The sequence below is a fragment of the Streptomyces sp. NPDC001410 genome, assembly GCF_042895235.1.
Taxonomy (GTDB): Bacteria; Actinomycetota; Actinomycetes; order Streptomycetales; family Streptomycetaceae; genus Streptomyces.
In genome coordinates this window covers 56,262-110,320 of record NZ_JBIAWE010000026.1, presented here as the reverse complement: position 1 = coordinate 110,320, position 54,059 = coordinate 56,262, and the positions used below count along the sequence as shown (strand labels likewise).

Annotated in this window: 55 protein-coding genes and 6 pseudogenes (2 of these 61 cut by a window edge); 32 read left to right on the top strand and 29 right to left on the bottom strand. The window is 70.7% G+C overall.

The genetic code is table 11. The features are described from left to right. A protein-coding gene (locus ACFY3C_RS41320) for a purine-cytosine permease family protein (protein WP_390774518.1) crosses the window boundary here: on the top strand, positions 1-417 show its final stretch. The gene continues 1,035 nt to the left of window position 1, outside the view; only the last 417 of its 1,452 coding nucleotides appear in the window; its start codon lies beyond the left edge, outside the window; the stop codon is at positions 415-417. 32 nt (positions 418-449) lie between these two features. Here the strand turns inward: ACFY3C_RS41320 and ACFY3C_RS41315 are convergent, their stop codons facing one another. Continuing rightward, on the bottom strand, positions 450-1,337 hold the full coding sequence (locus tag ACFY3C_RS41315; RefSeq protein WP_390774517.1) for an SDR family NAD(P)-dependent oxidoreductase: 888 nt from the start codon (positions 1,335-1,337) through the stop codon (positions 450-452). A 71-nt stretch (positions 1,338-1,408) separates the two neighbouring features. Here ACFY3C_RS41315 and ACFY3C_RS41310 point away from each other — a divergent pair, with 71 nt between their 5' ends. Beyond that, positions 1,409-2,350 (top strand): LysR family transcriptional regulator, encoded by a 942-nt coding sequence (locus ACFY3C_RS41310; protein ID WP_390774516.1) that lies wholly within the window; start codon positions 1,409-1,411, stop codon positions 2,348-2,350. Between the two features lie 17 nt (positions 2,351-2,367). On the opposite strand, the gene ACFY3C_RS41305 is transcribed toward ACFY3C_RS41310, so the two are convergent. Next, entirely contained in the window at positions 2,368-3,672 is a 1,305-nt protein-coding gene (locus tag ACFY3C_RS41305; protein WP_390774515.1) for an MFS transporter, read from the bottom strand. 56 nt (positions 3,673-3,728) lie between these two features. On the opposite strand from ACFY3C_RS41305, the gene ACFY3C_RS41300 reads away from it, so the two are divergent. After that, positions 3,729-4,712 (top strand): helix-turn-helix domain-containing protein, encoded by a 984-nt coding sequence (locus ACFY3C_RS41300; RefSeq protein ID WP_390774514.1) that lies wholly within the window; start codon positions 3,729-3,731, stop codon positions 4,710-4,712. Positions 4,713-4,830: 118 nt separating this feature from the next. Beyond that, positions 4,831-5,217 (top strand): annotated as a pseudogene (locus ACFY3C_RS41295) (DUF5959 family protein); the annotation flags it as partial. A gap of 48 nt (positions 5,218-5,265) precedes the next feature. Here the strand turns inward: ACFY3C_RS41295 and ACFY3C_RS41290 are convergent. The 4 genes and pseudogenes from ACFY3C_RS41290 to ACFY3C_RS41275 form a co-directional block, all read right to left on the bottom strand. Further along, on the bottom strand, positions 5,266-5,763 hold the full coding sequence (locus ACFY3C_RS41290) for an enoyl-CoA hydratase/isomerase family protein (RefSeq protein WP_390774513.1): 498 nt from the start codon (positions 5,761-5,763) through the stop codon (positions 5,266-5,268). 280 nt (positions 5,764-6,043) lie between these two features. Then, positions 6,044-6,490, bottom strand: a complete 447-nt coding sequence (locus ACFY3C_RS41285; RefSeq protein ID WP_390774512.1) for a MarR family transcriptional regulator — start codon at positions 6,488-6,490, stop codon at positions 6,044-6,046. Between the two features lie 153 nt (positions 6,491-6,643). Further along, on the bottom strand, positions 6,644-7,192 hold the full coding sequence (locus ACFY3C_RS41280) for a GNAT family N-acetyltransferase (protein ID WP_386579894.1): 549 nt from the start codon (positions 7,190-7,192) through the stop codon (positions 6,644-6,646). A gap of 168 nt (positions 7,193-7,360) precedes the next feature. Further along, positions 7,361-8,209 (bottom strand): annotated as a pseudogene (locus tag ACFY3C_RS41275) (helix-turn-helix transcriptional regulator). Positions 8,210-8,297: 88 nt separating this feature from the next. On the opposite strand from ACFY3C_RS41275, the gene ACFY3C_RS41270 reads away from it, so the two are divergent. The 3 genes from ACFY3C_RS41270 to ACFY3C_RS41260 all read left to right on the top strand — a co-directional run bounded on the left by ACFY3C_RS41270 (position 8,298) and on the right by ACFY3C_RS41260 (position 11,408). Next, positions 8,298-9,083: an SDR family NAD(P)-dependent oxidoreductase gene (locus tag ACFY3C_RS41270; protein WP_390774511.1), complete on the top strand. Its 786-nt coding sequence runs from the start codon at positions 8,298-8,300 to the stop codon at positions 9,081-9,083. Positions 9,084-9,254: 171 nt separating this feature from the next. Further along, on the top strand, positions 9,255-10,958 hold the full coding sequence (locus tag ACFY3C_RS41265) for a sigma-70 family RNA polymerase sigma factor (RefSeq protein WP_390774510.1): 1,704 nt from the start codon (positions 9,255-9,257) through the stop codon (positions 10,956-10,958). Positions 10,959-11,120: 162 nt separating this feature from the next. Continuing rightward, positions 11,121-11,408 (top strand): DUF1905 domain-containing protein, encoded by a 288-nt coding sequence (locus ACFY3C_RS41260; protein ID WP_386579901.1) that lies wholly within the window; start codon positions 11,121-11,123, stop codon positions 11,406-11,408. 54 nt (positions 11,409-11,462) lie between these two features. Here the strand turns inward: ACFY3C_RS41260 and ACFY3C_RS41255 are convergent, their stop codons facing one another. Further along, positions 11,463-11,618, bottom strand: a complete 156-nt coding sequence (locus ACFY3C_RS41255; protein ID WP_386579902.1) for a DUF6131 family protein — start codon at positions 11,616-11,618, stop codon at positions 11,463-11,465. Positions 11,619-11,761: 143 nt separating this feature from the next. Further along, positions 11,762-12,946 carry a PucR family transcriptional regulator gene (locus ACFY3C_RS41250; protein ID WP_386579904.1) on the bottom strand — a complete coding sequence of 395 codons (1,185 nt, stop codon included), beginning with the start codon at positions 12,944-12,946 and terminating at the stop codon, positions 11,762-11,764. 148 nt (positions 12,947-13,094) lie between these two features. On the opposite strand from ACFY3C_RS41250, the gene ACFY3C_RS41245 reads away from it, so the two are divergent. Further along, complete coding sequence (locus tag ACFY3C_RS41245; RefSeq protein ID WP_390774509.1) at positions 13,095-14,588, top strand: long-chain fatty acid--CoA ligase; 1,494 nt, start codon at positions 13,095-13,097, stop codon at positions 14,586-14,588. A gap of 62 nt (positions 14,589-14,650) precedes the next feature. Here the strand turns inward: ACFY3C_RS41245 and ACFY3C_RS41240 are convergent, their stop codons facing one another. The 3 genes and pseudogenes from ACFY3C_RS41240 to ACFY3C_RS41230 all read right to left on the bottom strand — a co-directional run bounded on the left by ACFY3C_RS41240 (position 14,651) and on the right by ACFY3C_RS41230 (position 17,462). Further along, positions 14,651-15,598: a RimK family alpha-L-glutamate ligase gene (locus ACFY3C_RS41240; protein WP_390774508.1), complete on the bottom strand. Its 948-nt coding sequence runs from the start codon at positions 15,596-15,598 to the stop codon at positions 14,651-14,653. Positions 15,599-15,756: 158 nt separating this feature from the next. Next, positions 15,757-16,491: pseudogene (locus ACFY3C_RS41235) on the bottom strand (aquaporin). A gap of 578 nt (positions 16,492-17,069) precedes the next feature. Beyond that, on the bottom strand, positions 17,070-17,462 hold the full coding sequence (locus tag ACFY3C_RS41230; protein WP_390774507.1) for a hypothetical protein: 393 nt from the start codon (positions 17,460-17,462) through the stop codon (positions 17,070-17,072). 150 nt (positions 17,463-17,612) lie between these two features. Between ACFY3C_RS41230 and ACFY3C_RS41225 the strand changes: the two genes are divergently transcribed. Further along, positions 17,613-18,245 carry a DUF1345 domain-containing protein gene (locus ACFY3C_RS41225; RefSeq protein WP_390774506.1) on the top strand — a complete coding sequence of 211 codons (633 nt, stop codon included), beginning with the start codon at positions 17,613-17,615 and terminating at the stop codon, positions 18,243-18,245. A gap of 34 nt (positions 18,246-18,279) precedes the next feature. Further along, positions 18,280-19,248: a Dyp-type peroxidase gene (locus ACFY3C_RS41220; protein WP_386579914.1), complete on the top strand. Its 969-nt coding sequence runs from the start codon at positions 18,280-18,282 to the stop codon at positions 19,246-19,248. A gap of 19 nt (positions 19,249-19,267) precedes the next feature. Here ACFY3C_RS41220 and ACFY3C_RS41215 read toward each other — a convergent pair whose 3' ends face one another. Beyond that, positions 19,268-19,747: a GreA/GreB family elongation factor gene (locus ACFY3C_RS41215; protein WP_390774505.1), complete on the bottom strand. Its 480-nt coding sequence runs from the start codon at positions 19,745-19,747 to the stop codon at positions 19,268-19,270. A 133-nt stretch (positions 19,748-19,880) separates the two neighbouring features. Here ACFY3C_RS41215 and ACFY3C_RS41210 point away from each other — a divergent pair. Beyond that, positions 19,881-20,159: pseudogene (locus ACFY3C_RS41210) on the top strand (formate dehydrogenase); the annotation flags it as partial. Here ACFY3C_RS41210 and ACFY3C_RS41205 read toward each other — a convergent pair. Then, positions 20,088-20,522: pseudogene (locus ACFY3C_RS41205) on the bottom strand (alpha/beta fold hydrolase); the annotation flags it as partial. The pseudogenes ACFY3C_RS41210 and ACFY3C_RS41205 overlap by 72 nt on opposite strands. Here ACFY3C_RS41205 and ACFY3C_RS41200 point away from each other — a divergent pair. Both ACFY3C_RS41200 and ACFY3C_RS41195 read left to right on the top strand, forming a co-directional pair. Further along, the gene (locus ACFY3C_RS41200) at positions 20,467-20,952 is read left to right on the top strand and encodes a DUF998 domain-containing protein (RefSeq protein ID WP_390774504.1); all 486 of its coding nucleotides are present in this window, start codon (positions 20,467-20,469) and stop codon (positions 20,950-20,952) included. The pseudogene ACFY3C_RS41205 and the gene ACFY3C_RS41200 overlap by 56 nt on opposite strands. A 65-nt stretch (positions 20,953-21,017) precedes the next feature. Beyond that, positions 21,018-21,227 (top strand): DUF4287 domain-containing protein, encoded by a 210-nt coding sequence (locus ACFY3C_RS41195; protein WP_390774531.1) that lies wholly within the window; start codon positions 21,018-21,020, stop codon positions 21,225-21,227. A gap of 150 nt (positions 21,228-21,377) precedes the next feature. On the opposite strand, the gene ACFY3C_RS41190 is transcribed toward ACFY3C_RS41195, so the two are convergent. Further along, positions 21,378-22,169, bottom strand: a complete 792-nt coding sequence (locus ACFY3C_RS41190; protein ID WP_390774503.1) for an SDR family NAD(P)-dependent oxidoreductase — start codon at positions 22,167-22,169, stop codon at positions 21,378-21,380. Positions 22,170-22,257: 88 nt separating this feature from the next. Here ACFY3C_RS41190 and ACFY3C_RS41185 point away from each other — a divergent pair, with 88 nt between their 5' ends. Further along, positions 22,258-22,836 (top strand): TetR/AcrR family transcriptional regulator, encoded by a 579-nt coding sequence (locus tag ACFY3C_RS41185; protein WP_386579920.1) that lies wholly within the window; start codon positions 22,258-22,260, stop codon positions 22,834-22,836. Here the strand turns inward: ACFY3C_RS41185 and ACFY3C_RS41180 are convergent. Further along, a complete protein-coding gene (locus ACFY3C_RS41180; RefSeq protein ID WP_390774502.1) occupies positions 22,830-23,552 on the bottom strand; it encodes an FAD binding domain-containing protein in 723 nt (240 codons plus the stop codon). The two genes, ACFY3C_RS41185 and ACFY3C_RS41180, sit on opposite strands and share 7 nt — an antisense overlap. Positions 23,553-23,763: 211 nt before the next feature. Here ACFY3C_RS41180 and ACFY3C_RS41175 point away from each other — a divergent pair, with 211 nt between their 5' ends. From ACFY3C_RS41175 to ACFY3C_RS41155, 5 genes are all read left to right on the top strand, one after another. Further along, positions 23,764-25,479, top strand: coding sequence for a protein kinase (locus tag ACFY3C_RS41175; RefSeq protein ID WP_390774501.1), 1,716 nt, complete (start codon positions 23,764-23,766; stop codon positions 25,477-25,479). Positions 25,480-25,595: 116 nt separating this feature from the next. Beyond that, a complete protein-coding gene (locus ACFY3C_RS41170) occupies positions 25,596-26,243 on the top strand; it encodes an RNA polymerase sigma factor (RefSeq protein WP_390774500.1) in 648 nt (215 codons plus the stop codon). Then, a complete protein-coding gene (locus ACFY3C_RS41165; protein WP_390774499.1) occupies positions 26,236-27,180 on the top strand; it encodes a CU044_5270 family protein in 945 nt (314 codons plus the stop codon). The genes ACFY3C_RS41170 and ACFY3C_RS41165 overlap by 8 nt, the downstream gene beginning before the upstream one ends. A 34-nt stretch (positions 27,181-27,214) precedes the next feature. Then, entirely contained in the window at positions 27,215-27,337 is a 123-nt protein-coding gene (locus ACFY3C_RS41160) for a hypothetical protein (RefSeq protein WP_390774498.1), read from the top strand. Positions 27,338-27,437: 100 nt separating this feature from the next. Then, positions 27,438-28,415, top strand: coding sequence for an L-threonylcarbamoyladenylate synthase (locus ACFY3C_RS41155; protein WP_390774497.1), 978 nt, complete (start codon positions 27,438-27,440; stop codon positions 28,413-28,415). Positions 28,416-28,750: 335 nt separating this feature from the next. Here the strand turns inward: ACFY3C_RS41155 and ACFY3C_RS41150 are convergent, their stop codons facing one another. The 7 genes from ACFY3C_RS41150 to ACFY3C_RS41120 all read right to left on the bottom strand — a co-directional run bounded on the left by ACFY3C_RS41150 (position 28,751) and on the right by ACFY3C_RS41120 (position 33,607). Then, positions 28,751-29,392 (bottom strand): carbonic anhydrase, encoded by a 642-nt coding sequence (locus ACFY3C_RS41150; RefSeq protein WP_390774496.1) that lies wholly within the window; start codon positions 29,390-29,392, stop codon positions 28,751-28,753. Between the two features lie 349 nt (positions 29,393-29,741). Next, positions 29,742-30,164, bottom strand: coding sequence for a hypothetical protein (locus ACFY3C_RS41145; RefSeq protein ID WP_390774495.1), 423 nt, complete (start codon positions 30,162-30,164; stop codon positions 29,742-29,744). Next, entirely contained in the window at positions 30,164-30,457 is a 294-nt protein-coding gene (locus ACFY3C_RS41140) for a hypothetical protein (protein WP_390774494.1), read from the bottom strand. The genes ACFY3C_RS41145 and ACFY3C_RS41140 overlap by 1 nt, the downstream gene beginning before the upstream one ends. A 31-nt stretch (positions 30,458-30,488) precedes the next feature. Further along, positions 30,489-30,824: a hypothetical protein gene (locus tag ACFY3C_RS41135; protein ID WP_390774493.1), complete on the bottom strand. Its 336-nt coding sequence runs from the start codon at positions 30,822-30,824 to the stop codon at positions 30,489-30,491. Between the two features lie 260 nt (positions 30,825-31,084). Then, a complete protein-coding gene (locus tag ACFY3C_RS41130; protein WP_390774492.1) occupies positions 31,085-31,387 on the bottom strand; it encodes a MarR family transcriptional regulator in 303 nt (100 codons plus the stop codon). Positions 31,388-31,496: 109 nt separating this feature from the next. Next, on the bottom strand, positions 31,497-31,841 hold the full coding sequence (locus tag ACFY3C_RS41125; RefSeq protein ID WP_386579934.1) for a MerR family transcriptional regulator: 345 nt from the start codon (positions 31,839-31,841) through the stop codon (positions 31,497-31,499). Between the two features lie 1,106 nt (positions 31,842-32,947). Beyond that, positions 32,948-33,607: a type III effector protein gene (locus ACFY3C_RS41120; RefSeq protein WP_386579936.1), complete on the bottom strand. Its 660-nt coding sequence runs from the start codon at positions 33,605-33,607 to the stop codon at positions 32,948-32,950. A 127-nt stretch (positions 33,608-33,734) separates the two neighbouring features. Here ACFY3C_RS41120 and ACFY3C_RS41115 point away from each other — a divergent pair, with 127 nt between their 5' ends. The 3 genes from ACFY3C_RS41115 (at position 33,735) to ACFY3C_RS41105 (ending at position 35,173) form a co-directional block, all read left to right on the top strand. Continuing rightward, positions 33,735-34,166 (top strand): Hsp20/alpha crystallin family protein, encoded by a 432-nt coding sequence (locus tag ACFY3C_RS41115; RefSeq protein WP_390774491.1) that lies wholly within the window; start codon positions 33,735-33,737, stop codon positions 34,164-34,166. A gap of 106 nt (positions 34,167-34,272) precedes the next feature. After that, a complete protein-coding gene (locus ACFY3C_RS41110) occupies positions 34,273-34,668 on the top strand; it encodes a DUF2267 domain-containing protein (RefSeq protein WP_390774530.1) in 396 nt (131 codons plus the stop codon). A gap of 67 nt (positions 34,669-34,735) precedes the next feature. Further along, positions 34,736-35,173: a DUF2267 domain-containing protein gene (locus ACFY3C_RS41105; RefSeq protein WP_390774490.1), complete on the top strand. Its 438-nt coding sequence runs from the start codon at positions 34,736-34,738 to the stop codon at positions 35,171-35,173. 779 nt (positions 35,174-35,952) lie between these two features. On the opposite strand, the pseudogene ACFY3C_RS41100 reads toward ACFY3C_RS41105, so the two are convergent. Next, a pseudogene (locus ACFY3C_RS41100) lies at positions 35,953-37,533 on the bottom strand (DUF4158 domain-containing protein); the annotation flags it as partial. A gap of 102 nt (positions 37,534-37,635) precedes the next feature. After that, positions 37,636-37,830 (bottom strand): hypothetical protein, encoded by a 195-nt coding sequence (locus ACFY3C_RS41095; protein ID WP_390774532.1) that lies wholly within the window; start codon positions 37,828-37,830, stop codon positions 37,636-37,638. Between ACFY3C_RS41095 and ACFY3C_RS41090 the strand changes: the two genes are divergently transcribed. Further along, entirely contained in the window at positions 37,742-38,257 is a 516-nt protein-coding gene (locus ACFY3C_RS41090; protein ID WP_390774489.1) for a DUF6434 domain-containing protein, read from the top strand. The genes ACFY3C_RS41095 and ACFY3C_RS41090 overlap by 89 nt on opposite strands. Here the strand turns inward: ACFY3C_RS41090 and ACFY3C_RS41085 are convergent. After that, a complete protein-coding gene (locus ACFY3C_RS41085) occupies positions 38,179-39,120 on the bottom strand; it encodes an Ig-like domain-containing protein (RefSeq protein ID WP_386579947.1) in 942 nt (313 codons plus the stop codon). The genes ACFY3C_RS41090 and ACFY3C_RS41085 overlap by 79 nt on opposite strands. Positions 39,121-39,412: 292 nt before the next feature. Here ACFY3C_RS41085 and ACFY3C_RS41080 point away from each other — a divergent pair, with 292 nt between their 5' ends. The 6 genes from ACFY3C_RS41080 (at position 39,413) to ACFY3C_RS41055 (ending at position 45,452) form a co-directional block, all read left to right on the top strand. After that, complete coding sequence (locus ACFY3C_RS41080; RefSeq protein WP_390774529.1) at positions 39,413-40,387, top strand: phosphotransferase family protein; 975 nt, start codon at positions 39,413-39,415, stop codon at positions 40,385-40,387. Between the two features lie 726 nt (positions 40,388-41,113). Further along, positions 41,114-41,344: a hypothetical protein gene (locus ACFY3C_RS41075; RefSeq protein WP_386579949.1), complete on the top strand. Its 231-nt coding sequence runs from the start codon at positions 41,114-41,116 to the stop codon at positions 41,342-41,344. Further along, positions 41,341-41,676 (top strand): hypothetical protein, encoded by a 336-nt coding sequence (locus ACFY3C_RS41070; protein WP_390774488.1) that lies wholly within the window; start codon positions 41,341-41,343, stop codon positions 41,674-41,676. The genes ACFY3C_RS41075 and ACFY3C_RS41070 overlap by 4 nt, the downstream gene beginning before the upstream one ends. Positions 41,677-41,889: 213 nt before the next feature. After that, a complete protein-coding gene (locus ACFY3C_RS41065) occupies positions 41,890-42,648 on the top strand; it encodes a PIG-L family deacetylase (protein ID WP_390774487.1) in 759 nt (252 codons plus the stop codon). 92 nt (positions 42,649-42,740) lie between these two features. After that, positions 42,741-43,697: a hypothetical protein gene (locus ACFY3C_RS41060; RefSeq protein ID WP_386579955.1), complete on the top strand. Its 957-nt coding sequence runs from the start codon at positions 42,741-42,743 to the stop codon at positions 43,695-43,697. A 108-nt stretch (positions 43,698-43,805) separates the two neighbouring features. Then, the gene (locus ACFY3C_RS41055; RefSeq protein ID WP_390774486.1) at positions 43,806-45,452 is read left to right on the top strand and encodes an APC family permease; all 1,647 of its coding nucleotides are present in this window, start codon (positions 43,806-43,808) and stop codon (positions 45,450-45,452) included. Positions 45,453-45,494: 42 nt separating this feature from the next. Here the strand turns inward: ACFY3C_RS41055 and ACFY3C_RS41050 are convergent, their stop codons facing one another. The 3 genes from ACFY3C_RS41050 to ACFY3C_RS41040 are packed head-to-tail and all read right to left on the bottom strand — an operon-like array spanning position 45,495 to position 48,683. Further along, on the bottom strand, positions 45,495-46,766 hold the full coding sequence (locus tag ACFY3C_RS41050; RefSeq protein WP_390774485.1) for a sugar ABC transporter permease: 1,272 nt from the start codon (positions 46,764-46,766) through the stop codon (positions 45,495-45,497). 5 nt (positions 46,767-46,771) lie between these two features. Next, positions 46,772-47,554 (bottom strand): ATP-binding cassette domain-containing protein, encoded by a 783-nt coding sequence (locus tag ACFY3C_RS41045; protein ID WP_386579961.1) that lies wholly within the window; start codon positions 47,552-47,554, stop codon positions 46,772-46,774. A 40-nt stretch (positions 47,555-47,594) separates the two neighbouring features. Further along, positions 47,595-48,683 carry a sugar ABC transporter substrate-binding protein gene (locus tag ACFY3C_RS41040; RefSeq protein ID WP_390774484.1) on the bottom strand — a complete coding sequence of 363 codons (1,089 nt, stop codon included), beginning with the start codon at positions 48,681-48,683 and terminating at the stop codon, positions 47,595-47,597. A 189-nt stretch (positions 48,684-48,872) separates the two neighbouring features. On the opposite strand from ACFY3C_RS41040, the gene ACFY3C_RS41035 reads away from it, so the two are divergent. The 3 genes from ACFY3C_RS41035 (at position 48,873) to ACFY3C_RS41025 (ending at position 53,813) form a co-directional block, all read left to right on the top strand. After that, entirely contained in the window at positions 48,873-51,404 is a 2,532-nt protein-coding gene (locus ACFY3C_RS41035) for a SpoIIE family protein phosphatase (RefSeq protein ID WP_390774483.1), read from the top strand. Further along, positions 51,401-52,489 carry a sugar ABC transporter substrate-binding protein gene (locus ACFY3C_RS41030; protein WP_390774482.1) on the top strand — a complete coding sequence of 363 codons (1,089 nt, stop codon included), beginning with the start codon at positions 51,401-51,403 and terminating at the stop codon, positions 52,487-52,489. The genes ACFY3C_RS41035 and ACFY3C_RS41030 overlap by 4 nt, the downstream gene beginning before the upstream one ends. A gap of 271 nt (positions 52,490-52,760) precedes the next feature. After that, the gene (locus ACFY3C_RS41025; RefSeq protein WP_390774481.1) at positions 52,761-53,813 is read left to right on the top strand and encodes a chitinase; all 1,053 of its coding nucleotides are present in this window, start codon (positions 52,761-52,763) and stop codon (positions 53,811-53,813) included. Positions 53,814-53,891: 78 nt separating this feature from the next. Here ACFY3C_RS41025 and ACFY3C_RS41020 read toward each other — a convergent pair whose 3' ends face one another. Beyond that, a protein-coding gene (locus tag ACFY3C_RS41020; protein WP_390774480.1) for a fatty acid desaturase family protein crosses the window boundary here: on the bottom strand, positions 53,892-54,059 show its final stretch. The gene runs 906 nt beyond the window's last position; 168 of the gene's 1,074 nt are visible here — the last part of the coding sequence; the start codon falls outside the window, past its right edge; the stop codon is at positions 53,892-53,894.

The window sequence follows — 54,059 nt, the reverse complement described above, 5'->3', positions numbered from 1 at the left end:
GCGACCTCCAACTTCCTCGCGAACTTCAACAACTTCCTGCTGCTGGTGCTCTACCTGTTCATCCCGTGGACCGCGGTGAACCTCATGGACTACTACGTCGTACGCCGCGGGCACTACGCCATCGCCGAGATCTTCAACCCGAACGGCATCTACGGGCGCTGGGGCTGGCACGGCATCATCGCGTACCTGGTCGGCTTCGCCGTCATGATCCCGTTCTTCTCCGTCGGCACCCTGTACGTCGGCCCCGCCGCCGACGCGCTCGGCGGAGCGGACATCTCCCTGTTCATCGGCCTGCCGGTCTCCGCACTGCTGTACTGGTGGCTGACCCGCTCGATCGACGTGGAGGCCGAGACACGCGTGGCGGAGGCGGAGGCCGCGGCACTGGAACGCGCGGCACACGAGCACCGCGAACCGTGACGCAAGGGACCCGGTCACTGCCCCTGGCCAGGTCACGGCCTGAGCATCCGGTCCTGCTCCACCAGGGGCGCGCCGTCGTGCCAGGGCAAGGGCTTGCCGAAGCGGACCAGCTCGCCGTAGAGCACCGGATCGACGCCCTCGGTGAACACCAGGTCGAGCACGGGCCGGGCGGCGTCGGCGGGGGACCGGGCCTGGCTGTAGTCGCTGAACCACGGGCGGGAGGTGGCCGTGTCGACCATGCCGGGGCAGACGGAGGCGATCAGGGTGCCGGCGGCGAGGTCGTGTGCGCGGCGCTCGGCCGCGACCGCCCGGACGGCGGCGACCTGCGCCACCTTGGAGGGCACGTTGAGCCAGCGCGGCCAGCCCGCCTCCTCCGCGGTCCTGCTGTGGACCGCGCTGCGCCAGGACTCGACGGCGTACTCGACCTGGTCGAGGCTCGCACCGTCGAAGAGGGGGTGCAGCCGCGGATCGAGGTGGCCGAGGGTGCCCAGGCTGCTGGCCACGACGAGCAGCCGCCCGCCCGGGCGCAGAACGGGCCCGAAGGAACGCAGGATCGCGTGTGTGGCGGTGTTGGAGACGTCGATGAACTCGTCGGCGCGCTCGGACTGCGACTCGTCGGGCAGTACCCGGGCGACCGCGTTGGAGATCACCACGTCGACGCCGCCGTACTGCCGGTGGAGTTCACCGGCCAGCCGGTCGATGGCGTCGGTGTCGGTGACGTCCAGGACCCGGCCCTGGACCTGACTGCGGGTGGTGGGCAGTCGGGCCACCTCGGCGGCGGCCTCGGCGACGCGCCGCGGGTTGCGGCCGGTGAGCAGGACCAGGTCGTCGGGGCTCATACGAGCCGCCAGCCCCTCGACGAGAGCGCGGCCGAGACCCTGGTTGGCGCCCGTGACGAGGGCGATTCGCGAAGCGTTCATGCATGCCACGCTAGAAACGCATGGTCCATGAGTCCAACGAAAGTTCCGCACGGCTGGTATGCGTAAACGTCATGGACTTCACCGATGTGTCGCTCACGGCACTGCGCGTCTTTCGCGCGGTGGCCGAGCAGGGAACCTTAACCGCGGCCGCCGCGTCGCTGGGCTACACCCAGTCGGGGGTGTCCCGGCAGATCGCCGCGATCGAACGCGCGGCGGGCACCGAACTGCTGGAACGCAGGCGCGACGGCGTACGGCTGACCGCGGCGGGCCGGGTCGTCATGCGCCGGGCGACGGTCGTGCTCGACGAGATCGACGCGGCCGCGCGCGAACTGTCCGGCCTTCCCGGGCAGGCCGGTACGGTCCGGCTCGGCTGGTTCCCCAGCGCCGGAGCGGTGCTGGTGCCCAGGGCCCTGACCGCGCTGCGCCGCACGGACCCCGGCCTGAACGTGGTCGGCCGGGAGGGCGGCACGCCGGCCCTGGTCCGCGCCCTGCGCGCCGGCAGCCTGGACCTGGCGCTGCTGGCGTCGGCGCCGCCGTTCCGGCCGCCGGACGCCGAGTCACCCCCGCTGGTGCTGCGGACGCTCACCGAGCGCGCCCTGCGCCTCGCGGTGCCGGCCACCCACCCGCTCGCCCGCGGCGACTTCGTCGACGTGGCCGACCTGCGCGGTCAGCGCTGGATCGCCGGGTCCTCCTCCGGAGAGGACGGGCTGATGGGGGTGTGGCCGGGCCTGGACGAGCGGCCCGACATCGCCCACACCGCCCGCGACTGGCTGGCCAAGCTCCACCTGGTCGCCGCCGGCTGCGGACTGACCACCGTGCCGGCCTCACTAACCCCCGCCGCGCCGCCCGGTGTACGCATCCTGCCGGTCCGCGGCGGCCCCCAGGAGCAGCGCCGCCTGCTCCTGGCCCGCCTGCCGCACCCGCCGGCCGAAGCGGTCACCCGCGTGGCAACAGCCCTCCGCGGTGCGGCCCTTGACCTCGACACACCGGAGCGGACACAGCCGTCCCCCTGACCGACGGAGGTGCGGCGTCAGGCCGGTTCGCCCCGCCAGGCGCCGTCCCGCTGGGCCCAGCGTACGGCGGGGGCCACCGCGAGCCCGGCCACGGCGAACACCACGCCGAGCACCGCCCAGCCGAGCGTGCCGTGGGCGATCGCTGTGACCGTGACCAGGGCCGGTCCCGCCATCATCCCCGCCGACATCCCGGAGCCGAACACACCCTGGTACACGCCGTGCGCCCGGGCGTCGGCGAGTGCGTACCCGAGGGTCCAGCCACCGGCCGCCGACAGCACCTCCGCGAAGACCTGGACCACCGCACCGGCGGTCAGCGACAGCACGGCCCACACGGGGGAGAGGCCCGCGGACAGGGCGTACACCGCGCAGGACACCGCGAGCAGCAGTCCCGCCCAGCCCATCGCCCGTACTGCGCTGGGCACTTGGGAGGCGCGGCGGGCGGCCCGCACCTGTAGGAGCGCCACCAGCACACAGTTGACGATCATCAGCAGGGCCGCCGTCCAGCGCGGCGCCTCGGTCCGTTCCACGACCCACAGCGGCAACCCGACCTCGGACAGCGTGTACTGCACGACCAGCACCGCGTTGAGCACGGTCACCGCCAGGAACGGCACGTCACGCACCGCCCGCCAGCGGTCCACGGCCGGGGCGTCGTCGTCCAGCGCCGCCCGCTCGCGCACGTGCGACGCCAGCGGCATCCGCGGCACCAGCAGCGCGGGGCCCGCGAAGGTCAGCGCGTTCACCAGGATCACCGTCAGATACGCGCCCCGGGTGTCCAGTTGGAGGGCGACCGCGCCGAGCGCGCCGCCCAGGCCCATCGCGACGTTGGTCACCATCCGCAGATACGCCCGTGCCTCCACCCGCGTGGCCGCAGGCAGCACGTCGGCGTAGAGCGCGCCCTGCACCCCGCGGCTCGCCATCTGCAACGCCGTCGCACAGATCACCGTCACGAGGAACCCGGCGTAGGAGTGGACCAGCGTGTACGCGGCCGTGGCGATGCCGGTGCCACCCCACAGCAGGGCCCCCATCCGCCGGGCGCCCCACCGGTCCGCGGCCCGCCCGGCAGGCACCCCGGCGGCGACACCCACCAGACCCGCGACCGTCATCCCGACACCGACCGCCGTCGCGTCCAGGCCGACGATGCGCGTGAAGTAGAGGATGCCGAGCGGGAAGTAGAGCCCGTTGCCCAGGGAGTTGACGGCAGTGAGCACGGTGGCGAGGCGCAGGACCGGGTCGGCCGGGAGCAGCCCGCCCGCACGGGTCGCGCGACTCTCCTCGGGACTGTCGTGCTGGTCAGGGGCGGGTGAGACAGGTGTCGTGGTCATGTCGACAGCCAACCCCGTCTTCACCGGCGTCCGACAATGATTTAGCGTGGCACTCAATGATCGAGTTCCGCTTCGCCGTCGGCGACCTCGCCACCACCTCCTTCGCCTACTCCCCGCTGCAGGAGGCGGTGTTCTCGCTGCGCTGCCTGCACGACCCGGCCCGCTACCCGCACCACCGGCCGTGGCTGCGCCGCATCCGCCCGCGCCTGGAGACCCTCGACCGCGAAGTGCTCACCGCTCTGATAGCCCCCTGGCTGTGGGTGCCCGACTTCCTCACCCCACGCCCGGCCCGCGCCCGCCCCACGTTCTCCGAGGAACTCGACGAGGTCCGCCGCACCCCGCCGGACGTCGTCACCGCCGACTTCCACGCCACCTACCGCACCGACGACGCCCTCCCACCGGTCGTCGCACGGGGCCTGGCCGACCCCGCGGCCTTCCTCGCCCGGCTCACCGACGCCGTCGACGCCTACTGGCACACCTGCCTCCACGACAGCTGGTGGCCGCGCGTGCAGAGCATCCTGGAGGCCGATCTCGCCCATCAGGCAAGGGTGCTGGCGGAGCAAGGAGCAGCGGCACTCTTCGTCGGACTCGACTCGCGGCTCGTGTGGACCGGCGACCAGCTGCGGCTGACCCGCACGCGCGACACGGCCCCCTGGCCCCCGGCCGACATCCGCATCGCCGGGCGCGGCCTGGTGCTGATGCCGACGGTCTTCGCCCGGGGAGCCCAGACGGTGATCGACCCCTCGCGCCCGCCGGTGCTCATCTATCCGGCCCGCGGCCGCGCCACCCTCTCCGAGGCACCGCCACCGGTCACCGACCGCGCCCTGATACGACTCCTCGGCCGCCCGCGCGCCCGCCTGCTGAGCCTCCTCGCCGAACCCGCCTCCACGACCGAACTCGCCCACCGCCTGAACGTCACCCCCGGCGCGGTCAGCCAGCACCTGGCCGTCCTCTACGACGCGGGGCTGCTCAGCCGGACCCGCAGCGGCCGTACGGTGCGGTACGCGCGCACGGCCTTGGGCGACGAGCTGTGCCGTTAGAACTCCCAACAAAATGGATGGCGGATGCACCCCTGACGGGACGAGGATCCTGCGGTACTCGCCGATGAAGGGGTAGCTATGGGCGACATCGCTCCGAGGGAGCTACTCCCTTGCCGATGACGAGGGAAACAGCGTCACCGTCAACGTTCTGGGGCAGAACCCCAGGTGGGCAGCCGGGCTCGATGCCGAGATCGTGGTCAGGACGCCCTTCGTATCCGGTCGCTGCTACCTGGCGTTGTACGTTTCCAAGTTGGAAAGCTGGTCCGATGCGCTGAACAGGCTTGACGCCGGTGAGGACGTCGCCTGGATGGGGATGAGCAGGGGGGCATCCATTTTCATCCAACTGAGCGGCGAGCGTGACTGCCCGGAGGTGGTCGTAGAGGACGTGTCGGGATCCATGGTCACCGTGCGCGTGCCGATCGCCTTGCCGGACGACTGGATTGCCGACCACCGGCAGCGTCTGCACCAGGTGATGAATCACTGGGTTCCGATGCTGTCAGCGTAGGGAGACAAGCTGTTCTCAGAGAGCATCACCGCATGGGCGCCGGTCGCATCAGGACACCTCGTCGTGCGACCGGTCAGGGGAAAGGGCCGCCAGCGCCTCGCCGAGATCGAGCTCCGTCCTGCCGCGCGTTTGGAGGCCGCGCTCCATCAGCAGAGCTGTGCGCCGGCCCACGGCGCCCTCGCGCACGAAGTGCTGAAAGACGACCGCGGCGGCGCGGAGCTCGTCGTCCGAGGGCGCGGTCGCGTGCGCGACGGAGGCCTTGGTCGCGACGACGGCGTCGGCCGGGAAGCGTGCGACGCGGTGGCCGAACCGGTCCACTACGGCATCGAGTTCGTCGTCGGGAACGGCACGGTTGATCCAGCCGTACCGCTCGGCCGGCTCCGCGTCGTAGTCATCGGCGCTGAGGAGTACCTCGAGCGCGCGACCGGCACCCATGGGCCGGGCCAGCCGCTGGACACCCCCGGCGCCGGGCGGCGCCCCGAAACCCACCTCGGGCTGGCCCAGCACGGCGTGCTCGCGCGAGGCGAAGCGTACGTCGATCCACATGGGGAATGAAGAAATCCGGATCGGCGCTGTCGAACACGACTGCCCGAAACCCGGACACCGCCGTCAGCGCGCGTGCGGATGGTATCCAACCCCTTGGGGGCCTCTCCAGACATTCCACTCTGGTCGACAGTCATGGTGTGAGGCTAGAACCGGTGGAGTGGTTCCTCGTGGAACTGCAGGCACGGCGCCTGTTTCGCGCGAGAAGTCTCCGACGAGCTGGCCGGTGGCGACGCTGGTCGCCAAGTTCGTTCGAGGGCTGCCCGACTGAGGAATCCTCGCCTCAGGCGCCGGCCAACTCGGCGTTCGCCCGCTCCGTGATCAGGTTCAACACGCGGCCCGCGATCGCCAGGTCCTCGTCCGGAATGCCGGCGTACAGCCGGGCGGAGATCTCGGCGGTCTCGGCGGTGGTGCTCTCGTACAGGTCCCGTCCGCTGTCCGTGAGCCGCATCCGGGAGGTCTCCGCCGGATCCGCTTCCAGCAGCTTCGCGGCCGTCATCTCCTCGATCACGCCGCGCACGACCGACTCGCCGGTCTTCAGCGAGCCGGTGACGTCGGCGACGAGCTCGTCGCGGCCGACGGACTCGCCCGCGACCACGACGGCCCGGAGCGTCACACTCTGGTGGAATGTGGCGCCGTGGCTGACCAGCACGCCCTCCAGGAGGGCACGCGCGGCATAGTGCGCCAGGGCTATGACCCGGCCGTTGACGGTGGGGGCGGTGGTGGCCATGACTGCTCCTTCTCGTCCTTCTCGGTGAAGTGCCGTACTGCTGAACTCACGCAGAAATACTGTACATGACTACTATGTACATGGCTACTATTTCCTTGTGGGCACCCACAACCGAAGCGGGGTGGGCGGTGGTTCCGAAAGAAGCGGCCTGGCTCAACCTGACGGCGTGACCGACGACCACACGCCGAACCACTGCTCGGCGCCGTACTCCTCGAACCGCTCCACCTCGGTGAACCCCAGCTTCGCCGCGAGGCGCATCGCGCGGTCGTTGGCGTTCTGGGTGCAGAGCACCACCGGCTCGCCGGGACGCGCGTCGGCGAACCAGGCGAGTGCCGCCGCGCACGCCTCGGCGGCGTACCCGCGTCCCCACGCCTCCGGCAGGAACATGTAACCCAGTTCGGCCTCCCCGCCATCCGGACGGACGTGACCCGGACGTTCTGCCTCGCGCCGATCGAGCGTGATCATGCCGATCATCGCTCCGTCGAGATCGATCACGAAAAGGCCAGGGCGCCGTCCGGGCACCTCAGGCACCGCGCGTTCGAGCTCATCACGCGGTTGAGGGCCACCGATGTAGGTGCCCACCTCAGGCGAGGCGAACAGCTCGATGAACGCCGCACGGTCTCGGGCCTCGGACTCCCGGAGTACGAGGCGTTCCGTCCGTATCGGGGTAGGTGGCCAGGCGACGGGTCCGAGTCCAGTCATGGCGGGCAACCTATCGCACGCCCGTGGGAGTGATCCGAAAGACGGCCACATGCAGGTCGTGCACGCTGGTGGCAGCGAAGGTGCCGTGTACCGCCCGCACGGCACGACCGGCTGCTGAGGGCTCTGCCGGACCGTGCCGAAGCCTCTGACGCCACGGCCTGACGCCGTTCAGTGGAAGGCGTCCATGCGCTGGGTGCCGATGACCGACAGCAGCCGCAGCGCCTCCTCGGACGGGGAGCCGGGGCGGCGGTGTAGATGACGACCTGCTGGTCCCGGTCGGTGATGTGGAGGACGTCGCAGTTGACGGTCACCGGGCCGACCACCGGGTGCTGGAACGTCTTGCACAGCGTGGGCTCGGCGGACACGTCATGGGAGGCCCACAGCCGGGCGAACTCCTCGCTGCCGGCAAGCAGTTCTTCGATCAGGCCGGTCAGCTCGGGGTCGTCGGGATAGCGGGCGGCGGCTGCGCGCAGGCGCTGCGCCGAGGCGCGGGCGAACGCGTCCGCGTCGGACACCCCGTACAACCGCCGCCCGTGGGGGCTCGGTCCGAGGAAGGCCCGGCGGACGAGGTTGCGCTCGCGCCGCGGCAGGGCGGAGAAGTCCTCCATGAGGGCGGCCGCCAGATCGTTCCAGGCGAGCACCTCGAAGGTCGCGGACGTCACGATCGCGGCGGCCTGCGGCAGCCGGTGCAGCAGGTCGAGGATGCTCTGGCGCACCTCGCGCGGGGGCCCGGGCGGCGGGCCCGGAGGGGCGCCGGCGAGGTGGTGGAGGTGGACGCGTTCCGGGTCCGACAGACGCAGTGCCCGGGCCAGCCCGGCCAGCACCTCGCGCGAGGTGCTGGCCGCGCGCCTGCTCCAGCCGTGTGTAGTACTCGGTCGAGATGAACGCCAGTTGCGCCACCTCCTCGCGGCGCAGCCCCGGGGTGCGGCGGCGCGGCCCGGTGGGCAGCCCCACCTCGGCAGGGGTGATCCGCTCGCGCCTGCTGCGCAGGAATGCCGCCAGTTCTCGTCTGTCCACGTCCTCAGTGTGCGCGGGGGTCCGGGGAGCCGATCCAGGTACAGCCGGTGCCTGGATCGGCTTCCGGGACCGATGCAGGCTCGCTGCCATGAACAACACATCCACCACCACTCCCATGGGTCTGCTGGCCGGCAAGGTCGCCTTCATCACCGGTGCCGGGCGCGGCATCGGCGCCGCCGCGGCCCGCCTGTTCGCCCGGGAGGGCGCCGAGGTGATGCTCGCGGCCCGGACGGAGGCACAGCTCAAGGCGGTGACCGAGGAGATCCGGGCGGCGGGCGGCAGCGCGGACTACGTGCTCTGCGATCTGGCCGAGGCGGCCGGTGTGCGCGCGGCCGTGGACCGCGTCGTGGACCGGTACGGCCGCCTCGACATCGCCTTCAACAACGGCGCGACCATCCAGTGGCCCGGCCCCATGGACCAGCTCCCGGAGGCCGACTTCGACCACGTCTGCACCGTGAACCTCAAAAGTGTCTGGGTGGCCATGGTCGCGGAGATCGCCGCCATCCGGGCCACCGCAGGAACAGGGGCCATCGTCAACAACTCGTCCATCGGCAGCCTGCGCGGCAACCCCGAACTGCCCGTCTACGGCGCGATGAAGCGGGCCGTCAACAGCCTCACCGAGTCGGCCGCCGTCACGTACGGCCCGGAGGGCATCCGAGTCAACGCGATCGCCCCGGGCGGCACGCTGACCGAGATGATCCGCTCCTGGGAGGCCGAATCGCCCGGAGTCCTCGACCGGATCAGGGCACAGACCCCGCTGCGCCGCGCCGCCGACCCCGACGAGATCGCCCAGGCCGCCGCCTGGCTCCTCAGCGACCGCTCCTCCTTCGTGACCGGTACGGTCCTCCGCGTCGACGGCGGGGCGCGGGCCTGAGCGGAACCGCCGGGTCCGCGCCGGGTGTGATCTCCCCCATTGCGGCCGACGGGCCGATGCGGCCAACCTCTCGTCGAACGAATCTCCGAAGAACTGTTATCGGGGGCTCGCCGGGCGGTCTCCCAGGTATCGGACAGCACCGTTCGGCATTCGAGGACAGGGAAGCGATTGATGAGTACAGAGCACGCGGTGGCGTCGGCGGCACTGGTGACCGCTGCCCGGGCGGGTGACGCGGCGGCCCAGGACGCCCTGGTCAGCACCTACCTCCCGTTGGTCTACAACATCGTGGGGCGTGCTTTGAACGGGTCGGTCGACGTCGACGACGTGGTGCAGGAGACCATGCTCCGCGCCCTCGACTCGCTGGGTGGTCTGCGTACTCCCGAGAGCTTCCGCTCCTGGCTCGTGGCCATCGCGATGAACCAGGTCCGGGCGCACTGGCAGGACCGGCAGTTCGCTTCGGGAGCCGTCGAGGAGGCCGAGAAACTCGCGGATCCGGGCGCGGACTTCGTGGATCTGACGATGGTTCAGCTGCAGCTGTCCGGCCAGCGCCTGGAGACCGCGCGCGCCACCCGCTGGCTGGAGCCGGACGACCGGGGACTGTTGTCGCTGTGGTGGCTGGAGTGCGCCGGTGAGCTGACCCGCGGCGAGGTCGCGGCGGCCCTGGAGCTGTCGCCCCAGCACACCGCGGTCCGCGTACAGCGGATGAAGGCGCAGCTGGAGGCGGCCCGCGTGGTGGTCCGGGCGCTGGACGCGCAACCACCGTGCGCGGAGCTGCAGGGCGTGCTGGCCTCCTGGGACGGCCGGCCCTCCGCACTGTGGCGCAAGCGAATAGCCCGGCACGCCCGCGGCTGCGTGCACTGCTCCGGTCTGTGGAGCGGGTTGATGCCCGCCGAGGGGCTGCTGGCCGGCCTGGGGCTGGTCTCGGTGTCGACCGCGCTGCTGGCGAAGATGGGCCCCGCCGCGGGCGAGATGGGACTGGCCGGCTCGGCGTCCCGGCTGGACGCGTCCACGGACCACGCGTCCACGGACCACGCGGCAGCGGGCCCGGCGGACGGTCGCGGCTCGACGTCCCGGCCGGACGCGTCCACGGACCACGCGGCAGCGGGCCCGGCGGGCGGTCGCCGCGCTGCACGCGGCCGGTCGGCTTCCCGGGGCGAGGTCCGGCGGCGTCGGCGTATCCGGCGCCGGGCCGTCGGCGGCGCCGTCGTGGCGGCCTGCGTCGCGGGTGGCGGCCTCTGGTACTTCGGGACGGACTCCGGGTCGGGGAACGAAGGGGCGACCGCCGCGCGCGCCGCCGGCGATCCCGTGGTGGACCTCTCCGCACCCCGCGTCGTCGAGACCTCGGCCTCGGCCTCCCCGTCGCCGTCCCCGTCGACCTCGAAGAAGGCGTCCAAGAAGCCCCACCCGGCGAAGAAGCCCACGCCGACTCCCCGGCAGTCCACCCGACCCCCGCAGAGCACGCCCAGCACCCCGCAGGCGCAGCCCGCCCCCACGGGCGATGTGGCGCAGGTGGTCGCGCTGGTGAACAAGGAGCGCGCGGCCGCCGGCTGCGGACCGCTCACCGAGAACGCGCAACTGGAGAAGGCCGCGCAGGCCCACTCCGACGACATGGCCGCCCGCAACTTCTTCGACCACACCAACCCGGACGGCGCCGACCCCGGTCAGCGCATCACCGCCGCGGGCTACCGCTGGTCCACGTACGGGGAGAACATCGCGAAGGGCCAGCAGACCCCGCAGTCCGTGATGGACTCCTGGATGAACAGCCCCGGCCACCGTGCCAACATCCTCAACTGCTCGTTCAAGGAGATCGGCGTGGGCGTCCACAAGGGTTCCGGTGGCCCTTGGTGGACACAGGACTTCGGTGCCAAGCTCTGACACCGGGCGAAGGGGGAGGGTCGTCCGAGCGGAGTACCGCTGCCGCACCGGCACGTGCCCCTCCCCACGGTCCAACTGAGGCGAATCCAAGCAACCTTGAGGCCAGGGAGGCGCAGGTACGCTGAGCGCGACCTGCCCACTCCTAGCAACGGGACCGATCTGATGGACCTCACCTTCGCCGGGCGCGTGATCGAATGGCGTGGGCCGTCGCCCTACTACTTCGTCGCCGTGCCGGACGAGGAGTCCGCCGACATCCGCGAGGTGGCCGCGATGGCCACCTACGGCTGGGGCGTGATTCCGGTCGAGGCCCGCATCGGCGAGGTCACCTTCACGACGTCGCTCTTCCCGAAGGACGGCTCCTACCTGCTTCCGCTCAAGAACGCCGTGCGCAAGCCACAGGGGCTTACCGAGGGTGACGACGTGACGGTGGAGATGTCGGTGCGCCTCTAGCGCCCGATGCCGCCTTTCGGACGCCGGAGACCGCCTTCCCGGCAGTGTCGGCGTTCACCAATAATGTCGTCGGCCCGCGACTGCATGGCCCATCGAGCCCATGATCCACAGAACCGCGCCGACCACCACGAGAATGATGCCGATGGTCCACAGGATCGAGATGCCGGTGAAGAAGCCGACGATGAGCAGGATGATTCCGAGGACAAGCATGATGCGCCTCCTGCCGGTATCGGAAGGTTTTCCACCTCTGCGAGTGCCCCGAAATTCCGGATAAACCCATGTGTGGCCCAGGAATCTTCGAGCTGCTGAATTGCTGAATTGGCGCCGTAACCGAACGCGCTGACCCGGCACTTTCAGTGGCGGCTGCTGTCCGACCGCGGAACGAGTCGCAGCGCGTGCAGGGCGGTGCCGAGGTCGACGAGGGCGGCGGGGTCGGAGAGCGAACGGCCCGTCAGTTTCTCTATCCGCCGGAGTCGATAGCGCACCGTGTTCGGGTGGATGAAGAGCCGGTTCGCCGTCTCTGCGGCGACGCCTCCCGCCGTGAACCAGTGCCCGAGCGTCTCCAGGAGCCGTGTCCGCTCGGGCGCGGGCAGTTCCAGGACCGGACCCAGGACGACCTCGACCAGGCGCGCCGCCTCGGCAGGCGCGGCGGCGACCAGCATGGCGAGCGGACTGTCGTCGAAGCGGGCCACGCCCGGCCCGTCGCCCGGCAGCCCGGCCAGCGCCAGCCGGGCGAAGCGCAGCGCCTGCGGTGTGTCGCGCAGCGAGTCGAACCGGGGGCTGACCCCCACCCGTGCCGGACGGTGCCGCAGCGCCCTACGGCTCACCGTCTCGGCGTCGGGATGAGCCAACGAGAGCAGCCCGATCTGCTCGCCCGGCAGCAGCCGCCACGCCGACTGCACACCGGTCTGGCGCAGGGCCGCCTCGATACCGGGCAGGGGCTCCCCGCCCGGATCCGGCACGGAGGCGGCCACGACCGCGTAGGGCCCCCGCTCGGGCAGACCGAGTTGCCGTGCCGTCTCCCACAGGGTCGTCCGGTCCGCGAGCGCGCCCGTGAACAGCGCCTCGACCAGCGCCGATCGGCGCGCCTCGCGCTGGAGCGCCAACTCGGCACTGGCCTCCCGGTAGGCCGCCGCGACAGCCTCCGCATAACGGCCGAACTGCGCCCAGATCTCCGACGAACCCGCCACCAGCTGGGCGTCCGTGACATCCGGATGCCGCTGCGCCTCGTCGACCATCTGCGACCAGAGAAACTCGAACCCGATCCGATAGGCGTGCAGCGTGTCCGCGAGCGGCACTCCCTGCTCGGCGCGGAGCCGACCGGTCTGCTCCGCGGGCCGCGCATCGGGTTCCGCTGCGAGCGCGAAACGCCCCAGCAACTGGTCGGCGTTGGCCGTGCAGGACTCCCGCAGCGACGCGAAGGGGATCAGCGACTCGTCGGCGTAGGACTCCACCTCGGCGCAGATGCGCCGCGCCATCCGCTCACCCAGTTCCGGCAGCCGTCCCAGTAGGGCGGCACTCACGTCCGAGAGACTCATTCCTGCAGCGTACGGCCTGGTCTTTGTTCCCCGGAACAATCCCAGGCCGCGTGAGCTGTCCGTCTGGCCATGGACGCTTCCGGACACGGACGCCACGATGCCGTGAGCGCCGGCGGGGACCCGGCGAGCATGCGTGCGAGGAGGCATCATGGCCAATCTGGCGGAATTCCTGGCGGAGACGGCGGGCCGGCATCCCGAGAGCGCCGCCCTGCGGCTGGGGACGGCGACCACCACCTACGCCGAGCTGGACAGGCTGAGCGCCCAGGCCGCCGCCCTGCTGCGCACCGAGGGACTGCGCCCCGGCGACCGGGTCGCGCTGATGCTGCCGAACGTGCCCGAGTTCGTCGCCCTGTACTACGGCATCCTGCGCGCCGGCGGCATCGTCGTACCGATGAACCCGCTGCTCAAGGCCCGGGAGACCGAGTACCACCTGCGCGACTCCGGCGCCGTGCTGCTCTTCGAGTGGCACCGGGCACCCGGTGAGGGCGCCCAGGGCGCGGCCGCGGCCTCCGTGCGCCACATGTCGGTCGAACCCGCCGCCTTCGCCGCCGAGCTGGCACGGCTGGAGCCGCAGTACGAGATCGCCACCGTCGCCGGCGACGACATCGCCGTGCTGCTCTACACCTCCGGCACCACGGGGCGTCCCAAGGGCGCGGCACTCACCCATGCGGGTCTTCGCCACAACACCGAGGTCAACGTCGTCAACGTGCAGCAGATGACCCCCGACGACGTCATCGTGGGCTGTCTGCCGCTGTTCCACATCTTCGGGCAGACCTGCACGATGAACGTCGCCGTGCACAGTGGCGCCGCGCTCATCCTCGTTCCCCGGTTCGATCCGCAGACCGTGCTCGACGCCGTCGCCCGTCACCGCGCGACCGTCTTCGAGGGTGTGCCCACCATGTACGCGGCGCTGCTCCAGCACCCGGGCGCCGACGAGGCCGACGTGTCCACCCTGCGCCTGTGCATCTCGGGCGGCGCATCCCTGCCGGTGGAGATCCTGCACGGCTTCGAGCGGCGCTTCGGCTGCATGGTGCTGGAAGGCTTCGGCATGTCCGAGACCAGCCCCGTCGTCTCCTTCAACCACCCCGACCGCCCGCGCAAGGCCGGATCCATCGGGACCCCCATCCAGGACGTCGAGGTGCGGCTGGTGGACGACGACGGCCGGGACGTGAACCCGGGCGAGGTCGGCGAACTCGCGGTGCGCGGACCGAACCTGATGAAGGGCTACTGGAACCGCCCCGAGGAGACCGCCGCCGCCATCCCCGACGGCTGGCTGCGCACCGGCGACCTGGCCCGACAGGACGAGGACGGCTACCTGTACATCGTCGACCGCAAGAAGGACCTCATCATCCGCGGCGGCTACAACGTCTACCCGCGCGAGATCGAGGAGGTCCTGCACGAGCACCCCGCCGTCGCCCTCGCCGCCGTCCTCGGCGTGCCCGACGAACGGCTCGGCGAGGAGATAGCGGCAGCGGTCGTCCTGCGCCCGGGAGCCGAGGCGAGCCCCGGGGAACTCCAGGAGTACGTGCGGGATCGGGTGGCGGCCTACAAGTATCCCCGCCAGGTGTGGCTGGTGGACGCACTGCCCATGGGCCCGAGCGGCAAGATCCTGAAGCGGGAGATCTCGGCTCCGGTGCACTGAGCGCGCCGTGTGAGCCGACCGGTTCAGGGGCTGATTCCCAAGCTGGGCACCCAGCTTGGGAATCAGCCTGCGCAGCCGCGCGTGGACAGGCGATCGGCGATGCAGGCCGCGATGGCGGGGGTGATCGCGGTCATCTCCGGGCGCCAGCCCGGTACGGCGTTCACCTCGCAGATGGTGTAGGCGTCCTCGGTGGTGAACAGCAGATCCACCCCGGCGATGTCCAGGCCCAGGGCGCGGACCGCGCGCACCGCCAGCTTTTCCGCCTGCGGATAGCGGCCGGCGCACAGCGTGGCGGAGCCGCCCTTGGCCATGTTGGAGGCGAGGGTGCCGTTGCGGGAGGTGTGCAGGACGGCGCCCACCGGTTCGCCGTCGACCACGACCACGCGCAGGGAACGGCCGTGCGAGTGGGCCACATGCTCCTGGAAGAGAAACGGCGCCTCCTGGGTGAGACTGCCGGCCACCTCGCGAAGCAGGTGCGGGTCGGGGGCGAGGAAGACCTGCCCGCCCTTGGCGCCGTTGACGGACTTCACCACGCACGGCGTCCTCAGCCGGGGACTGCGCACGACGCCTTCGAGCGGAGCGGTGGCGTAGGAGACGGTGTCGGGCACCGGCAGCCCGGCCAGGGCCAGCTCCTGCAACTGCCACACTTTGTTACGGCACTTGAGCTGGGCGGCGACCGTGTTGACGAGGGTGCTGCCCATGCGCTCCAGGTGCCGTAGCAAGGTCACCTCGCGGTCGCTGTGCATGGGGCCGGCGACCTGGCGTACGCACACCACCTCAGGAGCGGGCAGGTCCGCGCCGCCCAGGGTACGCAGCACCAACCGCCCGCCCTGGACGCCGAAGAGCAGCTCGTCGGTGTGCCAGACCGCGAAGCGAGGGCCGTGGGCATCGGCCAGCGCTGCCGCCAGTTCGCGAGTGGACCGGCGCAGCACAGCCGGTCGCTGCCGCACCAGCAACCACACATCGGCGGGTGCCGGAACCGCCGGCAGAGCACGGTGCTGTACGACCACTCCGACTCCTCACCTTCGCCACCCGCGCCCGCGGGCCGTCGACGTGGCCAGTCTCGCAGTTGCGTGATCGTGGTGTCACGGACCGTGGAACGCGGCAGGCGGAGCGCATCTCTGACGCCATGTCAGGCGCCCTGCTCCTCGTCGGCCGAGCAGGCGCATCACAGCGAGGCGGGCTCTGTCCGTCCGGCCGGGGCGACGGCGCCGTCTCCCGCGCCCCTGGACTGGCCGAACAGCGCCGTCGCGGTGCCCATACCGAGCCGGCCCCGAGCAGTTGGGCCGCGACGACCGGGACCACGGAGGCGAGGGCGATCCCGGCGGCCGTGTCGGTGACGACACGGCCGAGATGGTCAGTGCCGGGTTGGCAAAGGCGGTCGAGGAGGTGAACCAGTACGCGGACCCGATGTAGGCGGCCACCGCGGCCGGTACCAGCCGGGCACGGCCGCTGCGTTGCAGGCCGAGGACGAGCAGGATCAGCCCGGCGGTGGCGACGACTTCGCCCAACCACAGGTGTCCGGCGGACCGCTCGTGGGTCGAGAGCCTCACCAGTGGCTTCGCGAACAGGCGTCGGCCAGGATCGCGCCGCCGATCGCCCCGGCCACCTGTGCCGGTATGTACGCGGCGACCTCCCGCAGGGTCGGTCCGGTGCTACGGCGGCGGCCGGCGTATCAGGCGGACAGCGTGACAGCGGGGTTGAGATGCCCGCCGGACACCGGCCCCAGCAGCGTGATGAGCACGCCCAGCCCGAAGACGGCGGCCAGCGAACAGGCCGGCAACCGCACACCGGCGTCCTGCGACAGCCGGGTGGCCTGGATCCCGGAACCGACGGCCACGACCACGAGCAGCCCGGTCCCGACGGCCTCGGCGGCGACGCGGCGGACGAGGGAACGGGTCATGCGGTGCACGGCGCTTGATGGGTCATGGGAGGCAGTCTGAGCGTGCACCCGAGCCCGCGGACAGTGGAGGAAAATCCCATCTTGCCCGGCATTTCTCGTCGGTTGCACGGTGCTCGACGACACGGCCGGCGCAGCGCCCTGGCGGTGGTGGCGCAGCCGGTCGAGCAGAACGTAGGCGCGCTTCTCCGTGGCCGCGAGTTCGGCGGCGCCGGTCGGTGAGGAGGGTGGCCTGCCGGCGCAGGTGCGCGGCCGTCGTGGCGCGGGGGCGCCGGGCGCACACCGGGCGGAGCCGATCAGCGGGGTCCAGGACAGGTCGGTCAGGCGCAGGGACACCTCGTCGGGGTCGGACCCGGCGCTCCGAGTTCGGGCCGGCGGCGGAGGGTCGAGGGACTGGTACGCGTGCAGGACGGCAACGGTGGCTCCGTGCCGGGTCTGCCGCTGAACGTCCCCCGACGCGAACGCCTCCAGCGCCTCGGCGAGTCGGCGCAGGGCCATGGCCACGGCCAGGCGCTGCGGTCGCTCGGGATGGACGAAACGGCTGGCGACCGCCAACAGCCACGCGAGCGCGGCTCCGGCCGTCATCGCGAACGAGAACAGGAGCAGCACCGTGCCGAGCACGCCGAGCCGGGTGGCTTCGCAGACGTAAGGGCCGTCGCGACCGCCACCGCCACCACGGCGGCACCGGTCGCCGACGCCCCGGGGTGGGCCCACACCGCGAGCGCCGACCCACAGCCCACGCACGCCGTCACGGCCACGGCCACCACCGCGAGGACCCGGGCGCGCCGGGCGTAGGGCAGATTGCGGCCGAACGTGGTGGTGCAGGACCCCCGCATGGCGTAGACCGCGAGATCGGGCCGACCCGCCGCCACGATCGGCACTGCGACCAGGCCCATGGCCAGGGCGGCTCGCCCGGCGAACGGGAGCGCTCCGTCTACCTCGTGCAGGGTCTGCGCGCCGCGTGGGGGGCGCACGCCCCGCGTCGGCGACCGAGCTCCGCCGGCCGTGCCCGCGCACGGGAAGGGAGAGTCGGCGCAAACCATGCGGCCCGGACCGCTCGCGCCTGCTCGAGGCGGCGCGCTCCGGCGGGCCGGCCGACGGGGACGGAACTACCCTGGTGGCGCATGAGCAGCTGGTTGCCGCTGGACGCCGTGCCCCGGCTGGCCGGTTCGGTGGCGCTCGGAGCCGTGGCCGGCGCGGTCGTCGGGCTGTCGGCCAGGGCGCTGCTGGGTGCGCTGGCCGCGATCGCCGCGACGGAGCTGGCCTTCGTGGTGGCGGGCTGGGCGGTGCTGTGGCCCATGGATGCCGCCGCCACCCACCGCAACGCCCGACGTGAGGACATCCGGCCCCTCGGCGAGGAACTCGCGGTCGTGGCGGTCGCTTCGTGCGGACTGGTCGCGATCCTGCTGCTGCTCCTGCTCGGCTCCTCCGACACCGGCCATGTCGGCGCCGCGCTCGCGCTGTTCGGGGTGTTCATGGCCTGGGCCGCACTGCACCTGATGTACGCCACCCGCTACGCCTACGTCTACTACACCGCCGAGGGCGGGATCGACTTCAACTCCGACCAGCGGCCCGCGTACCGCGACTTCTTCTACTTCAGCTACAACCTCGGCATGACCTACCAGGTGTCCGACACCTCCGTCTCGAGTGCGGCCATCCGTGTGATCGTGCTGCGGCACACGCTCCTGTCGTACGTCTTCGGCACCAGCATTCTCGCCACCGCCATCAACCTCGTCGCGGGACTCGTCACCGGCTGACGTCCTCGCGCGGTTTCGCGCCGAACGCAGCAGGATGGGACGAGGGACCATCTCAGGAGGAGGCCGGTTCGTGCCCGAGTCGCAGGCAGTGATCGTCGAACCGGCCAGAGCCACCGTCTTCCTCGTGGTAACGATCGTGCCGGGCCGCGAGGAGGCGGTCCGCGACCTGCTGCAGGACGTCTCGGGCCTGCGCCGCTCGGTCGCCTTCCGCGCACCCGACGACCGGCTCACCTGTGTCGTCGGCATCGGATCGGAGGCCTGGGACCGGCTCTTCACCGGACCGCGCCCACGGGAACTGCACCCGTTCGTGGAACTGCGCGGCGTCCGCCACCGCGCCCCGGCCACCCCGGGGGACCTCCTCTTCCATGTGCGAGCTCGCCGCATGGACCTGTGTTTCGAACTGGGCCGGCTGATCCTGGAGCGGCTGAGCGGCGCGGTCACGGTGGTGGACGAGGTCCAGGCCTTCAAGTACTTCGACGAGCGCGACCTGCTCGGGTTCGTTGACGGAAGCGAGAACGCCGAAGGGCACGTCGCGGCCGACGAGGTGTTCGTCGGCGACGAGGACCCCGACTTCACCGGGGGCAGCTATGTGATCGTGCAGAAGTACCTGCACGACATGACGGCGTGGAACGCCCTGTCCTCGGACGATCAGGAGAAGGCCATCGGGCGGACGAAGCTCGCCAACGTCGAACTTCCCGACGACATCAAGCCCGCCGACTCCCACGTGGCGCTCAACACCATCACCGACGAGCACGGCGACGAGCGCAAGATCGTGCGCGAGAACATGCCGTTCGGCAACCTCGCCGAGGGCGAGTTCGGCACGTACTTCATCGGGTACGCCCGTACGCCGGACGTCACCGAACAGATGCTGAGGCACATGTTCCTCGGCGACGGCCGAGCCGCGCACGACCGCATCCTCGACTACTCGACCGCGATGACCGGGTGCCTGTTCCACGTACCGACCGTCACGTTCCTCGACGACCCGCCCGCCGCACCCGGCTGAGCCCGAATCCGACTCCGGATCAGCCCTGTCCGTCGGGTGCCCCGCCGAGGGACACCACCACCGCGGTCAGCTGGCCCTCCGGCGCGCGGTAGCTCACCGAGTCTCCGGCCCGGCGGCCGAGGAGCGCCTGCCCCAGGGGACTGTCGGCCGTGATCAGCGTGGGGTCCACCACGTCCGCCAGCGCGCCGATCTGGAACGTGTCCTCGGTGCCGTCCTCGAATCGCACGGTGACCGTGCTGCCGACCCCGACCACATCGGTGGAGGGCCGGCCCGCGTCGGCTGCCTGCCGCAGCCGCGTGGTGATCTCGGAGATGCGGGCGTCCAGGCGATCCAGTTCATCGGCGCGCCGCAACTGGTCGGCCTCGTCGGCGCGGTCGCCGGTCGTGTCACCGTCGCGCAGAGTCGCCGCGACCGATGAGCGTTCCGCGCGGACTTCGGCGAGTTCCTTTTCGAGCGCCTGACGGGCGGCCTCACTGATCGGCTCGGGTTCGCTGGTCATGCGTGCTCCTGGGGCGTGGGGGAGAGGGATAAAGTGGCCTCAAATGTGATGTTTCGGTCATGCTAGTCGAGGTGCTGCGGATGATCCCCCGGCATGGCCCGAGGAGAGCGATGACCGTCGGCCTCCTGTGCGGATGAACCACGAGGGAGACGGGTTCGACTGCCCGGGGTGCGCGTGGCCCGACGACACGAAAGGGCTCCACCCGGACATCTGCGAGAACGGCATCAAACACGCCACCCGGTAGATGACCGGCAAGCGGGTCGACCGCGACTTCTTCGCCGCGCACTCGGTCACGGAGCTGTCCGGCTGGAGCGACTTCGACCTGGAGGACCAGGGACGGCTGACCGAGCGGATGGTCTACGACCCCGAGTCGGACCACTACGTCCCGATCCGCCGGCCCGACGCCTTCGATCGGCCACGCGTCGAGCCACCCGCCCATCGCAGCCTGCACATTCGGGTTGGGGCCGCCGGGGCCGGCTTCGATCAGGACGAGTGCGCGTACGAGGTGGGGGTGTGCTGCGGCGGTGAGCATGGCGGTGTGACCACCCAGGGACTGCCCCGCCAGGACGGGCCGGTGCAGGTCGAGCTGTTCGAGGACGGCGACGACGTCGGCGGCGTACGCGGCACGGCTCACCTCGTGCGGACGGCGCTCGCCGGCGCCGTGACCGCGCTGGTGGACGGTGACAAGCCGGTAGCCCGGGCTCAGGGCCCGAGCGAGGGTGTCCCATTCGCCGGCGTGTCCGGCGACCTTTCTCCTCACCGGCCTGCTGGTCATCGGCGGCGCGATCGCGATACGCCAAGCGCTGCGCGATGTACCCGGCGGCACCTGGGCACCCCGGCTGCTCGGCACGTTCGGTGCCTCGTTCCTGCTCGCCGGGGTCTTCCCCGCGGACCCGGGGGCCGGGTTCCCCGCCGGCGCCCCCGAGGACCGGGTCACCTCACTGAGCGCACACGGTACCGTCCGCATGCTCAGCGGCACGGTCGACTACCTCGCGCTGTGCGCCGCGTTCTTCGTACTCGCCCGGCACTTCGCCACCCGCCGGCAGCGCGGATGGGCACCCTTCGCCCGCCTCATTCCGGTGGGAGTCCTCGCCGGATCCACCGCCTCCGCCACCACAGTGGCAGCCTTCACCACCGGGGCAGGACTCGGCCTGCTCGGGCTCAGCGCCGTCACCGCCCGCCTGACCTCCCCCGCGCGGCAGTAGCAGCCCTGCTCCGCCGCTCGCAGAAGCTCACCAGCACCCATCACCGACCGACAGGAGACTGCGGCATGACCGCACCGGTAAAGGGCCCCGCCAGTTACTTCCCCGCGATCGAGAAGAAGTATGGCCGCCCCGTAGAGGAGTGGCGGAACCTCATCCGCACCGCACCGCTGACCAAGCACATGGAACTCGTCGCCTGGCTCAAGGCCGAGCACGGCCTGGGCCACGGTCACGCCAACGCACTGGTCGCGCACGCGCTGGCCGACAACGGCAGGTGAGCCGCGACCCGACGCACGCCGTCAACGCCCAAGACGGCGACCACCCAGCTCCCGGCCCTCAATCCAGAGGGCCGGATGCCGAGTTCGTGGGTGGAGTACTCGCCGAAGTGGCGGATGTGCTCGACTTGAGCGGGCGGCACCCTCAAAGGCTCAGCGGCTCGACTTCTGGGACGCCACGATCGTGTCGACGGTCTGCTCGGCCCCGGCCAGCCGCTGCACGCGCTCCGCGAAGCCCGGGAACTGCGAGGCGATCTTGGTGAGGAACTTCAACTCGAGCGGCGCCACGTTGACTTCGGCGACATCGCGCTCGATCGCCCGCGTCACGCCCTTGACGACCTGCTCCGGCGCGACGGTCCGCACCCCGCCGGGCGTCGGCGAGCCCGTGTTCGCGAACATCCCCAGCTCGCGTACGAAGCCCGGCTGGACGATCGAGACACCGACGCCCGTGCCGTGCAGATCCTGGCGGAAGGCCAGCGAGAAGCCGCGGAGCCCGAACTTCGTCGCGGTGTACATGGACGACGACTTGGTGGCAGCCATCCCCGACAGCGACCCGACGAAGCAGATGTGCCCGCGTCCGGCGGTCGCCATGGCGGGAGCCAGCAACCGCGCGAGCATCGCGGGCGCGCGCAGGTTCACCGCGAGCGCCCGGTCGATCTGCTCCGGCGTGTAGTCGAGCACGTCACCGCTGGAGGGCAGGGCGGCGTTGGCGATGAGGATGTCGGTCCCGGCGGCTTCCTCGGCGAGGCGCACCACATCGTCGGCGTCACCGAGATCGGCCAGGATCGTGCGCGCGCCGTAGCGTTCGGCGAGGGGCTCAAGCGCCTCGCGCCGTCGGCCGGTGAGTATGAGGTCCGCGCCACGAGCGGCCATCTCGGCGGCGATCGCGCCGCCGATGCCGCCCGTGACCCCGGTCAGCAGAACAGTTGTCCCAGCAATGTGCACGACTACCCTCCCGTACTGTTCGTTCGAACGAACAATAGAGAGGGCGTGAGGGACTGTCCACCCGAACGCGGATGGAAGAATGCAGGGCATGCCGAACGACGCTCCCGCCGCCACGACGCGCCAGCGCATCATCACAGCCGTCCTGCAGATCATCGGCGAGGGCGGGGTCGCGGCGGTCACCAACCGGCGGATCGCCAAGGAAGCCGGAGTGTCACTCGGCTCGGTCACCTACCACTTCGAAACCCAGCACGATCTGCTGCGGGAGAGCCTGCTGCACTTCGTACGCGAGGAGGCCCGGTACTTCACCGAGCTGGCCGACCAGTGCCAGACCGAGGGCATCGACATCGAGGATGCGGCATCCCTGGCCGGGCAGGTCGCGTGCGGCACGGCACTGGACAGCGCCCATCTCGCGCCGTTCGAGCTGTACATCCAGGCCGGGCGCGACGAGCGGCTGCGTGAGGCGGCGGCTGAGGCGTTCCGCGCGTACGACCGGCTCGCCACCCAGATCCTCACCGCTCTGGGTGTGCCGGACGCGGAACGCCTGGCGGCCACCACGGTCGCGGTGGTGATGGGGCTGCAACTGCGGCGTCTGGCCACCGGCAGCCCCGCCGAGGACCTGGTCGACGCCCTCCTGCTGCTCGCCCGAGGCTGTCCGCCCGCTCAGTGACCGGCGGCAGGCCGCAGCAGTTGCGTGGCCTGCTCGCCGATGATGTCCCATGCGGCGGACGGGAGATCACCCAGCGCTGTCCGGCGCAGCGCGCCTATCGCGTCCTCGCTGCCGGTGTCGCCCGTGGCGCTGCCGCTGACCACGTCGTAGCCGTCGCGCACGGCGACACGGAGGAGCTTTCGCCCGCCGGCGTCGGCGTGCAGTGCCGTGGCGACGACGAGCGGCGGCGCTCCGCCCGCTTCGGCCGGCAGTTTGCGGTAGGCGGTGGCGACGGGCTCACGCCAGTGGATGCTCAGCAGCAGCGGACGCTTGGCCGTCGCCTCGGCCAGGTCGATCTCCTGCACACCCTCGGGTCCCAGCACCGAGGCCCGTGCGTCCAGGACGAGGGCCGCCGGCAGCAGGCAACGCAGCGTGCTGCCCACGAGGTTGCCGCCGACCGTCGCCGTCCGGCGTACGGCGCCGGTCCCCACCGAGGCGGCGGCCAGGCGTATGACGTCCGGGACCCGGTCGTCGATCCGGTTCAGCACCACGGCGGCGCCCAGCGCCTCGCGCCCGATGACGTTGGCCTCCGGGAGGCTGCGCAGCGACATGGCCAGTTCGGGGAACCCGTCCCGCTGCCAGTCGGCCCACAGCAGCGTCGCCCCGCCGATCGGCACGGCCCCCTCGGCCAGACACTCCCGCGCCTCGGAGACGGAGCTGGGCAGTCGCAACAGCATCGCAGCCGACCTGCCTTTCTGGGTAGTTGAGCAGCGGGGCCGTGAACCGGTCACCCGCCCACAGGCATGGCGCATTCTCGTCGCACGAAGTGGGGCGCACACAGGGCTCACACGAGCATGCCGGGCGTCGTCGAATCCCCCACTGCACGGGCATCGGGGACCGGAGCCCTGCGGCGCAGACGGCATCCAAGCTCCCGCTAAGCTCGCGCGCATGAACGGTGAGGGCAGCGACAACAGCGGTAGACGGGTTGTCGACGGGCGGTTCGAGCTGGAAGCACGGCTCGGCGGTGGCGGTATGGGCATGGTCTGGCGCGCGACGGACCTGGTGCTGCATCGGAGCGTGGCCGTCAAGGAGGTCCGGCCGCCCGATCCCGACCTCGCCGAGTACGACCCGGAAGCCGCCGGGATGCTGCGCGAGCGGGTCCTGCGGGAAGCACGCGCGCTGGCGCGTATCGATCACCCCAATGTGGTGACCATCCATCATGTGGTCGACGGAGGTCCGGGTACCTACCCCTGGATCGTCATGGAACTCGTCACCGGCGGCTCCCTGGCCGACCGCCTGGCCCGCGGACCGATGTCCCCCCAGGAAGCGGCACGGATCGGACGTGAGGTGCTGGCCGCGCTGCGCGCCGCACACCAGGCGGGCATCCAGCACCGCGACGTGAAACCGGCCAACGTCCTGCTGCGTCCCGACGGGCGTCCGGTGCTGACGGACTTCGGCATCGCGGCGATCCGCGAGGCGACCTCCCTCACGGCCACCGGGTCGGTCATCGGCACCCCCGACTACATGGCGCCCGAACGCGTCTCCGGCAAGGACGGCGGTCCCGCCTCGGACCTGTGGTCGCTGGCGATGATGCTCTACACGGCCGTGGAGGGCCACCACCCGCTGCGCCGCGGCACGACACTCGCCACCCTGGCAGCCGTCCTCAGCGAGGAGATCCCGCCGCCGGTCAACGCCGGTCCGCTGCAGGACGCCCTGACGCGGGTCCTCGTGCGGGACCCCGCGGCGAGGCCCGATGCCGAGCAACTCGACCGGATGCTGGCCGACGTCGCCCGCGAGCCCGAGTCGCCCACCTCCTACCAACTGCATCCCCCGTCGGCACCGTACGTTCCCGGACCGGCCACGGCACCCACGGGCTTCGGCCCCGCGCCCGCGACGTCCGGGGGGCCGTACGCCGCTCCTGCGGCCCCGACGACGTTCCAGGGCCCGCAGGACGCGCGTCCGGCGTCTCCCACCGTCCCGGTACGGCCGAACCGTGGCAGGCGCTGGAAGGTAGTGGGCCTGCCGGTCGCCGGGGTGGCGCTCGCAGGGGTTCTCGTCTGGGCGGGGCTTCCCGACGGAGACTCGAAGGCATCCGGTTCCTCCGCGTCCGGCAACTCCACCAGCAAGTCGCCGTCGGGCGGCGGCTCGACCGCCACGGACGTCACGCCGTCGGCGAAGGAGTCGACCGGCGCGACGGCGAGCGCGAAGGAGAACATGCTGACTCCGGCCGGCATCCGCACCGCCATCAGCGCGTTCAAGCAGCAGACCGGACGGACCCGGTTCGGGTCCTTCGTCGTGTATCCGGAATACGTCTCCGCCGACCTGATGGTGAAGGGCAGCGACACCAAGAAGGACTCTTACACCTATCGCCCCGGCCAGGGCGTCCAGAAGGGCATCATCAGCGACACGCTCAGCGGCGAGGAGAAGCCCGTCAGCCTGGACGACTTCGACTGGGACAAGGTCCCTGCCCTGCTGGCCGAAGCCGAGCGGAAACTGAAGGTCGATCACGTCACGACCCGCTACCTGACGGTGATTCTTCCGGGCAACGCCTTCGGCGACCCTGCCGGAATGTCCGTCTACCTCACCAACGCCTATGGCCAGACCGGTTACCTCCAGGCGAACACCCAGGGCAAGGTCACCAGCGTCATGCCCAACCAGGACTGACGCGGTATGTGAGGCAGGTCACTTGGCAGGGTGGAACTCGAGAGACGGCATCGGCGAACAGGAGGTGACGACGACACGGCTTTCGAGGGATACGACATGAACCACAGAGGTGAGGCGTGACGCTCCTGCCGGGCACCGCTGCCGCACTCGCCACGGCAACGGACGGGGTCGGTGACTCCGACGGCTCGGTGATCGAACGGTCCTGGCGGACGCCCGACGCGTTCGCCCTGATCTTCGACCGCTACGCCGACGACATCCACCGCTACATCGCACGACGTCTGGGCTCCGACACCGCCGACGACCTGATGGCGGAGACGTTCGTGATCGCGTTCCAGCGTCGTCGGCGCTACGACCTGTCGCAGGCGCACGCTCGGCCCTGGTTGTACGGGATAGCGACCAACCTGATCGGGCGTCACCGCAGGGACGAGGCACGCCGACTGCGGGCACTGTCGCGCATGGCGTCACTGTCCGCGGACCGGGAGCACGAAGGCCCCGAGGACGGGATCACCGAGAAGCTCAGCACCGGCGGGACGCACGGCACCCTGGCCGGCGCTCTCGCCGCACTGCCCGCCCGGTACCGGGACGTGCTGCTGGTGATCGCCTGGGGAGAACTCGACTACACGGAGGCCGCGCAGGCCCTGGGCGTGCCCGTCGGCACCGTGCGCTCCCGCCTGCACAGGGCCCGCACCAAGCTGCGTCGGGCACTGGGCGCACCGGATCTCACCACCTCGACCGCGCCTCAGAAGGAGACGGATCATGGATGAACTGACGATGGTGCGCGGATGGGAAGCCGACCGGCACGCCCTGTCCGACGACGCCCGCGTCGCCGCCCGGGCCCGCCTCGGAGCCGCGATGGTCGAGGAGTCCCGCAGCGGCGCATCCCGTGGACATGCACTGAGCCGACGACTCGTCTTCCGTACCGCGCTCGTCGGCGTGACCGCGGCGGCGGTGGGCGTCACGGTCGTGGTGGCCGACGACGCCAAGGACGACGACAAGCCCCGTCTGGGTGCGATCAGCGCAACCGAGGTGCTGCAGAAGGCCGCTGACAGGTCACGTGCCGCGGGCAACGACCTGCCGGTGCCGCGCAACGACCAGTACTTCTACACCAGGACCTACATCACGCGGACGCCGGTCAAGGGCGGCAGGACCAGGACGTGGACCGACGAGAGCTGGATGTCGGTGGACGGTTCCAAGCCGTCCCTGCGCCAGGAGCACGGGAAGATCCACCACGATCCGCCGCTCGGCAAGCACGAGGTGCGCTGGCCTCCCACCGTCTACTCCAAGCTGGAGACCATGCCGACGGACCCCGACAAACTCCTCGCCCAGTTCAGGGGGAGCCAACCGAGCACACCCCACAACGACATGTACGCGTTCTTCAACGGATGCATGCTGCTCATGGGACCGCGTGTGATGCCCCCGGGCTTGCAGGCCGCCGCCTTCGAAGCGCTGGCGAAGCTTCCCCGGATCCGCCTGGACTACGACGAGGTGGACGTGGCGGGCCGGACCGCCGTCGGAGTCTCGTACCCCAAGACGGCGTGGACCTTCCTCTTCGATCGTAAAACCTACGACTATTTGGGCCTGCGGACCAAGGGGAGCAGCCCGAAGAAGGTGCACGGCGAGTGGAAGCAGGCCAACTGGTACTACGAGACCAGGATTCTGCAGGACATTCAGGTGGTCGACCGCATCGGACAGCACGGCTGAGCATCCGTAGGAGCAGTCCGGCAGAGTGACGGCCATGAACGAGAAGACCAGTGCGACAGCCGCCGAGCCCAGGCCGCCGCTGACGGCCGACCTCACCGGTGCGGAGCTGCTGCGCTGGTACGGCCTCGGGGAACAGCGGAACAGCCATCAGCGCTAAGCAGTTGATCTTGAACGGCCCCGGGGATCAATGGACCCGTGGTTGGTGCTGAGATTGATCAAGACCGTCGCCGGGCCTTGACGCACCTAGGATTGCGAGGGTGACGGCAAGAACGAGTGACATCGAGAAGGCGGCCGGAGTGCTGCGCGCCGGGGGCCTGGTGGCTCTCCCGACCGAGACCGTCTACGGTCTGGGCGCCAACGCGGAGGACCCCGCCGCCGTCTCGCGCATCTTCCAGGTCAAGGGACGCCCGTCCTCGCACCCGCTGATCGTCCACATCGGCGGCGCGGAGCAGCTGGACGACTGGGTTCAGGAGGTACCCGCGACGGCCCGCCTGCTGGCCGAACGCTTCTGGCCGGGGCCACTCACGCTGGTCCTGCGGCGTGGTCGCCGGGTGCCCCTGGAAGCGACCGGTGGCTTGGAGACGGTGGCCGTGCGCGTGCCCGACCACCCCGTGGCACTCGCGCTGCTGTCGGCCTTCGGTGGTGGTGTCACGGCCCCGTCCGCCAACCGCTTCGGCTCGGTGAGCCCCACGACCGCGGACGACGTCCGTGCCGAGCTCGGCGACGCCGTCGACTTCGTGCTGGACGGTGGCCCCTGCGAGGTCGGTGTCGAGTCGACCATCGTCGACGCCACCGGCGAGATCCCGACCATCCTGCGGCCCGGCGGGGTGACGCGCGAGGACCTCGAAGCGGTGCTGGGGTGCCTGCTCGCGGTCCCTGCGACCAGCCGGGTCCGGGTGCCGGGCCAGCATCCGTCGCACTACGCGCCGCGGGCGCGGGTCGTCCTGGTCGAGCCGGAGAAGGTCGTCGCCGAGGCGGAGCTGGCGCAGGAGCTGGGGCACCGGGTGGGCGTCTTTCTTCCTGCGTCCTTCGCCGACGCTGAGGTGAAGGCGCACGCGGTGGTGCAGGTCCCCGGTTCGATGGCCGCCTACGCGCGCGGGCTGTACGGGTTCCTGCGCGAGCTCGACCAGCAAGGGTGCGACCTCATCGTCGCGTCACTACCGGCGGAGGAGGGGCTGGGACTGGCGATCGCCAACCGGCTCCGCCGCGCCGCGGGGCCCCGGACCACCGTGTGACCAGCGCCGACGCCCTGCCCTTACTGCTCCCGGGTGCGGGGACCTGGCGGATTCGTGGCGGATTCGGCTGAGCTTCCGCCGGTCTGGCAGGCCGGGCACAGCTCGTGCCGCCCGTCGTCGGTGACGACCGTTCCCCATCCCCGGCACACCTCGCAGTCCGCGGCCCGCGCCAGGTCGGCGCGGGGGGCGGTGCTGGGCGCGTGGTCGGCTCCGTGAGCCATCGGGTGGTGCCCTTCGGGGGTGATCGAGCGGTGAACCCGGTGGGTTCCGCATCCACGTATACGGGTCTCCTCCGACCGGGGCAAATCACGTAGGGGCAGCCACGGCCGGGATGGTCAGGACGCGGCAGGGACCGCCGCATCAAGGCCGCGAGAGGCGACGAGCCGTGCACTGCCGTCGGCCAGCCGGTAGGACAGCCCCACCACACCGAGGCGGCCGGCGGCCACCCGCTCGGCCAGGGCGCGGGAGCGTTCGAGCAGCAGGTCCACGGTGTGCTCGATGTGCTCGGCCAGGATCTCTTCGGCCTGGTCGCGTCCGGCGGCGCGGGCTGCCAGCACGCTCGGGGTCACCCGTTCGACAACGTCACGGACGAAGCCGCCGGGCACCCTGCCACCGTCGGCTGCGGCCCGGGCGGCTGCGATGGCCCCGCACGAGTCGTGGCCGAGTACGACGACGAGCGGGGCGTCGAGCACGCTCACGCCGTACTCGATGGAACCGAGGACTTCTGCACCGGCGACATGCCCCGCGGTGCGCACCACGAACAGGTCGCCCAGGCCGCGGTCGAAGATGATCTCGGCGGCCAGCCGGGAGTCGGAGCACCCGAACAGCACGGCGAAGGGTTGCTGGGACGGTGCGATCTCGGTGCGGCGTATGGCGTCCTGGTTTGGGTGCTCGGGGGTGCCTGAGACGAAGCGCTGGTTACCGGCCATGAGCAGCTCGAAGGCGTCGCGGGGCGTCGGGTTCTGGATCTCGGTCATGGCGGCAGCCTACGAGCGGGCACGAGCCTTCGCACCGCCTGGTCCCGCCGGAACTCGCAGGATCGGGGCACGCTGACGGCCTTGTCGTCACCCCCAGGCGCCGGGCGAGGGCGGTCTCGGTGCGGGACCTCAGCGTGCGACGGTGCTGCCCCGCCCCGTACGGCGACCGGTCCAGGCCCCCCGTTCGTCGTCCACATCCGCACAGCCAACCAGGCGTTGCCCGCGGTGTCGGCCGAACGAGGGCGGACCGCCCGGGATCACTCGCCGTTCCCTCCGTTGCGGGCCTGCGCCAGCAGCTGGGCCACGACGTCCTTCGCTCCGTCCTCGGTCTGCTCAGCGAGCGCGTCGGTCACCTCGTCGCTCGTGCCGTCGAGAACCTGCTGGGTGAGGCGTTCCACCAGCTCGGGGTCGGTGCCGCTGCCGGGCCCGGTGAGGTCCACCCGGGTCGGCCGGCGCGAGGCGACGATCTCTGGCCTGCCGGTGCCTCGGTCGCCTCCGCTTCGGCGAGCGCGCGGTAGACGGAGGCGACCGAGGGGTGCTGTCCGGCGTTCTTGCCAGTCTTGATGGTCAGCTTCTTCGCGATCTCCGGGACAGGGACGCCCTTGTCCTTCAGCGCGCGGGCGAAGGTGAGCATGTCGTCGTCGATGACCTTCGGCCGTCCGCCGTGGTTGCCCTTGGCCGCGGCGGTCACCTGCCCCTCCAGGGTCTTCTCCCGGATGCAGTTCCGTTCGAGCTGGACGCCGGCGGCCTGGAGCTGCCCGGATAGCGTCATCAGCTCGGCGGCGTTGCGGCGAGGCGCTTGAGTTCGTGGACGGTGAGGATGACCTCCTGGTCGGGGGCGGCCTCCTTGCTGTCGTACGCCAGCTTCAGCGACTCTTCCAACTTCGGCCGGGTCTTGACGCGCGTACTGGTCTTTTCGGAGAAGATCCGCTTGCAGACTGGCCGGAGCGCGTCGAGCTGGCTCTGCAACTCCGGGTGTGAGTAGTTGAGGTACAGGAAATCCCGGTGAGATTGATCTTGCTGGGGTTCTCCTACCGCGGACAAGGTGAGCCCAAAAGCCGCCACGAGATGATCTTGGAGTCCTGAAGGCGGCTGGTCAGGATGCGGTAGGCATCGCGAGGGCGAGCGACGCCAGGTTTCCGTACAGGGCGGCGTGCAGGGCGGCTGCGAGTTCGCGGGCCCGGCCCTCCTCTGCCACGTCGTGCAGTACGAAGTAGACCGGCCCCGCGGAGGAGTTCGAGCGGATCTCGCCGGCGCGGATCAGCTGGATGACCGCGGCCCGGACGGCGTCGTACACCGAGTCGGCGACGGCGTGCTGCGGGGCGGTGATCATGTCGGCCTTCACCGTCCAGTGCTCGCCCAGAGACTCGATGGCGACGAAGACGGCGTCCTGCTCCTTGGCCTGCCGGTACGCCGCTTTGAAGGCCGCCATGCCCATCGCGTCGGGAATGAGGTCGGGCGGGGCAGGGAGCCGGCAGCGGCTGCATGAGAACCATCGTTCCAGGCGCGTGGGACGGCGCGGACGTCGACACGGCAGGCGTGTGCCTCACTGGGCCTGGTCATGCCGCCGATGGGCAACCGGCGCGCCGGCAGGGCTCCGGCCCGAGACTGGTGGAACCGTCTTGGACAGAGAAGGACCCCAGCGTGGTGATCGCCGGGGTCCTTGCCCTGTGGGAGTCAGGGGCGCTCGTTTCAGGGGCCGATGGTGGGGTCCAGTCGGTGGCGGGGCGGCCCGGGGGCGTCGTCCGTGTCTTCGTGCTTTAGGCCGGTGGTGAGGTCTAGGAGGGCGCGGATGGACAGTTCGGCCTCCGCTGGATGCCGGAACGGCCCATCGTGGTTGACGGTGTACTGGTTGCGTCGGCCGACCCGGTCCTTTTGCAGATGGCCGGCCTCTGCGAGATCTGCCACGATGCGCTGGGCCGTGCGCTGGGTGAGCTGACAGGTGGCAGCGAGCTCGTGCAACCGGGCAGTGGGATTCCGGGCGATCACCAGCACCCACGCGTGGTTGGTCAGAAAGGTCCACCGCCGGCTCTGGTGGTCAATGATGATCGAAGCCCTTCCCTCCTCAGTGCCTGTCAGTGTCCAGCTCGGGCCCGGCGTCCGGTCAGGCTGAGGTCTTCGACTGCGGCTCGGGGCCTTGTGTGCGCATTTGCTCGTTGATGCGCTGCGCTTCTTCGAGTTGGTCTTCGAGGACGATGATGCGGCAGGCAGCTTCGATGGGGGTGCCCTGGTCGACGAGTTCGCGGGCGCGGGCGGCGATGCGCAGCTGGTAGCGGGAGTAGCGGCGGTGGCCGCCTTCGGAGCGCAGAGGTGTGATCAGGCGGTGTTCGCCGAGGGCGCGCAGGAAGGCGGGGGTGGTGCCGAGCATGTCGGCGGCCCGGCCCATGGTGTAGGCGGGGTAGTCGTCATCGTCGAGGTTGTCGGCGGGACGGGATGCGGCAGGGGGCATAGACCTCTTCTTCCGGGGACGCATCGGGGGGCCCGGGTGCCAGTACTGGCACCCGGGCCCCGAGCTTGCAACACCATCTACCGGCACATCGTGCCGGTCTTCTGCGTCCGCAGGGTCCGCCTGGGAGGGCGGGGCTGCGGGGATCGTGAATGCGTGACCGGGGACCACCTTCCAATCCGGGGTCTGCGTACCCGGGCGGACTGCTTCCTCGCCCGGGCGATCCTGATGGCGTCTCGCTCCTTACCTTCGGTTACTCGGTTTGTACTGCTGGATATCGCGGGTACTGCTCGCGGCCCCGCGGGGTCGCGTCCTGCTTGACCTGCTTGCACGGCAGTTCGTGTCTGCCGTGCCCTCTTCGACTTCCTGGGTACGACCACGACAGTAACTCCGCGACGAGCCAATGTCTACTACGGCGATGACAGATTTTCTCTAGGGCTGATGCTCAGGCTCGTGCCTCAGGTACACCCGAAAGAGTGCTGTCCCGGGTTGCTTCCCGGCTCGGCGGCCACATGCTGAGCCTGGAGGCACAACCGATCCAGGGTGGGGTGACAGTGCATGACCGACATGGAGACGACACGCACGCGGGCCCCCAGGGCCCCTGCCGTGGTTGAGGGCGACAGCCCCGCCGGTGTCGCTCGCGCCCGTGACGTCGCCCGCGCCTTCGTCGAAGGCCTGGATCCGCCTCCGGCCTCCGATTCGGCGGAAACCCTCGCCCTCGTGGTCTCCGAACTCGCCACCCAAGGCCCTGCGCCACGGCGGCGGCCGCTACACCCTCCAACTCGGCGCCACCGCCGACGCGGTGCACGTCGCCGTCACCCACCTCAACCCGTCACCCCCGCGGGAACGCGCCCTGGAACGCGCCCCGACCTCAACGGTGGCGCCGGCAGGTTCGGATGGCCCTTGGTCCGCCACCTCACCAGCGAGGCGACCATCACTCCCGGTCCCGGGCGAGGCAAAACCATCCATGCCCGCCTGCCACGGTGACAGCGCCGCCTAGGGGCAACCCTGGCTGACCGAAGTTGATCTCATGAAGAGCGGCAGGCTCCGGCCGGTCGGACGGAGCCTGCCGCGTGAGTTCCGACGTCGCACATGGAGCTCTACATCGGTCAGTCGGGGGCGGCATCTGTGGCTCTGGCGGAGTCCGTAAGGGCGTCGAGTCGGGCGGCGAGGCCGGGGTGGGTGGTGGTCAGGTGGGGGCGGGTGGCACCCAGGGGGCGGATGAGGGCGGCGGGGTCGTCGTCGGCGAGGGCCGCGTGGAGCTGCCTGAGCGGGGAACGCGCGGCGGCCGGAAGGTCGGTGAGGGCGGTGATCTGGCCGGCGATGCGGCGCAGGTCGGCTGCGTTGTGGCGGGCCCAGGTGGCGGTGGTGCGTTCGGCGGCGCGGTGTGCGCGGGTGGCCTGGACGCGTTGTTCGCCGGTGGTTCCTGCGGGGCCGGGACGGCCGCGCAGGTAGCGGCGTTCGGCGGCCTGGCGGCTGGCGACGCCGAGGGGGTGGGCGAGGTCCGCCCAGCTGGCACCCGCCTCGCGGGCGGTTTCGATCAGGCCGGTTTCCCATCCGGCGAGCTGCTCGCGGACCTGCCGCAGCAGCAGCAGCGAGGCCAGGGCCTGCTCCGGGCCGACGTCGTGCGTCTCGGCAGTCCCGGGGTCCTCGTTCCGGGCGGCATGCAGGGCGTCGTCTATGGCGTGAAGGGCTGCCGCGGCGGCGAGGAACGACGCCGGGCTGTGTGCGTCGGCGCTGGACGATGCCGGCTGGTCGGCCGGGGTCATGGGCACCTCCCTCAGGTAGTCATCCTTTGGACGACACCATGTTTGTCATCCATTGGATGACATGTTACAACGGTGTCAGTGAGGCGCATTGGCAGCAACTGCCCGAACTTCCTGGAGGTGTTTTCCGATGTTGATGCGCACCGACCCCTTCCGTGAGCTGGACCGGCTGGCCCAGCAGCTGATGGGCCCGGGCACCTGGTCCAGGCCGTCCCCGATGCCGATGGACGCCTACCGCGAGGGCGACCAGTACGTGGTGGCCTTCGACATCCCCGGCGTCAGCGCGGACGCGATCGACATCGACGTCGAACGCAACATGCTCACCGTCAAGGCCGAGCGCCGGCCCGTGACGAAGGCCGACGATGTGCAGATGGAGCTGTCCGAGCGGCCGCTGGGCGTCTTCTCCCGCCAGATCGTGCTCGCCGACACGCTGGACACCGAGCAGATCAAGGCCGACTACGACGCGGGCGTGCTCACCCTGCGCATCCCGATCGCCGAGCGCGCCAAGCCCCGCAAGATCGCCATCGGCGTCGGAGGCGGCCACAAGGAGATCTCCGGCTGAGCCGGACGATGCGGGCCGAACGGCGGCGGAGGACGGGCACCTGATCTCCCCCTCACCCCGTCCTCCGCACCCGACGGGACGGACTCGAAGAAGGGTGGCGATGGACGTGACCCTGCGACAGGAAGCGTTCCTGGAACATGTGAGGGAACGCGGCGAGTACGACAGCCTGCCAGAAGCAGAACGCGCGGCTCGCGTGGTGCTCGCCCTGCTCGGCGCACACCTGGTCGGCGAGGTACGCGCCGAGCTGGCGGCGCGCCTGCCGGAAGACTTCGCCCTGATCCTCCTCAACCCGCTGCAAAGCAGAGAGCCCCTGCCACCGGAGCGGTTCCTGCGCGCGACCGCCGCCTGGATCGAAGGAGCCACCGAGCAGACCGCCGCCTGGGACGTCAGCGCCGTCCTCAGCACCGTCGCCGACGCGGCCGGCGACGACCTGCTGGGCCAGATCCTGCTCCAGCTCCCCGCTGGCTACGACCTCCTCTTCGGCCACCCCCAGCCCGCCTGACCACCCACACCCCGGTGTCCCCGCACAGGCACCACGACCTTCGGCGACAGAAAGGGCAACGACCACAGTGATGACCGACCGGCGTGCACCTCTCCAGCACACACCCGTGATGACATACGAGCAGCTGCTGGAGAAGGTCCGCTACGAAGGCGCCTACCCCACCCGGGAAAGAGCCGAGGAAGCCGTCCGCCTGGTCCTCGCAGGACTCGGACGCCAGCTGACGGGCGACGAACGCGTCGAACTCGCCGCCCGCCTCCCCTTCGAAGCCGCAACGGTCCTCACCGTGCAGATCCCCGACACCCAGCCCCTGACCGGCTGGGCCTTCGTCAAAGACCTCGCTACCCGCACCGGCGACACCCTGGGCACCACCCGCTGGGACACCGGATCCGTCCTCTGCGCCGTCGCAGCCCTGGCCGGCCCCGACCGCCTCACCCGCATCCTGCACCAGCTCCCCTCCGGCTACGCCCTGTTGTTCGGCCGCGCCGAACTCACCCAAGCCGCATAGACGGCCAACGTGCTGCTGAACATGCTGAAGTCGGTGGGCCTGTAGGGGCCCTGAGCCTTTACGCTGGGCGGACCGTCCCGGTGGCGTCCCCCGTGCCACCGGGACGGCTTGTGTGTCCGGGCGACGATAGGGGTCACTTCCTCATCTACGGCCTTGGTGCATCGGTACGGCCGTTGGCGCTGAGATTGATCATGGTCCCGAGCTGAGGGTTCTTACCAGGGTGGCCAAGATCCGCGTTAAAGGGGCATTGGGATGATCTTGTCCTGTGAGTGATCAGCAGAATTCTGGTGTGCGCGGTGGTCGGCTGGCCCGCTTCCTTGAGCGTCGGCGGGAGGTTCGCCGTGAGCGTGGGCCGCGGCGGCGGCCGTTGGATGAGGCGGCACGGCGGGCCGTCGAGGACCTGAGCGGCGTGGGCTGGGGAGCTCGGCCGCCGGCCCGGCGGCGGACTCTCGATGAGGCTGCCGAGCGCGCTGCCGACTGGAGGGCCGGTAGTTACCCAGGTCGAGCGGTGGATGCGTGACCTCTTGGTGTTAAGCGCGTTGAGCCGGGGGACACGTGCTCGTCCCCGCGGCACTCGTGCGAGCGGGCCCCGATCCCCCCGGTACTCGGGGCCCGCTGATCAACTGCCGTCAGTGGCGGGGGCGCCAGCGGGTGAAGACGCACTGGTCATCGCCTGCCCCGAGCCGGAACGGCAGGGCGATGCGGTCCAGGGGGAAGGTCTCGCCGGGGGCGTGGACGGTGTAGCCGCACCGCGTGTAGAAGGCGGCCAGGTCGCGGTCGGCCTCCCACTGCTTGCCGTCCAGCAGCCTGGCCCGCGGATCCGACCAGCGGTTCGACGGTGAGGCGAACACGTTCCGGCAGTTCAGCGCCCTATACAGCTGCTCCAGCACGCACACCACGTACGCGTCCCGGTCCACCGCTCCCTCGGGCAGCTCGGGGTTGGAGTACACCGCCTGCCGCCACGCCGACGGCACCAGCTTGCCATCGATCTCGCGTGGCAGCAGCGGCTTGACCTTAACCTTCCTCCGCGCGAGCGCGGGCAGCCGCTTGACCGCCTCCAGGACGCGCTTGCCGCCGGAGGCCGCCCCCAACGCGGGCGACTCCCCGAGCAGGGACAGGAACGGGCGGACGGTGTTGTAGCGGGTGGCCAGCAGGCGCCGCATCTCCGCTTCGGCTTCGTCGTCCCCCGGCCCGATCAGCTCTGCCACCAGCGCGGACGCTGCCTCGACCTCCTTGCGCGGGCCGATCTCCGTCTCCAGCGCCCGCCACATCGCGCCCGGATCGAAATCGGTGCCGCTCTCGGCGATGAGGTCCAGCTGCTCGCTCCACAGCCGGAACACCCCGTCGACCATGCGGTACGCCTTGGCCACCCGGCCCCGGGCCGCCACCCACTCCCGGTCCGTCGCCCGCCGCGCGGCGCTGATCAGCTCCACCTGCATCAGCAGCGAGAACAGATCCAGCGCGTCGTCGATCGCGGATGCCTCCAGGTGCCGCAGCACCGATGTGAGCAGCGCGGTGCGTTTCGGCTCCGAGGTGCGCTCCAGGTTCGGCGCCTTCGACCCCAGCCCCGCACGGGCGAGCGCCGCCAGCCGGTTCGGCGGAATCTGGTCGATCCGCACCCTGCCGAGGCGGAACGCGGCGATCTCATCGACCCGCTCCAGGGCCTTCGCCATGCCCGTGCCCGTGGTCCGCGTCGGCGGCCGGCGCAGCCGCTCAAGCTCCGAGATCCGCCGCCCCTCCGGGACGTCGAGCAGGGCCACCAGGTCTTTTGACAGCGAGGTGTCCGCCCGGCGCGCTGCCTTGGCCACTGTGGCATACAGCCGCTTCTCCGCAACGGCGCGGACCTCCGCCACCTGCCGGGCCAGCACGCTCACCCCCGGCAGCAGTACCCGGTTCCGGCGTAGCCACCCCACCGCCTGGTTGAAGAGCGCCACCGGCCCCTCGGCGGCCGTCCACGCCCGCCCGTGCAGGAACGTGCGAAACTTCCGAGCCCACTCCGCGTCCTCGAACTGGTGATAGCCGTAGGCGTCCCGGATCTCCCACGCATGCTCGTACGGCGTCATCTGCCGCTCGGTATACCGCTTCACGCACGAGGCGTCCTCCACGCCCAGGTGCTCAGCCAGGTACTCGATCACCGGCCACGGCACATCCAGCGGGTCCTCCAGGAACAGCCCGAGATAGCGGACCGTGCACATCTGAAGCGCGAACCCCAGACGGTTGTGATCCCCTCTCCGCTTCCGGATCAGCTCCCGGTCCACGTCGTCGAGATAGAAGAACCGCTCAAGCTCCGGACGCGTCGGCTCCTCCACGAACCGCCCGTACGCTGCGGCCTGCTCATCGGTCAGAAATTCCACCGGCACGCGGCGGACGGTAGCCACCGACCAGACCGCTCATACGATCTTTCGCCGAACCCCCTCAGCGCAGACGATCACTGCGCTAGACGCCAAGATCGTTCCTTAGCGCTAATGGCTGTTCCGTTGTTCCCCGAGGCCGTGGTACTGGACGCTGGACGAGCTCACCGGTCTCGCCCGGCGACCGCGCAGTTGGCCGAGCCCGTCGACGGCGACCGTGATCCCGGCCGGACAGCGGTGCAGCCAGGTCCTGCGGAGGTACTTCGCCGAGGCGATCGGCCCCGGCTTCCACTTCGACACCTTCATGCGCGACTTCATCGCTCGGAATGCCGGCCAAACCCTGGCGGACGCCGTCGCTCACTGGCACGCCACGGGCCCGGACGCGGCCCGGCCCCGCGAGATCGAGGAGCAGTTCGAGTTCAACCGCTTCACCAGCGCCTGGCACCGCCAGAACCCGGCCGGCACCCGCGCCCAGGCTCTCGAAGCCTGGTACGCCCACCGCGCACTCCCCAAACTCCCCAGCGGCGGCCGACGGGGCACGCTCGTCGGGCGAGGAGGGAATGAGCCGGTTCCGGTCAGCCCGAAGGGCGCGTACGACGATGGCGGCGCCGGTCGGCATCATGGAGTGCCGACCGGCGCCGCCACCGCAGCGCATCACAGCGTCGCGGTTGTCCCTTCCCCGGAGCCACTGCCCGCGAGCCACTCGTCCCATCCCAGGTTGAAGTCGGCGTAGCCGTTGTCGGCCGGGGCCTTGGCGCGGGTCGAGCCGGTGATGGTGACGGGGTCGCCCTGCTTGACCTGGCCGTAGAACCACTTGGCGTCCGACATGGACAGGTGGACGCAGCCGTGCGAGCCGCGAGCGCTGCCGCTGCCCGGATTGGGGTCGCCGGTCGAGTAGTGCACGTACGTGCCGGACTGGGTCAGGTGGATGTCCCAGGGAAGCGTCAGGTCGTAGTAGTTGGGGCTGCCCTTGTCGCAGCTGATGCCGACGCTGCAGGAGGTCATGTGGACCTTCTCCTGCTTGTCGATGACGGCCATCGTGCCGTTCCACGTCGGATACTGCGGGCTGCCCGCATTGATCGACAGGGTGCGCACCAGCTTGCCGTTCCGGGTCACCTTCATGGTGTGGCCGGTCACCGACACATCCGCGCGCACGTCGTCGCCGACCTTGAAGGTGTGCGTGTAGGTGCGCACGCCGTAGCGTCCGTTGCCGTTGCTGACGCCCGTCATGTCGGCGTCGATCTTCACCGTCGTGCCGGAGGGCCAGTACGTCTTCGGGCGCCAGTCCGCGCGCCTGTCCCCGAACCAGTGCCAGGCGCCCGCCACCGGCTGCGAGGCGCTCACCTTCATGTGCTTCTCCACCGTGGCCCGCGCCTTCGCCGCCACCGGGTTCGTGAAGACCACCGAGATCGGCATGGCCACACCGACCGTGTTGCCCGTCTGCGGGGTGATCGTCTCCAGCAGCATCGGCGGGCCCGCGGGCTTCTTCGGCGACGGAGAGGCGCTCGCACTCGGCTTGCCCGACGCCTTCGCGTCGTCACCACCAGCCTTGTCGCTGCCGCCCCCGCCGCCGCAGGCAGTCACGCCCACCAGCATCGCACCCGTGACAAGTGCGATCCCTATGCTGCCCTTGCGCCGTCCCACGCCCCGCCCCGCTCTCTCGCTCTTCGGCCCTGAAGGGCCCGACTCCCTGTCAGACAGTGAGGACCTGGGCCTCAGTTGCACGTGTCGTGTAAAGCATGTCCCAAAAATCGGCGCGCATCCCCGGACCGGGCCGCTGACACAGGTCTTCTGCCTGCTGATTTCGCTCGTTTCCACGCTGACGCTCCCGTAGGGTGCACGGGTTGCCGTGACGGAGAGGCGGGGTCGGGGAGTGGCAGCCGGGGCAGTGACGCGGGAGCGGTTGGCGGGGGCGGCTCGGGCCGCGCTGGGCGGCGGGCGGCGGCTGGAGGCGGTCGAGCGGGTCGCGGGCGGCAGCAAGAAGGGCGTGTACCGCCTGCTGCTGGACGACGCGACGACGGCGATCGCCTACCTCTGGCACGACGCCGAGAACTACTGGCCGGCGGCCGAGGGCGACGACGACCTCACCGACCCGTTCTCGCCCGGCCTCGGGCTCGACCTCTTCGAGGCCGCCCACGCCCGGTTGGACGCGCTCGGCGTCCGCGTCCCGGCCATCCGCCTCGTCGACCGTGAGGGCATCCATGGCCCGGCCGACCTCGCGATCGTCGAGGACATCCCCGGCGAGAACCTGGAGCACCTGCTCGCCCGTGACCCGAGCGCGGCAGCCCCCGTCATGGACCGGCTCGGGGAGGCGCTGGAGGTGATGCGGCGGCACCGGGCGTCCACGTACGGCAAGGTGGCCGTGGTCGACGGCGGCGGCACATCGCAGGGGACGTCGTGCGAGGGAGTGGTCCTGGACCGCGCGCTGCGGGACCTCGCCGAGGCCGCGTCGCGAGATCCGCGGATCGCGGAAGCCCGCGACCGGCTGGAGGAGCGGCTGACGGACCTCGCGGCGGCTGTGCGGCCCCGCGCGCAGTACGCGGTCGTGCACGGTGAACTCGGGCCCGACCACGTGCTGGTCGACGCGACCGGGAACCCCGTGGCGATCGACATCGAGGGCTTGATGTACTTCGACGTCGAGTGGGAGCACGTCTTCCTGCGGATCCGCCTGCACGACGCCTACCGTCCACTGTCGGTGGACGGCCTGGACGAGAACCGGCTCGCGCTCTACACACTCGCCCAGCGTCTCTCCCTGACGGCGGGGCCGCTACGCCTGCTCGACGGGGACTTCCCCCACCGGGCGGCGATGGCGGACATCGCCGAGCACAACCTGAAGGAGACGCTGGCCCTGGTCCGTGCCTGAACGCTCCGGCTCGGTCGAGCACCAGGGCTCGGCCCGCCGGCCCTGAGCGTGAGGCCGTGACACCGGCGAGGCCGAGGTGGCCGACGCGGTACGACGCGGCATCGAGTCCGGCGAGTTCACACCGACCGATGTGGACGACCTCAGCACACTCGTCCTGTTCAGCGCCCTCACGGCCATCTGGCGCCAGGTGTCCGTGGCGCTGGGCCCGCCGGACTCGATGCCGGTGGACCGACCTTCCACAGCTCGGGCACCCGGCCCCCGCCGGTGTGCATCTGGGTCGAAACATGGTCACGGCCCTGTACGCCAAGGAGCTGCACGACACCCCCATCAAGGTCAACGCCGCGATCCCCGGCTACACCGCCACCGACCTCAACGCACACACGGGGTTCCGCACCGCTGCCCAGGCCGCCGCCGTGAGCGTCGCCCTGGCCACCCTGCCCGACGACGGTCCGACCGGAGCGTTCTGGGGTTCCCTGACCGCCACCCCCGAGGGCAACAGCGTTCCCCCTGGTGACGTGACACGGCCTTGTCCTGTCAGTCCGGGACGGCGGTATCGCAACGCTCGATCGCCTGGTCGGCACACCCGCAGCCGGCTGGGCGACATCGCCGCCCGGCCGGCTACAGGTCATGACCCGGGTCGGGGCTCCCCAAGTCCCCCAGGCCGTCGACCACAGGACCCCTGTGTCGGCTTGGCTCGGAAATCGAACATGTGGCCTAATTGAAGGTATGGAGCACGCCCCCTTCCCGCCCGACCTCCTGCAGCTCCAAGCGGACTGGCACCGCACGTACGCAGCACTCGCCGCGCCGCACCCGCTGCACCCCACCGCCCTGCGCCGCCGCTTGCTTGCACTGTCCGGGCGGCTGCTGTGGCATCCGTACTGGTCCGGCCCGGCCGGAACTCCGGCGGCACGGGTGGAGCTGCGCCGCCGGGCTCGCGCCCTGGAGCCGCTGCCATGACGACGCACCTGGTCCGCCTCCAATTCGTGGCCGGCGGCCCCACGGTCGCGGGGGAGTGGGCCGACGGTGCGACCGCCCGCCGCACCTGGCGTGACTGGGTCGGGCTGTACGGCAGCGACGAGAAGGTCGTCATCCGGCTCGCCGAGGACGCGGACGACGGCGAGCGGGTGCTGATGGCGTGGGAGCGGGGGCACGCGGTCGAGACGGGCTCGGACAGGCCCGCCGCGACGGAGAGATCGGGGTTGTCAGGGTTGCGGCGATCCCTGCACATGGCTTACGGCGGCACTCAGTTGCTCGTCCAGTCGTCGAACCGCTTGGTCGCGGCCAAGTAGATCAAGGGGGCGTACAAGGGCGTCCTCGCCGCAAGCGTCAGCTACCGCTTCGTGATCGACGCATCCACATATCCACACAACGGCACAACGGCACAACGGCACATCGGCACATCGGCACTGCGCCGACGCCCCCAGCAGTACCCGGCCCGTTGACCTCAGGCCGCCCCGCCCCCTGGTCTATGATCCAGCCCCCTCACCGGAAGGCGGCCCCCCATGCCCATGCCGAGCCTGCTAGCGGTCTTCGCTCATCCGGATGACGAGTCGTTGTCCGCCGGGGGAGTGCTCGCCCGTCACGCGGCCGCAGGTGCGCGCGTCGGTGTTGTCACGGCGACCTGGGCGGCCGACACCCCGCGTGCCGCGGAGCTGGCCGATGCGCTGCGCATCCTCGGGGCCGGCGCACCGCGCATGCTCGGGTACGCCGATGCGCGCGTGCCTCAGTCGGCCCTGGGTGGTGCGCGGTTCTGCGATGCGCCGCTCGACGAGGCGGTGGGGCGGTTGGTGACGCACATCCGGGACTTCCGTCCGGAGATCATGGTCACCCATGACGCGTACGGTGGGCTGACCGGCCATCCGGACCACGTGCACACTCACCGGGTGGCCGTGCTCGCGGCCCAGGCGGCCGGACTTGAGCAGCTCTACCCCGATGCGGGTGCCCCCTGGCAGCCGCGTGCCCTCTACCTGGCCACGCACCCGCACTCCGCCGTGCCGGCGCTGAGGGATGTGGTGGGAGTGCACAAGGCCGTGTACAGCGTTCCGGATGAACGGGTCACCGCGACCGTCGATGTCGGTCCCTGGATGGAACAGAAGATCGCCGCCGTACTGGCCCATCGCACCGAGGTGGAACGGGGAGCCGTACCCGGCCTGATCGGCGGCCTTTCCCAGGAGGCTCGGGAGTGGCTCTTCTGCACCGAGTGGTACATCCGGCACAGCCTCGACCCCGCGCCGGCCGCCCGGACGGAACTGACCGTCTGAGCCACGTACGGGGTGACCCTGGTGATTCGTGTAATCCATAACGATCTTGGCTGAAACCTTGCGTTATTCCGGGCTGCCTCTAGCCTCCCGACATGGCTTTTCTTTCAAGTCGCCGCAAACGGGCACGCCTCGCCCCGGAACTCGACGACCAGGACCTGGGCAGGTTGTTGAAGTCCCTGCTGGCGACCACGAGGACCGGAACGATCGCGACGACGGACCTGTGCGCGGCGCAGATCTCCCGTCTCCTGGACCAGGATCCGGGAGACTGGGACCGCCGGACGCACCGCCTGGGCATCCTGGCGGACTTCCTGGCCGACTCGCATCTGCCGCGGTCCTGGGCCACGCGCGAGCCACGCAACGCGAGCGCGCTCGTGCTGCACGCGTGGACCCAGCTGGCGCGAGCCCGCGCGCAGGGGCGCCCGGAGGACACGGGCGACGCCACGGACGCCTGTCTCCGTGCCGCCGACATCGCCCCCGAGGACCCCACTCCCTGGGTGGTGCTCCTGGGGCTGGCCCGCCTGCAACGCTGGGAACAGCCCCAGGTGTTCGGCGTGTGGAACGAGGTACTCGCGCGCGATCGCTGGAACCGCGAGGCCTACCTGAGCATGCTCGGCTATCTCACCCCGGAGGAAGCGGGCTCCCGTATCCAGGTCCTGGACTTCGTGGACGCCCTGTGCGCCCGCATGCCGGCCAACGCGCCCTGCGCGGTCACGGAACTCACCGCCCAGGTCCTGCAGTACCAGTCCGTCCTCGGCCGGGGTGGATTCGAAGCACTGGTGGCGCGCAACCACTGGTCACAGGCGATGGCCGCCCAGGCACTCGACCGCGTGGCCCGGACCTGGGTGCAGCCGGGATTCCTGCGCCATGCCAAGGCTCTGGCCGACCTCAACGTCCTGGCCTACGCGCTGATGGCCGCCGACCGGCGCCACGAGGCCCGTCCGGTGTTCGAGGCCCTCGGCGGCACCGTCACCGGGTGGCCCTGGCAGGCCGGCGGCGACCCTCTGACGGAGTTCGACCAGGCTCAGCGGAGGGCCACCGCCGGGCAGTGATCCGACGCCCGCCGCACCCCCAAGTCCTCGGCGCCGCAACCCAACAGCCGGTAGGGCCACACCGTGGCACGATGGTGGTGAGCATCGCCTACTGAGGGGGTGTGGGGCATGGCCACATCGGAAAAGGCACCTGCCTCAGGAACCCACCACCCGGGGTTGCGCCGCGAGATCGGCTTCGTCGGGCTCATCTGGGCCTCGGAGGGGTCGATCATCGGATCCGGGTGGCTGTTCGGTGCTCAGACGGCACTGGCGGCGGCCGGGCCCGCGGCGATCATCTCCTGGGCCATCGGCGGCGTCGCCATCCTGATCCTGGCGCTGGTGCACGCTGAACTCGGCGGCATGTATCCGGTCTCCGGCGGCACCGCCCGCTTCCCGCACTACGCCTTCGGCGGGGCCGCCGGGGCCTCCTTCGGCTGGTTCTCCTGGCTGCAGGCGGCCACCGTGGCACCCATCGAGGTGCTGGCGATGATCACGTACGCCCAGCACTACTCCTGGGCGAGCGGCTGGGAGAAGATCCAGGGCGGCGAGCACGTCCTGACCCCGACGGGCATCGCCGTCGCGGTTGGTCTGATGGCGGTCATCACGGCCATCAACTTCCTGAGCATCCGTCTGCTGGCCCGCACCAACAGCGCGGCCACCTGGTGGAAGGTCGGCGTCCCGCTGCTGACGATCTTCGTGCTGGCCGTCGCCCAGTTCCACACCAGCAACTTCACCGCGGCCGACGGATTCGACCCCTACGGGGCCAAGGGCATCCTGTCCGCCGTCTCCACCAGCGGCATCATCTTCGCGCTGCTCGGCTTCGAGCAGGCCGACCAGCTCGCCGGCGAGAGCGCCAACCCCAAGCGGGACATCCCGCGGGCCGTGATCGGATCCATCGTCCTCGGCATCATCATCTACATCCTCCTGCAGGTGACCTTCCTCGCCGCTCTGCCCGCGTCCCAGATCGGCAGCCACTGGGCCACCTCCGCGTTCACCGCCCTGAGCGGACCGTTCGCCCAGGTCGCCACGCTCATCGGCCTCGGCTGGCTGGCGACGGTCCTCTACCTGGACGCCGTGGTCTCGCCCGCCGGTACCGGTCTGATCTACATCACCGGCTCCTCCCGGGTCTCGTACGGGCTCAGCCGCAACGGCTACGTGCCCACGGTGTTCGAGACCACCAACCGGCGCGGCGTCCCGTGGGTCGGCCTGATCACCGCGTTCGTGATCGGCTGCATCTGCTTCCTGCCCTTCCCGAGCTGGCGCTCCCTGGTCGGGCTGATCACCAGCGCCAGCGTGCTCATGTACGCCGGTGCCCCGCTGTCCTTCGGCGTGTTCCGCAACCGTCTGCCGGGCGCCCACCGCCCCTACCGGCTGCCCGGCGGCAGCTGGATGTCGCCGCTGGCCTTCGTCGTGGCCAACCTGCTGATCCTGTGGTCCGGGTGGGAGACCGACTGGAAGCTCGGCGTCGCCATCCTCATCGGCTACGTCATCCTGATCGCCAACCGCGTGTTCAAGATGAACCCGATCACGCCCCAGCTCGACCTGCACGCCGCGCAGTGGCTGCCGGTCTACCTCGTCGGCATGGGCCTCATCGTCTACCTCAGCGACTTCGGGCCCCTCAAGCACCCCTGGTTCCCGCTGTGGTGGGACATCGGCGTCGTCGCCGCGTTCAGCCTCCTCATCTACTACTGGGCCCTGGCGGTCGCCCTGCCGACCGAGAAGATCCAGCGCATGGTCGGCGAAGTCGTCGTCCCGGAGGAGGAGACCATCCTCTGACCGTCCGCCGCCGAAGGCTCAGACCCTCCGCCACCGCACGCGTCAAGCCCGTCCGTGCGCCTCCTGCGAGCGTCGCGACAGCGAGTCGATGACCACCGCGGCGAACAGCACCCCGCCCGTGATCACGAGCTGGACGGCGGTGGGGGTGTCCGTGAGCGCCATGCCCGACGCGATCGACTGGATGACCAGGATGCCGAGCACCGCGGACCACGTCGTGCCGCGCCCTCCGAACAGGCTGGTGCCGCCGATCACGGCGGCCGCGATGGCGTTGAGCAGCAGCACCCCCGAGCCCGAACCCTGGCTCACCGAGGTGATGCGCGAGGCCAGGAAGAGACCGCCCAGCGCGGCCATGGTGCCGGAGACGGCGAGCACCGCGGTCTGCACCCGCAGCACGCTGAGGCTGGCCCGGCGGGCCGCTTCGACACCGCCGCCCAGGGCGTAGACCTGCCGTCCGTAGTGCGTGCGCCGGAGCAGGATGTCGAGGCCGGCCACCACCACGAGGAAGATCAGGAGGGCGAGCGGCAGACCCTGGAACTGGTTGAGCACGTACGCGGCGGCGAAGGTGATCACCGCGAGTACCGCCGTACGTACCGCGATGCCCCGGAGCGAGCGGTACGGCATGCCGACGGCCTTGCGGCGCCGTCGGTCCAGGTAGGACCCGAGGAAGACCATGCCCGTGCCGAAGGCCGCCAGAGCGTAGGCGGCGGCGTGGTTGGTGAAGTAGTCGCTGGTCAGCTTGGCGACGAGTCCGTTCTCGTCGAGGTTGACGGTGCCGCTCGTCCCGAGGACGGCGAGCATGACGCCGTTCCAGGTCAGCAGCCCGGCGAGGGTGACGACGAACGCCGGGACCCGGATCTTGGCGAAGGAGAAGCCCTGGATGGTTCCCGCCAGGGTCCCGGAGAGCAGCGCGATGATGAGGGCCAGCCATTCCGGCACGCCCTGGTTCACGTTCAGGACGGCGAAGACCGCCGCCGCGAGGCCGCTGATCGAGCCGACCGACAGGTCGAGTTCACCGAGGAGCAGCACGAAGACGATGCCGACTGCGATCATGCCCGTGCCCACGATGTCCACGCTCAGATTGGACAGGTTACGGGGGGAGAGGAAGTTCTGGTTGAGGGACTGGAAGATGATCCACACCAGGGCGAGGACGAGGATGACGGGGAACGAGCCCACTTCGCCGGCGCGCAGCTTGTGGCGGAAGACGGCGGTCCCGCGCTCCAGGGCCCGGGTGACCGCCCGCATGCGGTGCGGCCGGGGGGCCTCGGCGGCGGGTGCGGAGGATTCGGTTCGCGTGTGGTCCGCCATGTCGTGCATCCCTTTCACCACCCCGACTCCTGGTGAGCCATTCGGCGGGGCACGTTTTCCGTGGCACCGGTGATGGAGGAGATGATCTGTTCCTGAGACGCGGTGTTCACGTCGTAGAACCCGTTGTTGCGGCCCAGCCGCAGCACGGCGGCCCGGTCCGCGAGGGCTTTGACGTCTCCCAGGTTGTGGCTGATGAGCAGCACGCCCAGACCGTGGTCGCGCAGCCGGTCGACGAGGTCCAGGACCTCGGCGGTCTGCTCGATTCCCAGTGCCGCGGTGGGTTCGTCCAGCAGCAGGACCCGCGGCTCACCGAGGAGGGAGCGCGCGATGGCGACGGTCTGCCGCTGGCCGCTGGACAGGGAGACGACGGGGCCGCGCAGATCGGGGACGCCCCGGGTCAGCCGTTCCAGCAGGCGTCTGCTGCGGCGCTCCATCTCCACCTCGTCGAGGAACCCGAACCTGCGGATCTCCCGGCCGAGGAAGAGATTGCCGACCACGTCGAGGTTCCCGCACAGCGCCAGGTCCTGGTAGACGGTGGCGATGCCGAGGGCGCGGGCGTCATGGGGACGCCTGATGGTGACGGGGCGGCCCTCCCACTCGATGGTGCCCTTGTCCGCGGGGGCGACGCCGGAGATCACTTTGACCAGGGTGGACTTGCCGGCCCCGTTGTCGCCCAGGAGAGCGAGGACCTGGCCGGCGTGGATCTCCAGCTCGATGTCCGTCAGGACGTCGACGACACCGAAGCGCTTGCACACACCGTGCAGCGCCAGCAAGGGGGGAGCCGGCACGAGAACCATCTCCTTCCCGGGGCACGGCTGCGGTCGGGGAACCGCGCTGTCAGGTCAGCCCGGCCCTGTCGCAGGCGGCCGCGAGCCGGGGGGTGCAGATCTGCCGGACCGAGTACACGCCGTCCTTCACCAGGGTGCTCTTGATGTTGGAGGCGGTCACGGACACCGGGGTGAGCATGACGGCCGGCACCTCTGCCCCGCTGCGGGTCCTCACCTTCGTCGTGGCGATCCGGTCGAGGCTCTCGCCGCGGGCCGCGGCCACGGCCATGGCGGCGGCGGAGGAGGCCTCGGGTGTGAACGGCTTGTAGACCGTCTGGTACTGATCACCGTTGACGATGCGCCGCACGGCGGCAAGTTCGGCGTCCTGGCCGGTGACGGGGGGCAGTGGGCGGACCTTGTTCGCCTTGAGCGCGGAGATGATCCCGCCGGCGAGGCCGTCGTTGGCGGAGTAGACCCCCTGGATGTTCTCGGCGCCGAGTGCGGCGATGGCGCCGTTCATGTTCATGTTGGCTGCCTCCGGCCGCCACTGGAGCGTGTCGTACGACTTGCCGATCTTCACCTTCCCTCGGAGCACGGACAGAGCGCCCTCCTTGAACGCCACGGCGTTGGGGTCGGCGAGATCGCCGTTCATCATGACGATCTGGCTGCCGTTCGCCTTGTCGCCCATGGCCTGCAGCAGCGCGCGGCCCTGGAGCCTGCCGACCTCCTTCCCGTCGAAGGAGACGTATCCCGAGATCGGGCCCTCGGCGAGCCGGTCGTAGGCGATGACCGGGATGCCCGCCTCATGCGCCTTCTGGACGGTGGGGCGCATCGACCTGGCGTCCACGGGCACGAGCAGGATGGCGTCGACCCCCTCGGTGATCATCGAGTCCATCTGTTCCTGCTGGAGGGCCACGTCGTTCTTGGCGTTGGCGTGCTCGATCACGCAATCGTGGCACAGGTCCTTGATCGTCTTCTCGAGCAGGGGCCTGTCCTGGGTCTCCCAGCGAGCGGTGGTGGCGTCCGGCAGCAGCACACCGATCGTCGGCGCGTTCCCCCCGGCGGAGGCGTTCCCGGCCTCCGTTCCGCAGGCCGCGACGGCGACCACCGCCGAGACAACGGCCATCGCCATGGCCGCGTTCCCCATGAAGGTCTTCATCGGAGAGACCTCTCTGAACGGGCTGGCCGGGAGGACGACCACGTCGTCAGTGTGACACCGGCCGCAGTGATCTGCGAACCCGGCCACCACGCCGCCGACCTGTCCGGTTGGACCGCATATGCGATTCTGGTGTAAGGCCCTCATCACACCCTGTCGGCACCTCGGCCTGGACGGGAGGTGGGTGCGGACATGCCTCAAGACGGCAGTGCCCGGGCCGGTGTCGCACAGCTGCGGGCATCCGACGCCGACCCCGCCGGTACCGGCCGGCCGCCGGTGCCCGAGGCCGCCGCGAGTGTGCGCGTACTGACGTTCGCCGGAGCGGCGCTGGCAGCGGTCTACGTGCTCGGTTCCGGGACGGAAGAGCTGCGACTGCTGGAGACCGCCGGTCGCGCCGCTGCCGAGTACGGGCTGCCCGAGCGCCTGCTCCTGTCCGGTGGCTCACCCGCGGCCCAGGCCTTCCGCACCGGCCGTCCGCTGTGGCTGAATCCCACGGCACTCGCCTCCTTCTCCGAGGGCGGCCCGACGCCGTCGCACGCGCAGACGTCGCTGGGCGCACTGCCGCTGCGCGCGGAGGGCCGGCGTCTGGGCTGCCTCGTCGCCGTGGGCACGTGCGCGGACGGCTTCGAGCCCGAGCAGCAGCGCTTCCTGGAGGGGTACGCCGACGCGGTGGCCGGCCTGCTCCAGGCGACGGCCAGGGGCACCACGCCGTCGCCGCCGCTGGGTCCCGCACTGCGGTGGCTGCGCGTGGGCTCGTTCGCCCTGGTGCCGGACACCGGCCTGGTCGAGGCGGACGAGACCCTCCTCGAACTGGTCGGAATCACGCCGGACGAGTTCGACGGCAAGGCGGACACCCTGCTCGCCCACACCCTCCCGGAGGACATGCACGCACTGATGTCGGTCCTGGAGCCCTCCGCGCACGCGCTCGGCAGCCGGGTGCTGGAGTTCCGGGTCCGCCGCCCCACCGGCGAGATGCGCTGGCTGAGCATGAGCTGCCGGGTGATCGCCGGCACCGGCGACCGGCCCGACCAGGTGCTGGGTGTGGTGACGGCGACCTCGGTCCTGCCCAGGAGCACCGACGACGTCTCCAGGATCCAGTGGCTGACCGCCGCACTCGACGACGCCACCACGGTCGCCGACGTCAGCCAGGTGGTGGTCACCGCGCTCCGGGAGCCGCTCGGTGCCGACCGGGTCGCGCTCGCCGAGCTGCAGGACGACCGGCTCATGGTCACCGTGCTCGACCCGCCGGAGCCCGCCACCTGGCCCGAGGCGTGGCGCTCCGAGTGGCGCTCGCAGTGGCCCGACGCGCCGGTCAGCGCCCTGCCCACCCTGCGGCTGGCACTGCGGGACGGACGCATGGACCTGTGGCCGGCCGGCACAGCCCTCGAACCCGGACTCAACGGCATCGGTCCCGGAGGTCTCGCCGTCCTGCCGCTGCCCGCCAAGGGCCGCCCCGCCGGACTGTGCCTGATCGGCTGGGACCGGCCGCACGAGTTCGTCCCCGAGGAACGCTCCCTGCTGACGGCGACCGCGGCGCTGGTCGGTCAGGCCCTCAAACGTGCCCACGCACACGACGCCGAGCAGGAACTCGCCACGATGCTGCAGCGCAGCCTGCTGCCCCGGCGTCTGCCCGAACTGTCCGGCGGGACGGCCGTCGCCCGCTATCTGCCGGCCCGGCGCGGGTTGCAGGTGGGCGGCGACTGGTACGACGTCATCGCCCTCTCCGAGGACCGGGTGGCACTGGTCATCGGAGACGTGCAGGGACACAGCGCCGGAGCGGCGACGATCATGGGCCAGATGCGCACCGCGGTCAGGGCGTACGCGGTGGAGGGCCACCCACCCGACGTGGTCGTCTCCCACGCCAACCGGCTCCTCGTCGGTATGGAGACCGACCTGTTCGCCACCTGCTGCTACGCCGAACTGGACATGGAGCAGGGCAACACCCTGTTCGTCCGCGCCGGACATCTCGCACCGCTGGTACGGCATCCCGACGGCAGCACCGAGGAGGTGCAGGTCGAGGGCGCGCTCCCGCTGGGCATCTCCGCGGAGGCGGAGTTCCCCATGACATCGGTCGCACTGGCCCCCGGCACCCTGCTCGCCCTGGTCACCGACGGTCTGGTCGAGGCCGCCGACCTGCCCCTGGACGAGGGCATGCAGCGCACGCGCACCGCGCTCGCCGCAGCCGACCCCTCGGACCCGGGCCGGGTGGCCGACGAACTGCTCGGTGACGTCGGCCGCCGTGAGGACGACGTTGCGCTGTTGCTGCTGCGCTACGACGGCATGAAGACCCTGCCGATACGGGCCGGTTGGGCGGTGTGGCGGCTGCCGGACGCCGTCATGCACGCCCGCCGTTTCACCGCGCGCACGCTGCGCCGCTGGCGCATCGAGCACGTCGCCGACTCGGTGCTGCTGGTCGTCTCCGAACTCGTCACCAACGCCCTGGTGCACACCCAGGGGCCGGTCCACGTCGACCTGACGCTCCGCGGCGACCGGGTACGGGTCTGCGTGAGCGACTCCTCCCCACGCGCGCCCGCCAAACCGGTGATCGTGGACTGGGAGTCGACCGGCGGCCGGGGCCTGATGCTGGTGGAGGCGATGTCGGAGTCCTTCGGCTCCATGCCGGTGGCCAGCGGCAAGCAGGTGTGGAGCGAGATCGTCGTACCGCCACCCGATCCGGACCGCCCGGGCCCGGGGCTCTGGACGGACCAGGAGGGTCTGCCATGAGAGCCCGTACCCGGCACGTCGTGGCGGCGCTCGTCGCGGGGCTCCTGGTGATGCCCGCGGCCGCCTGCGCGGGCAACGACAGGACGGGCGCGGACAGTTTCACCGTCGGGCTGCTGCTCCCGAGCCGGACCCTGCCCCGCTGGGAGCACTTCGACAAGCCGCTGATCGAGAAGCGGCTGAAGGATCTGTGTCCCCGGTGCGGCCTTGAGTACGCCAACGCGGACAACGACGTGACGAGACAGCAGCAACAGATGACCTCCATGGTCACGAAGGGGGTCAGGGTCCTGATCATCGATGCCACGGACACCAAGGCACTCCGCTCCTCGATCCAGCAGGCGCACGCGGCGGGCGTCCCGGTCGTCGCCTACGACCGGCTCGCCGAGGGTCCGATCTCGGGCTACGTCAGTTTCGACGGTGCGCAGGTCGGCAAGCTCCAGGCCGAGGCACTCCTCAAGGCCATGGGTGACAGGGCGAACGGCGGCAGCGTCGTCATGATGAACGGCGATCCGACCAACCCGAACGCGGCATGGTTCAGGAAGGGGGCGCTGTCCGTCCTCACCGGCAAGGTGAACATCCGCCGGTCGTACGACACCCCGGGCTGGAGCACGGACAACGCCCACGCCAACATGTCCGCCGCCATCGCAGCCCTGGGTCTGGGGCGGATCGACGGCATCCTGGCGGCCAACGACGCCATCGCGGCCGGTGTCATCTCCGCTCTCAAGGGCGCCCAGGTGCGGAAACTTCCTCCCGTCACCGGCCAGGACGCCGACCTCGACGCCGTACGCCGCATCATCAAGGGCGAACAGGTCATGACGGTCTACAAGCCCTTCCCGGCGGAAGCCGCCGCGGCCGCCGCCATGGCCGTCGCCCTCGGGCGCGGCGAGAGCGTGCGCGACATCGCCACGACGACGATCAACAGCCCCACCACCAAGAACATCCCGACCGTCCTGCTCACTCCCAGGGCAGTGACAGCCGCCGACATCCGGCGAACGCTCCTCAAGGACCGCGTCTACACCATCGGGCAGCTCTGCACCCAGGCGCTCCGTCGCGCCTGCGACAAGGCCGGCCTGGAAGCAGCGGACTGACCACTCCCTCGGCTTCGTCCCGCATCTGACGGTGCTCACGGCGCCGCGCGCGCATCGGCGAACTGCCCGACACACACCCGGTGTTCACCCGCCCCGACTTGGTCAGTTAATTGTAAAGAACCTTGACAGTTAATTGGTCTAGTCCAACTATGGACCCGGTTCGACCTCACACACATCTGTCCTCGCGGTCTTCCCGCTGTCCCCGTCTGCTCATTTCGCCATGGGAGCGTCAATGCGACGAACCGGTCCTGTCCACGCGCTGCTGTCCAGCGTGACCGTAACTGCCTTGTCGGCCACGCTGGTTGCCCTCGGGGGAGGCGGCGCGCACGCCTCGTCGCAGCTGTCCCCGCACCCCGCCAGGCCCATGCCCGGGCACGTGGCGGCCCCGTACTTCGAGGCGTGGACCGGTGAGAGCCCGGCGGCGCTCGCCGCGCAGTCCGGCAACAAGTACCTCACGATGGCCTTCCTCCAGACGTCCGCCGCGGGCTCGTGCGCGACGTACTGGAACGGCGACACCACCCAGCCGATCTCCCCGTCGGTCTTCGGCGGCGACATCGCCGCGATCCAGGCCCGCGGCGGCAACGTCATCCCCTCCTTCGGCGGCTACGGCGCCGACACCACCGGCACCGAACTCGCCGACAGCTGCACCAGCGTCGACGCCATCGCCGCGGTGTACGAGAACCTCGTCACGACCTATGGCATCACACGCATCGACCTCGACGTGGAGGCCGACTCCATCACCAACGCCGCCGGCGTCGACCGCCGCAACAAGGCCGTCGCCAAGGCCGAGCGCTGGGCCGAACGCACGGGCCACAGCCTGCAGTTCTCCTACACCCTGCCGACGACGACCACCGGCCTCGCGCCCAGCGGCGTGGCCCTGCTGCAGAACGCCGTCGACAACCACGCCCGGGTGGACGTCGTGAACATCATGACGTTCGACTACTACGACGGCGCCGCCCACGACATGGCGGCCGACACCAAGAGCGCCGCCGCCGGCCTGCACGACCAACTGGCCGCCCTCCACCCGAAGAAGAGCCCGGCGAAGCTGTGGGGCACGATCGGCGTCACCGAGATGCCCGGCATCGACGACTACGGCCCCGAGGAGACCTTCACCACGCAGAACGCGGCCACGGTCGAGAAGTGGGCCGAGGCCAAGGGGATCGACACCCTCTCCTTCTGGGCCCTCCAGCGCGACAACGGAGGCTGTGTCGGCACCGGCGGCGCCAACTCCTGCTCCGGAATCGCCCAGGACACCTGGCAGTTCAGCCACACCTTCGAGCCGTTCACACGGGGCCACCACGCCCACACGCCCACCGACGACTGAGCCGAAGCCGCCGATCGAGCCGACCCGATCGGCTCGGTGCCCCCGGGTTCATGACCCGGGGGCACCGAACCGGCGCGATCACGCCCTGCGCTGCTGCCGGATCGGCTCTCCCACCCGGTGCATGTGCGCCAGTGCCTCGCGGTACGACTGGATCAGTCCCGTCTCGTGGTACGGCACCCCGATCTCCGCGCAGTAATCCCGCACGATCACCTGGGCCCGGCGCAGGTGGACCGTGGGCATGCTCGG

Bases quoted from the DNA above. Each gene is read 5' to 3' on its own strand.
- ACFY3C_RS41225 (WP_390774506.1), top strand. From the start codon at position 17,613: ATGAGCAGCTGGTTGCCGCTGGACGCCGTGCCCCGGCTGGCCGGTTCG.
- ACFY3C_RS41120 (WP_386579936.1), bottom strand. From the start codon at position 33,607: ATGACCCCGGCCGACCAGCCGGCATCGTCCAGCGCCGACGCACACAGC.
- ACFY3C_RS41055 (WP_390774486.1), top strand. From the start codon at position 43,806: ATGGCCACATCGGAAAAGGCACCTGCCTCAGGAACCCACCACCCGGGG.
- ACFY3C_RS41035 (WP_390774483.1), top strand. From the start codon at position 48,873: ATGCCTCAAGACGGCAGTGCCCGGGCCGGTGTCGCACAGCTGCGGGCA.
- ACFY3C_RS41215 (WP_390774505.1), bottom strand. From the start codon at position 19,747: ATGACCAGCGAACCCGAGCCGATCAGTGAGGCCGCCCGTCAGGCGCTC.
- ACFY3C_RS41030 (WP_390774482.1), top strand. From the start codon at position 51,401: ATGAGAGCCCGTACCCGGCACGTCGTGGCGGCGCTCGTCGCGGGGCTC.
- ACFY3C_RS41060 (WP_386579955.1), top strand. From the start codon at position 42,741: ATGGCTTTTCTTTCAAGTCGCCGCAAACGGGCACGCCTCGCCCCGGAA.
- ACFY3C_RS41125 (WP_386579934.1), bottom strand. From the start codon at position 31,841: ATGCCCCCTGCCGCATCCCGTCCCGCCGACAACCTCGACGATGACGAC.
- ACFY3C_RS41065 (WP_390774487.1), top strand. From the start codon at position 41,890: ATGCCCATGCCGAGCCTGCTAGCGGTCTTCGCTCATCCGGATGACGAG.
- ACFY3C_RS41220 (WP_386579914.1), top strand. From the start codon at position 18,280: ATGGGACGAGGGACCATCTCAGGAGGAGGCCGGTTCGTGCCCGAGTCG.
- ACFY3C_RS41135 (WP_390774493.1), bottom strand. From the start codon at position 30,824: ATGGCGGCCTTCAAAGCGGCGTACCGGCAGGCCAAGGAGCAGGACGCC.
- ACFY3C_RS41115 (WP_390774491.1), top strand. From the start codon at position 33,735: ATGTTGATGCGCACCGACCCCTTCCGTGAGCTGGACCGGCTGGCCCAG.
- ACFY3C_RS41150 (WP_390774496.1), bottom strand. From the start codon at position 29,392: ATGACCGAGATCCAGAACCCGACGCCCCGCGACGCCTTCGAGCTGCTC.
- ACFY3C_RS41280 (WP_386579894.1), bottom strand. From the start codon at position 7,192: ATGACTGGACTCGGACCCGTCGCCTGGCCACCTACCCCGATACGGACG.
- ACFY3C_RS41165 (WP_390774499.1), top strand. From the start codon at position 26,236: ATGGATGAACTGACGATGGTGCGCGGATGGGAAGCCGACCGGCACGCC.
- ACFY3C_RS41250 (WP_386579904.1), bottom strand. From the start codon at position 12,946: ATGAGTCTCTCGGACGTGAGTGCCGCCCTACTGGGACGGCTGCCGGAA.
- ACFY3C_RS41180 (WP_390774502.1), bottom strand. From the start codon at position 23,552: ATGCTGTTGCGACTGCCCAGCTCCGTCTCCGAGGCGCGGGAGTGTCTG.
- ACFY3C_RS41285 (WP_390774512.1), bottom strand. From the start codon at position 6,490: ATGGCCACCACCGCCCCCACCGTCAACGGCCGGGTCATAGCCCTGGCG.
- ACFY3C_RS41315 (WP_390774517.1), bottom strand. From the start codon at position 1,337: ATGAACGCTTCGCGAATCGCCCTCGTCACGGGCGCCAACCAGGGTCTC.
- ACFY3C_RS41290 (WP_390774513.1), bottom strand. From the start codon at position 5,763: ATGTGGATCGACGTACGCTTCGCCTCGCGCGAGCACGCCGTGCTGGGC.
- ACFY3C_RS41145 (WP_390774495.1), bottom strand. From the start codon at position 30,164: ATGACGCTATCCGGGCAGCTCCAGGCCGCCGGCGTCCAGCTCGAACGG.
- ACFY3C_RS41040 (WP_390774484.1), bottom strand. From the start codon at position 48,683: ATGAAGACCTTCATGGGGAACGCGGCCATGGCGATGGCCGTTGTCTCG.
- ACFY3C_RS41310 (WP_390774516.1), top strand. From the start codon at position 1,409: ATGGACTTCACCGATGTGTCGCTCACGGCACTGCGCGTCTTTCGCGCG.
- ACFY3C_RS41255 (WP_386579902.1), bottom strand. From the start codon at position 11,618: ATGCTTGTCCTCGGAATCATCCTGCTCATCGTCGGCTTCTTCACCGGC.
- ACFY3C_RS41260 (WP_386579901.1), top strand. From the start codon at position 11,121: ATGGACCTCACCTTCGCCGGGCGCGTGATCGAATGGCGTGGGCCGTCG.
- ACFY3C_RS41050 (WP_390774485.1), bottom strand. From the start codon at position 46,766: ATGCACGACATGGCGGACCACACGCGAACCGAATCCTCCGCACCCGCC.
- ACFY3C_RS41175 (WP_390774501.1), top strand. From the start codon at position 23,764: ATGAACGGTGAGGGCAGCGACAACAGCGGTAGACGGGTTGTCGACGGG.
- ACFY3C_RS41300 (WP_390774514.1), top strand. From the start codon at position 3,729: ATGATCGAGTTCCGCTTCGCCGTCGGCGACCTCGCCACCACCTCCTTC.
- ACFY3C_RS41045 (WP_386579961.1), bottom strand. From the start codon at position 47,554: ATGGTTCTCGTGCCGGCTCCCCCCTTGCTGGCGCTGCACGGTGTGTGC.
- ACFY3C_RS41265 (WP_390774510.1), top strand. From the start codon at position 9,255: ATGAGTACAGAGCACGCGGTGGCGTCGGCGGCACTGGTGACCGCTGCC.
- ACFY3C_RS41070 (WP_390774488.1), top strand. From the start codon at position 41,341: ATGACGACGCACCTGGTCCGCCTCCAATTCGTGGCCGGCGGCCCCACG.
- ACFY3C_RS41270 (WP_390774511.1), top strand. From the start codon at position 8,298: ATGAACAACACATCCACCACCACTCCCATGGGTCTGCTGGCCGGCAAG.
- ACFY3C_RS41245 (WP_390774509.1), top strand. From the start codon at position 13,095: ATGGCCAATCTGGCGGAATTCCTGGCGGAGACGGCGGGCCGGCATCCC.
- ACFY3C_RS41095 (WP_390774532.1), bottom strand. From the start codon at position 37,830: ATGAAGGTGTCGAAGTGGAAGCCGGGGCCGATCGCCTCGGCGAAGTAC.
- ACFY3C_RS41085 (WP_386579947.1), bottom strand. From the start codon at position 39,120: ATGCTGGTGGGCGTGACTGCCTGCGGCGGCGGGGGCGGCAGCGACAAG.
- ACFY3C_RS41160 (WP_390774498.1), top strand. From the start codon at position 27,215: ATGAACGAGAAGACCAGTGCGACAGCCGCCGAGCCCAGGCCGCCGCTG.
- ACFY3C_RS41195 (WP_390774531.1), top strand. From the start codon at position 21,018: ATGACCGCACCGGTAAAGGGCCCCGCCAGTTACTTCCCCGCGATCGAG.
- ACFY3C_RS41305 (WP_390774515.1), bottom strand. From the start codon at position 3,672: ATGACCACGACACCTGTCTCACCCGCCCCTGACCAGCACGACAGTCCC.
- ACFY3C_RS41075 (WP_386579949.1), top strand. From the start codon at position 41,114: ATGGAGCACGCCCCCTTCCCGCCCGACCTCCTGCAGCTCCAAGCGGAC.
- ACFY3C_RS41185 (WP_386579920.1), top strand. From the start codon at position 22,258: ATGCCGAACGACGCTCCCGCCGCCACGACGCGCCAGCGCATCATCACA.